Genomic DNA, 56191 nt, shown 5'->3' with positions numbered 1-56191 from the left:
TACCTGCTCGACCGGTTCTCCAGCCAGCCTGCATACGCATCGCTGGCCGAGTTGATGTACGCGCTGCCGACGCTCTTCGTTTTCTTTATCGTCGGCGTGCTTGCCGACCGGTTCGACCGCCAGCGGATCGCCGAGTATTCGGGCTGGATCCGCGTCCTGCTGACGGCGGTGCTGCTTGGCACAATCGCCGCGGGCTGGATACCCCTCGTGTTTGCGGTCTTGTTTCTGCGCTCGGCGGTGTCGAAATTTTACGGGCCGGCCGAATCGGCGATGCTGCAGGGCATTATGCCGGAGGAGCAGTACGCACAAGCATCCGGGCTCAATCAGATGGTAATGGGCGTGTTCATGCTGTTCGGCGTCGGGCTTGGCGCGGCGGCTTACCAAACGGTGGGCGTATACGGCGCCGTCGCGGCCGACGGCTGCGGGCTGATCCTCTCGGCGCTGCTCGTGCGGGCATGCCGCATCGACCGGTCCGTCCGCCTTCCCGCCGGCGAGTCCTCCTGGCGTGAGCTGGGGCTGAAGGCGGTATGGAGCGATTTTCGCGACGGGCTCAAGTATGTCTTGGGCAACCGGCTGCTGCTTGCGCTGGTGTCCGGCTTCCTGCTGTTCGGGCTGCTGAACGGAGCGTTTGCTGTGCTGCCGGTTTTCACGATGAAATATAAGCTGGAGCCGGACGCTTATGAGCGCTTCGCTTCGCTGTTTGCGGTTTTTCTCGGCGTCGGCTTCCTGATCGGCAGCGCGGCCGGGGCGCTCCTCGCCAAAAAGCTGAAGCCCCATATTGTTATGATCGCGGGGCTGCTCGTGACGGCGGGCCTCGTCGGCGCGATGGCGGGAACGCCGAATGTGTGGGTTTACCTGACGCTGGTGCTCGTTACGGGCGCCGTCCTTGCGCCGCTCAATATCGCCATCGGCGGCTGGCTGCCGCAAATCGCGGAGCCGGCCATGATGGGGCGCGTTACCGCCTGGATCGACCCCGTGCTGATGCTCGGGCAATCGGTCGCGCTCGGTGTGATTTCGGCGTTATACCCGCGGTCGCTCTCGCTTGAATGGATCTATATCGCGGTTGCGGCCGTCGTGCTGATTTCGTTCGTCTATTATGCGGCGACGCTGCCCCGTCTGGCGCGGTCGGCAAGCGGCGCGCAGCGGCACGGCGCTCCTGCCGAAGGCGCGGAAATGCCCGCCGGCGGCGGCAGCTGAGCTGCATCATTCACCCCGGTACCGGTCATACGTTTGTTTGGGCTGCAGCAACAATAAACGGAGCCGCGCGGTTTTGGCGGGCTCCGTTTTCGCATAGGTGACATTTCAAACGTTGATATTCATCATCTGCAGCCTCAACGTCAACTTTCCGGATGTGAGTCAAACGTTCAGTTCCACGCTTTTTGTTGCGATATGATGACAAAACTCACGGTCGTGCTCCACAAAAAGGATCGTCGGCGAATGCTCCAGCAGCAGCTCTTCGATTTGCATCCGGGACAGGACGTCGACAAAATTGAGCGGTTCGTCCCAAACATGCAAATGAGCTCGTTCGCAGAGGCTTTTTGCAATCAGAACCTTCTTCTTTTGACCGCCGCTAAAAGATGCGATGTCCTTTTCGAATTGCAGGCGCGAAAAATCGAGTTTTCTCAAAATCGCTTTGAATAAGCTTTCGTCAATCCCGCTGGTTCTGGCGAAATCCGACAAATCACCCCGCAGCTGCGAGGTATCTTGTGAAACGTAGGAAATTTGCATCTGACTCCCTTTTCGAAACACGCCGGAATAAGGGATCTCTTCGCCGCAAATCAGCTTGAGCAAACTGGATTTGCCCGAGCCGTTCGGACCGGAGATCGCGATGCGGTCCCCTTGCTCGACCGTAAAGCTGACGTCGCGGCAAACGTTTTTTTCGCCGTAACGTATCGAAACGCGGTCAAGCTCGACCAATTGGTGCTTATGATAAGCCAGCTGCGATATTTTCAGGCTTTCCGAGCTATCGACGTTTTTCAGAAGCTGGGATCGTTCCTCGATTGCGGAATGCTGTCTCTGCTCGATCGATTTGGACCGTTTCATCATTTTGGCGGCCTTGTGCCCGATGTATCCTTTGTCGACCTTGGAGCCGGAGTTACGGGTGCCGTTTTTCGTTTTTTCTACTTCGTTCGACCAGCTGCTCGTTCGCTTAGCCGCTTCGGACAGCCTCTTGATGTCCTTCTTCAGCTTCTCGTTCTCGGCCAGTTCGAAAAGGTCCTGCCGCTGTTTATTGTCCCACCAGTCTGAGAAATTTCCTTTCTGAATGTCGATATCGGTCTTATTGATCGAAATGATGTGGTCGACGCAGTTGTCGAGAAACGCCCGATCGTGCGACACCAGGATAAACCCGCTTTTGCCGTTCAAATAATCGCTTACCAGCTTCCGGGCATGCAGATCCAGATGATTGGTCGGCTCGTCGATCAGCAAAAAGCGGTTTTCCTTCAAAAACAGGACCGCCAGCAGCACCTTCGTTTGCTCTCCGTTGGACAGCGAGCCGAACGGCCGGTACAGCACATCCTCGGACAGCTTGAGCAGCGAAAACTCGCGCATGAGCCGCCAGTGCTCATAGTCCGGATCGATGCTCTCGACCACATCGTACGTCAGGTTCTCCTTATGTTCGACATGGAACGGGAAATACTCGAAGCTGACGTTGGAGGAAATCGTTCCGCTGTATTCGTACTTGCCGAGCAGCAGATGGAGAAACGTCGTTTTGCCCCGGCCGTTCCTCCCCGTAAAGCCCAATTTCCAGTCCGTATCGATTTGTAAGCTGACATGCTCAAAAATATTGTCGTAACTGCCGTCATAGGCAAATGTTAAATCGGTTACCTTGATCAAGGACATGGCGTTAAACCTCCTTGGCACAAATAAAAAAGAGCCGCAAGAAAGTTGACCTTTCTTACAGCTCAAAAAAAGCAAACCTAACCCTTCGCCGAGTCGGATCGAATATTTTTTGAGTGAAAAGAATAAGGTAACTTTCTTGCCGGTAAAGAACAAAACAGAGGCTGCGAAAACTTGTTTTATTCTTTAAACCTAAGCAAGAAATATTACATTATCCTCTTCAACTCCTGTCGTCAAATATTAGCGTCATTTTAACATACCCGTTATTTCATTACAACAACTTAAGAGTGGTAAGCATTCATCGGCTTCAAAAGAAGGCACAGCTAAACTGTCCGTTCGTAGGAACAATCATGGCAAAATGATCCGGATCGTGCAGACGGCGACCGTACTGCCCGGGTTACGTGCCGAATAAGGCTGCGTGAGCCGTCGACGGCGCTTCGAACCAATGGACGATCTTGTCGGCCGCGCTTTGATCCGCTGCCGCCTGCATCAGCATGTTCACCACGTGCCCCGGCAGCGGGCCGGTCATCGCGTTGGTCCACTCCGTTACCTCTTTCACGTAAGTGCGGACGCGGTTCCAATAATCGGCGCCGACGGTTTCGTCCCACGGGGAGTCCCTGCGCTCCAGGAGCGTTTCGTACAGCCGGTCCGCGCAATAGGATGCGGTATTGCAGCCCTGGCCCGTGATCGGATCGGCCAGGATGGCGCTGTCCCCGCAGCCGAGCACCAAGGTTCCGTTCCGCATCGCGTAAGGCCGGCGCACGACCGGGGTGATGGCGGTCAGCAGGTAAGCCTGCTCGTCCGCAAGCGAGAATTGCCCGGGATCGAGGCGGCCGAATATATCGGGAAACGATTCCTTCAGGATGCTCTCCATCCGGTTTTGGAAATCCTGAGGCGTCTTCACTCCTTTAAAAGCATCCAGCGCCCCTTCGGGAACCGCCTCGACGAATAAAACGGTTACCGGTCCGGATTCCGACAAGGCGGGAATTTCAAACATTTCGCCGACGCCTGGAACGACCGTAATCGAAACGCCCTCGGGCCGGACCGGGGCGACGCCTTTAAAATAGCCGACGGCGCATTTTCGCTGCGGGGTTTGAAACGGCGTCAATTCGGGCTCGACCGGGAAAGGGGCAAGCGGCCCGGATTTGCCGGAAGCATCGATCAAGAGCTCGTACGAACCGGCCAGCTCGTTCAAATCGTCCGGTGTTACGCGGGTTTTTCGAAAGGTTACCCCCTGCCGCTCCAAGTCTTCCATGACCCGGGCAAAAGCGAGCCGCTGATCCACGGAAGCCGCTGCATGCGTCAGCCGGCCGATAAACAGCTTCTGCGGCCCCAGGCTGAAATGGATCGTCTTGATGGGAGGCGCGTCGTCCTGGTCCGGCATCCGGAAGCGCCGCTCCCGGTCGAGCGCCGGATGGAAGTGGACCTGCGTCGACCGGATTCTTCCGCTCCGAATCTCGGACGGGTCCTCGTAATGCAAAATCGTCACGTCAAAATCGTTTTTCAATGCATAACCAAGCTGCAGACCCGCGGTGCCGCTGCCGATAATGGCAATCCGTTTTTTGCTGATGGTTGTCTCCTCCTTTGGCGTACGATCGCTTCTAGAATATCGAACATTCGGCAGGAACAGAAGGGAAATTTTTCTTCAAATTGGAGGCTGGAGGTATATGAAAAAGCCGCGGAATCTTGTTACATGAAGAGGCGGCGGCTTTCATGAAAATCGCTGCATTACGGCAGGGGAGCGGAGCCGTCGCCGTCAGCCGTTCCCGTGACGGTTGCTTGTGTGCTGGCGTTCTTGCTCTCGCCGCTCATCTGCCGCTTATCGCCGTACTGCCCGTCGCCTTTTGCCCGCTCGCCGCCGCCGAAATCATCGTCCCGGTTGCGGGCGGCATGCTTTTTCCACGGCGGATCGCCGTCCTCGTGCAGCTTCCGGTTCACCCTGTACACACAGAACGGGACGGCAAACGACAGGATCGTGCAGAACAGGATCGTTCCCGACGGCAGAACGCCTATTATCGCGCTCCACACCAGCCGTCACCTCCTTTCGGATTCGTTGATGTCCCCGATGCGACGGAGGCTAACCTTCGCCTTGACTTCGATTTTCGCATCCGCAAACAGGTTCTCGCCCCGGTCCCAGTCGGAGGCGATCGGCTTCCATTCGCGGTACTTGTTTTGCCGCAAATATTCGCCGAGCCCGAGCGCATCCAGTTTATATTCCTTTTGCAGCGTCCTGATCGTCAGCTTCGCAACCTTTTCGATTTGCTCCTCGAATTTCGTTTGGAGCTTTTCAAAATTTTCGGGGTTATTCAGATCGTTGTCCCGTACCGACTTGGTCAATGTCCCTTCCGTCCGGATCCGGATGTCGAAGGTGTACCGGCCGAGCTTGTCCCGTTTTGCCCGGATCGAACGGCTCGCCCGCTCAAGATCGAAGGCGATCGATTTGCCGTTGTACTCCGTCTGCACGATCCCGCCCTTGACCTGATTTCTTAAAAAATTAAGCCCCTGCGTTTCAGCCCCGTTCAGCATGCCGACGAGCCGGTGGCGTTCTCCCTCGAACAGGGCGGCGCCGATCAGGGAGATGCGGCCGTCCTTCACGCGGACCCGCTGGATCGTGAAGCTGCTGCTGCCGAGCATCAGCCCGTGAATATCGCCGATGCGCGACACCGGCACCATGTAATTGCTTTTCCTCGTATTGCCGATGGCGGATTCGACGAACGCGACCGGATACGTCTCGATCGGCGGTTTCTCTTTCATGATTTCGCCAGCGCCGCGGTCGGCGATCAGCACATGCATATCCCTGCGCATCTCGTTATCGCGCAGGAAGAAGTCGAGAATATCGGCGAAGTCGGCGTCCTCGCGCGCGACCTCCGCGGAAATGACGATCAGCTTCAAATGCTCGTAATACGGGGCGCGGCTCGTTGCCGTCGCCAAACGCGCGGACAGTGCGTTGATGGAGCTCTCTTTTACGGCCAAATTGAAATAACTTCGCGTCGCCGACGTGCCCTCTTCACCGGATCCGGAGCCCTTCAGCCCGGCCGGCACGATAAACTGAAACGTCCCGAGCATGCGTTCGCCGACCGAATAATGCTTCTCCGGATCCGCATTTTGCGGCGACCGGTCGATGGCGACGCCGACGACGAACCCCCGCTGGTCGATCTCGACCCGGTCCCAGCATCCGGCGAGCAGCGCGAAAATGACCGCAATGGCGGCAGCTTGGAGCAATTTCACGGCTTCACCCCCCGGAGCTTCGCGAGCGCATAAAGCAGGCACGGCACCAGCACGGCCGCGACCGCTCCGAAATACGTCATATACATGCCGAAGGCTTCGAATTCGTTCAGGTTGCGCGGCAGCATACACGCCAAATAAATCGTCGGGCAGAGAATCAGGATCCATGTCATTTTGCCGACGCGCTTCAAGATCGAGCCGAGCGCATATACCGTGACGTCGAACGCCATGCAGGCGGTGTTGAAGATCGTCATGATCCAGATCGTAAAAAACAGCGATTCGAACCGCTCGAAAAATTCGCCGGGGATTTGCGCTTCCTTTGCCAGCTCGATGACCGGATACGTAATCTCCATCAGCGCTTGATGGGTAAAGACACCGACGCAAATCATATAAATGACCAGATAGAACAGCACCGGGATAAGCAGGCCGACAACGACCGCCTGCGGTGCTTTTTTCGGCTTCTCCATCATCGTGCTGTAAAACAGGATCGCTTCGAAGCCGAGCATGGAGCTCATCGTCTGCAGCGCCCCTTTCGTAATACCGTGCCAGTCCGTGATGAAGAACGGCTTCAAGTCGTTGTAATCGAAAATGCCGATGCTGAAAATGAGCACCGCCAGGGCAATCACGATGACCAGCGGCAGGAACAGCATATTGAGCCGGATAATGCCTTCGCGGGACCCCGAGACGGCATAGGCGACCACGAGCAGAAACGCCAGCGCGATATATTCGACCGGCGTCCGGTCGAAAATGTACTGCTTCGATATGTTGGCGATCGCCCTGACTTCATACGCGCAGTAGAGCATGAAATAAAGCGAAATGCAGACGGTGATGGCCGCGGCGGCGGGCGCCGAAACCAGCTCGGCCGCAACGGCGTAGAAGCCCCGGTCCTGCAGCAGGACGCAAAATTTGGCCAGAATCCAGCCGAACAGGACGGCCGCGGCGCCGGCAATGGCAATCGAGATCCAGCCATCGGACGATTCGGTCGATTCCGCGATAAGCCGGGGCATCGTCAGGATGCCGACGCCGACGATAATCGACGATACGCTGAAGGAAACCTCGCGCGGGCCGATCAGGTTGTTCCCGTATTCAAACCATTTCATCGCGCTCACCGCTTTGGTTCCCGCTTAGCCTCGTTGGATCGACCGGATCGATGATTTCCGGCCGTTTTTTCAGCATCGTTGCCGGAGCGCGCAGGATGAGGTCGTTCCAGTCCTTGAAGAAAAACGGAGCGAACGGCGAGGAATACGGAACGCCGAAGCTCTTTAAATTGACGAAGTGGATATTGATCATGATATAAGCGAGCACGATGCCGTAAAGGCCGAACACCGCGGCCGCCAGCATGATCACGAACCGGATGAGCCGCAGCGCGATCGCGAACGAATACGACGGGAACGAAAAGGACGAAATGGCCGTCACGGCGACGACGATGACCATAATCGGGCTGACGATGCCCGCCGCCACAGCCGCTTCCCCGATCACGAGACCGCCGACGATGCCGATCGTCTGCCCGATCGGCTTGGGCAGCCGGACTCCCGCTTCCCGCAGCAGCTCCAGCGTCGCCTCCATTGTGAACGCTTCGACGACGGCCGGGAAGGGAACCCCTTCGCGGGCGCCGGCGATTGAGAAGGCGAGCTTGGACGGAATGAGCCCGTGATGAAACTCGAGCAGTGCGATATACAGCGCGGGCAGAAAGGTTGCGATAAACGCGGCAATCATCCGCAGGGCGCGGGTGGCCGTCGAAATCAGCCAATGCTGATAGAAGTCTTCCGGCGATTGAATATTGGAAGAGAACGTAATCGGAAAAATGAGGGCGAAAGGGTCTCCGTCCACGAGAACGGCGAGACGCCCCTGAAACAGTCCGCCGGCGACCTTGTCCGGCCGCTCGGTATTGATCATGAGCGGGAAGGGGGTGAGAAAGCTGTCCGAGATAAATTGCTCGACGGTGCCGGAGCCGGTGATGTCGTCGACATCGATGCTTTGGAGCCGCCGCACCGCCTCTTCCTTCAGCTGCGGATTGGCGATGCCGTCGATGTACGCCAGCACCACGTCGCGTCTGGAGCGGCGTCCGATTTTATACGATTCGTACCGCAGCCGGCTGTCCCGCACGATTCGGCGCACGAGCGCGGTATTGGTGCGGATGTCCTCGGTGAACCCTTCCCGCGAGCCGCGAATGATCGATTCCGTCTGCGGCTCTTCGACGCTGCGGCTTTTCCAGCCCTTGCTGTCGAGAACGATCACCCTGCTGCAGCCGTCCACGAACAGGGCGGCGTTCCCCTCCAAAATGCCGTTGACCGCTTCATCCATCGACTCGGCGGTCTGAATTTCGATCACCGACAGCACTTCCTGCTCGATCAGCCGGGCCAGCTGATCGGGAGCGGGCGTTTCTTTTCCGGTAAAATACTTCATCAGCGGCTTCAGCACCTGTTCGTTGATCAGGCTTTTATCGACGAGCCCGTCGATGCAGATGAGCGCGCACGAATGGCTGGATTCCCCGATGGCGAACGATCTGACCGACAGATCCGCAGGCGAGCCGAGCAGCCGCTTGATCGTCTCGGCGTTCTCGGCCGACCCGGCCGTGAGCGGGGGCATCGGGGCGCTGTCGATAAAGGCGCGCCGTCCGGCCGAGCTTTGCTTGCTTGGCTGCTTCAGCACCGCTATCCCCTCCCTGGTTCGGTTTGCTCCCTTTAGCTTGACCGGAGGCTGGCAATTTTATCCCGCGGAGGAAGCCCGGCCCGGTCCCCAAGACGCCTCTAGCGCATAAATCGGCCGAACAAGGGCATTGATATGGAGAAACGAAAGCGGAAGAGGTAAAAGGCATGCATGTTGCGATCGCTGCGGGCGCTCTGCTGGCAAGCTTGATATGGGGAGACTGGAGACGCTGGCGGGATTACCGGCCGGCGATGATGTATTTTGCGATCGGCAATTTGCTGTACCTGTATTTGTGCTCGGGCCATATGCTGTGGACGCTGAAGCCCGATCTGTTTCCGAAATCCGTTCTGACCGAAGTCATCTATACATTTGTAACGTTTCCGCTGACGGCGCTGCTTTTTTTGTCGAATTACCCGAAAAGGACGGCGGCGGTCATTTTTCACTATGTGCAGTGGATCGCGCTGTATGCCGGCGTGGAATGGCTGCTCAGCCTGACGGGGCGTATTGTTTATTCGAACGGGTGGAGCTTTTGGTGGTCGCTTCTTTTTGACGTGACGTTATTTCCGATGCTGCGGCTGTTCTACAGGCGCGAGCTGCTGGCTTATGTCTTTTCCGTCGGCTTGACGATTTTGTGGCTCGTGCTGTTCCGGGTTCCCATGAACGGGGCGCCTGCCCAGTGACGGGACGGACAACGATGACTTGGCTGGATGTGGCCGAAAAAGGTGGATGCAGGGCGCAAAGTGCGGTACATTTAACGGTAAATGGCTGAAAAAGAGGAGGCCGTCATGATTCAGGTCGGACTGGCCGGCTGGGGCGATCACGAGGAGCTGTACGGGGCGGGCGTTCCGGCCCGGGACAAGCTTAAGGCGTACAGCCGTTATTTCCGCATCGTGGAGGTCGACAGCTCGTTTTATGCCGTACATAAGCCGGAGCTGATGGAGCGGTGGGCGGCCGAAACGCCGGAGGGCTTTTCGTTTATTGTCAAAGCTTATCAGGGGATGACGGGGCATTTGCGCGGCGGGCATGCCTTCGAGGACGATGTGGCGATGTACCGGGCGTTCATTCAGTCGATCGAGCCGCTGCGGCAGGCGGGAAAGCTGAAGGCGGTGCTCTTTCAATATCCGCCGTGGTTCCGGTGCGACAGGACGAACGTGGCGCTGCTGCGGGCGGCGAAGGAGCGGATGGACGGCATTCCGGCTGCGCTCGAGTTTCGCCATCAAAGCTGGTTCGAAGGCGGCATGCGGGAGAAAACGCTGGCCTTCATGAAGCGGGCCGGATGGGCGCACAGCATTTGCGACGAGCCTCAGGTGCTTCCCGGTTCGGTGCCGGTCGTGCCGGAGGTCACCGACGACGAGCTTACGGTCGTCCGTTTCCACGGGCGCAACGCCGCGGGCTGGAACGCCGCCAGCGCGCCGAACTGGCGCGAGGTGCGGTACCTGTACCGGTATTCGGCGGACGAGCTGGCGGAGTGGGCGGAGCGGCTGCGCCGGCTCGAGGACCAAACCAAGGAAATATACGTTATTTTCAATAATAATTCGGGCGGCGACGCCGCGGCGAATGCGCTGGAGCTGATGGCGCTGCTCGGTCAGGAAACGAAGCCGGCGGCGCCGATCCAGCTCGATCTGTTCGACCTGCCTTAAGCGTCGGCGACCTTCTTCAGCAGCTCGGCCAGCTGCTCGGCAGGATAGGCGCCCGACAGCGAGAAGCGGTTGTTGAACACGAAGAAAGGGACCCCGGTTACGCCGAGCCGCTCCGCCAGCTGCAGGTCGGCGTCGACCTGCGCCTCGCCGGCGGTTTCCTCCGTCCGCAGGAGGGAGGCGGCGTCCGCGGCTTCGGGACCGATGGCGGCCGCCAGCGCTTCGAGCGTCTCCAGGCGGGCGATATCCGCTCCGTCCTCGAAATAAGCGCGGAACAGCGCTTCCACCGTCTCGGCCTGCAGCCGCTCGGGCGTCAGCTTCACGAGGCGGTGCGCCAGCTTCGTGTTCGGCAGCCGGGTAATCCGGTCGTAACGAAACGTCACGCCGACGGCTGCGCCGGCCTCGGTTACGCGCTGCGCCGCGCGGAGCGCGCCCTCCTGGCCGCCCATTTTCGTCTCCATCGCTTCGGCGAAGGGAAGCCCTTCACGCGGCACGGTCGGATCGAGCTGGAAAGCCCGGTAAGTAACCGCCGCCGTTTCGCCTCCCTGCGCCGCCCACAGCTCGAGCGCTTTCGTTAAATTGCTTTTGCCGATTCTGCACCAGGGGCAGACGATATCGGAATAAACGTCGATTTGCATATGCGATCGATCCTCCTTGCTATTCAATGATCGGGAATTCATTCCGGATTCCCGCCGAAGGCGTACAGCTTCATGCTATAGCAGCCCCTGCGCAAAAGCAAGCAACGGCGCCTATTCCAGGCCGGACTTCACGAGGCTGCAGCAGGGCGGCAGACGTTATCTTCCATGTATAGCATCGATGCCTGGTGCCATAAAATAAATTCGGCCGCGCTGGTTGACAAACTTAACTGTAACTGATATTATTACAGTACAAAGCGGGGTGCCGTAAAGCAATGAACAGCGAATTCACGATTGCCGTCCACAGTTTGGTATTTCTGGCTTACAAGCCGGAGCATATGGCCTCCAGCGAGGAAATCGCGGGCAATGTATCCACCAATCCGGCTCGAATACGCAAAGTGATGAGCTGTTTGAGGCGAGGCGGTTACGTCGATACGCGGGAAGGCGCTGGCGGCGGCTACAAGCTGACGCTCAACCCGGCGGACGTCACCCTGGCTGACATTTACCGGCTCATGGCGCAGGGCTCCGTCATTCCGAGCTGGTGCTCCGGCGATCCCGACATGGACTGCGTCGTCGGCTCCAATATGCGGGAAGTGATGGACGGCATTTTCTGCAGGGCGGAGAAGCAGCTGGAGCGGTATTTCGACGGCATTACGATTTCCGACGTGCTCGGGCAAATCCGCGCATGCGAGGAAACGGTCAGCTCGCCGCCGGTGTGACGGGATACTCCCTTCTCATACATGAGAACCATACTTTTTGGAGAGGATGATTGGTTATGGCAACGGCATTGACGAAAGATACCTTTAATCAAACGATCGAGAACGGCGTAACGCTTGTCGATTTTTGGGCACCTTGGTGCGGACCTTGCAAAATGCAGCTCCCGATCGTGGAAGAGCTGTCGACGGAATTGAGCGGCAAGGCGAACATCGCGAAAATCAACGTAGATGAAGAGCCGGAGATCGCTTCCCAATTCGGCGTGATGAGCATCCCGACGCTTATTTTGTTCAAAGACGGACAACCGGTTGACAAAATGGTCGGCCTGCAGTCGAAGGACGCGCTGAAAAACAAAATCGAAGGCCAGCTGTAAGTTTCGTTGGCGGAGATCCGGAAAGAGCGGCAGCGGAGGGTTAAACCTTCGCCGGCCGCTTTTTTAATGTTGTTCGCCTTAAGTCCTGCCGCCGAAAAGACGCTCATGCCGTTTCTTCTTGGTCGTCTCCGCCCCGGATCGGAGCTGCAGCTGCAGGCAATGCCCTTGCCGGCCGCGAAATTTAAACGACATTTAAACTTTCCTTCCGGCGCCGGTTTGCTATCATGAGAGAAAACCTTCACGGGCGGGTGATGTGACGTGAAAAAGATTTTATACATCGAAGACGATCCGGAAATCGGCCGCTGGACGAAGGACGATCTGGAGAAGCGCGGCTTCGCCGTCGAGTGGCTGACCTCCGGGGACGGCGCGCCGGAACGGGCGGCGGATGCGGATATCGTCGTGCTCGACGTCATGCTGCCGGGGCTCGACGGCTTTACGGTCGGGCAGCGCTTGAAGCGGGAAGCGCCGCAGACGCCGATTCTGATGCTGTCCGCGCGCGCGGCGGTCGACGATAAACTGCAGGGACTGCGGTTCGCCGACGATTATGTGACGAAGCCGTTTCATCCGGACGAGCTGGCGGCGCGAATCGAGGTGCTGCTGCGCCGTTTCGGCCCGAATGCCGGGCAGGAAATCCGGCTGAAGCATCTTGCGGTCGTACCGGAACTGCAGACCGTCGTCGACAGCCGGACGGGGAAGGAAATTCCGCTGACGGCCAAGCAGCTGCAAATCCTGCTCTATTTTCTGAAGCACCCGAACCAGATATTGACGAAAGAGCAAATTTACGAGGCCGTCTGGGGCGAGCCGTACATGGAGGGCGACAAGACGGTGATGGTGCATATTCGCTACCTTCGGGAGAAAATCGAGCTCGACCCCGGCGAGCCGGCGGTTATTGAGACCATCCGCGGCCTCGGCTACCGGGTGAAGCAATGAATTTCAAGCTGAAAAACTCGCTGCTGGCGCAATATTTGCTGATCATCCTGTGCGCGCTCGTCGTGATTCCGTTCTCGATTCTCGTCGTTACGCTTTCCGCTTCCCTGCCGGGCTGGCTCGGCGGCATCCATACAGGCGCCGGTGAGAACCGGTATCAAAACGGACTGCAGCTCGAGGAGATGTGGCATCAGGAAGCCGCCAAGCTCGGCGGCGCTTCTTCCGCCGCGATCGAGAGCCGGCTGCGCGAGCTGAAAAACGACTATCCCGAGGCGCGAATGTTCTGGGTGGACGGGACCGGCTCGCTCAAGCTGCAGCTGCCGGACGGAGGCTCGCTGCCGTCGGTCTGGACGCCGGCCTTTACCGCCCGGTTCATGCAGGAGCGCAGCGGCGGCGATCCGTTCACGGTGGTCGCCCTGATCGGGAAGGAGGAGCGGCAAGGCTTCATCGTGTTCGAGGTGCCGCGGAGGCTGCTGAAGACGCCGGGCGCGCGGCTTTGGGAGCACTATGGCGTTCTATTCGTGACCGGTACGCTCCTGATCCTCGGCCTGTTCCTGCTCGGCTCGCTGCTGTTCTTTAACCGCATCCGCAGGAGGCTCGTTCGGCTGCAGTCCGCTATGAACGCCCCGTCCGAAAGCGGAATTCCGGCGAAGGTGGAGGCGCTGAACGCTGATGAAATCGGCCGGCTGGAAGGCTCGTTTAACGACATGATCGGCAAGCTGGAGGCAAGCCGCCGGCGCGAGACCGAAGAAGAGGTTCTGCGCCGCGACCTGATCGCCAAGCTGTCGCATGATCTGCGCACGCCGCTGACGACGATTCGCAGCCATGCGTACGGGCTTCGAATCGAGCCGCTGACCGCGAGAGGGATGGAATCCGTCGAGCTGATCGAGCGGAGAATCGGGTATTTGAGCCAGCTGATCGAGAATCTGTTTTCCTATTCGCTGCTGGCTGCCCGCAAATATCCGTATCGGCCGCGGCAGGTGGATATCGTGCGGATGGCGCGGACGCTGTTTGCCGGCTGGTATCCGGTGTTCGAGCAGGAGGGCTTCGCGATCGACATCGACCTGCCGGAGGAGCCGCTTGTCTGGACGATTGACCCGGAGTGGCTCGAACGCGTGCTCGACAATTACTGCCAAAATGTGCGGCGCCACGCTAAATCCGGCCGGTATATCCGTCTCGGCGTCCTGCCGGAGCACGGCGGGTGCATCGTCATCGCCGACCGCGGGCCGGGCATGAGCGGGGAATCGGCCGAGAAGGGAGCGGGTCTCGGCCTGTCCATCGCAGCGCTCATGCTGAAGGAGATGGGATTGCGCGCCGATATCCGCAGCGGCAGGGAAGGGACGGAGATCGTCATCGGGCATGAGCAGGCGCAATTCGGTATATCGAAACTTTTCTCTTGATGAACCGGTGGCCATGCGTTACATTTTTCCATACAGGGAAATCGATTCGAATCTTACGGCTGCGGGAGGGAGAAGGATATAATGGATTACCGATTTTTCATGCCGACCCGGGTGGAATGCGGAGCGGGCATGTCCGAACGAACCGGGGAGTTTCTGGCTTCCGCCGGCGTCCGCAAGGCGCTTGTCGTCACCGACGCGGGCATCGTCCAAGCGAATATGCTTGGCCCCATTACGGAATCGTTGAGCCGGCACGGGCTCGAATTTGCCGTTTTCGACCGGGTGGAGCCCAATCCGAGCGCGGAAAGCATCATGGAGGGGCTGGCTTATCTGAAGGAAACGGGCTGCGACGGCATTCTCGCCTTCGGGGGCGGCAGCAGCATCGATACGGCCAAAGGCATTGCGGTGATGTCCGCGAATCCGGGACATATTCTCGATTATGAAGGAGTCGGCAAGCTGACGAGGCCCGGTCTGCCGCTGACCGCGGTTCCGACGACGGCGGGAACGGGCAGCGAGGTAACGGCCTCGACGATTGTCACCAATCTCGCGACCAAGTTCAAAGCGGCGGTCATCAGCCCGTACCTGTTTCCGCAGCTGGCGATTCTCGATCCGCTGCTGACCGTGAAGCTCCCGCAGCCGATTACCGCGGCAACCGGCATGGACGCGCTGACTCACGCCATCGAATCGTATACGTCGAAGGCGGCCAGCCCGGTCAGCCAGTCGTTCGCGATTTCCGCCGTCCGGATGATCGCGGGTCATATCGAAAAAGCGTATTTCGCCGGCTCTGACGTCCACAGCCGCGAGCAGATGCTGGTCGCGTCCATGATGGCCGGCGCCTCTTTCGCCCAATCGAGGCTGGGCAACGTGCATGCGATTTCCCATACGCTGGGCGGCATCTTCAATATTGCCCACGGCATCGCCAACGCCACGCTGCTCCCCTATGTCATGAAATTTAATTTGCCCGCCTGCCCGGAACATATGGCCGATATCGCCCGGGCGCTCGGCTGCGATACGACCGGAGCCGATACCCGCCGCGCCGGCGAAATGGCGGTCGAGGCTGTAACGCAGCTCAACAGAAGCTTGAATATTCCGGCCAGCATCCGGGAGCTCGGGGTCGACCTGAAGCTGCTCGACAAAATGGTCGAGGATTCGATGCGCAGCGGCAATGTCCTGATCAATCCCCGGCTGACGACAGCCGCCGATATCCGCCGGATTATCGAGCATGCTTACAGCGGAGATTTGGAGTTATAATCGGGCGACCCGGCATACGATCGGAGAATGCGGCAGAATCGTCATATACCGTAATTCATAGCCGATTTATCTGAACGAACAATGGAACAGTTTTATATAAACGAGGGGAGTGCGGGCGATGACGGCATACGAAAAACCAAGCTTGGCCATCAGCGAGGTTGAGAGCGTATTGAAGACTCATTTCCGTTCGAAAACGGAAGCGATAACCCCGCTCGCGGGAGGGAACCTGAGCCTGGTGTTCTCCTTCAGCCATGAGGGGAAAGGATACGTCATTAAATTCAGCGACCTGGAGGGGGCGTACCAGACCGAACGTTACATTTCGGATCTGCTGTCAGGCCAGGCGGGTATACCGTACCCCCGGTGTGTCGGGCAGGGGAAAACCGGCCCCCTCGCCTATTCCATCATGGAACGGATGGATGGCCGCAATCTGGCGGATTTTCCGGCGGAGCAGCAGATTCGCCGGCTTCCGGAGCTGATCCGGATTTTGACGCATTTAAACCAAGTGGATGTCGGAACGACAAGCGGCTACGGGTGGATCCGGCCCGACGGCAGCGGAGCCTATCGGACCTGGAAGGAATATGCGGCGGCCTCATTTGCGGAGGACCAAACCGGGACCTTTTGGGAAAACTGGTACGACTTATTTCAAAGCACGTGTCTGGAAAAAGACGTGTTCGACGAATGCTACAGCCGTTTAATGGCTTACATACCTTACAATGAGCCTCATCGCGGCTTTATCCACGGCGATTTTCACCAATGGAATATTTTATCTGACGGCACGCGCATAACCGGGATCATAGACGGCAACTGTGCATACGGCGATTTTCTCGTCGATCTGGCCATTTTCGACCGTCACATGGCGGGACGGGGGGTCGTTCAAGCCTATCTAGAGTACCAGGAGCAGATGGGAATCGCGATCCCGAATTTCAACGAGCGGTTAACGGGAGCCTATTATTTCAAAGGCATGGACGGGCTTCGTTTTTATGCCAAAATGGGGTGGAAGGATGCCTATTTCGGTACGCGTAACTTTCTTCTCGGCTTGAACCGCTGAGATAGGCTTCTCTCCCTATTCGTTCGAAAAAAGGCGCAGCGCTTTTTTCCTGCCGTTCATTTCGGCCCATTTCTTAGGGGAAATGCCCTCTTTATTTGCTTTATTGAAGTCCGCTCCAAACCGCACAAATAATGAAGTGCATTTTTTCCGTCTTTCTCCGACCAGCCGATCCATTTGGCATCTTTTTGGAGCATTTCCTTGACGACGGCAAGCTCTGCATTTTTTACAGCCCGGATGAATCCGTTCATTGGCACCATTCCCTCCGCATTCATTTTCCAACCAGTCAAGCAAAGCCAGTATAATCATTCCGTATGAACGATGAAAACTCCTCTTTGGAATAGGTTGTCATTTAAAATGCTTTATTGTAAAATATTTACAATTATGATAAAAATCATTCAAGTGAACATCACAAGGAGGGGAAATGGTTGAACGCGATTCAACGCGAAATGAACGAGCTGAAAGAGGGAGAAGTTCGGGCGGTGCTTCAAGAGCTTCTGCAAGTGATCGGGCATGCGGCGCATCAGGGAGACGAAGAGCGGAAAACGCTTGCGCAGCAGGGGATGCACCTCGGTCGATTACCTCTACGATCAGGGACGGCTTGTACGGTCCGTGAAGTGACTCGGCTTAACCCCGAAAATGAACATGTGGAGCAGCGTGCCGCGGCAGCTGCTTCACTTTCTTTTGTGGAAGGAGTGCCAATTATTTGATCGGCCCGGTTGAAGAAACACGGAGCTCCGAAGTACTATGAGGGTACATACTAGTCATAGTAGTTGTAAACAAGCTTCAAATTTTTGAAAACGCTTACGAAAGAGACTGCCGGATCCTTTAGACGACTATTTTCGCGAAAAAGGGGGCCATGACGTGATCAGCATTATTATTGCCGACGACGAGCCGATCACCAGACAAGGTTTATCGATTCTTCCGTGGGAGGAGGAAGGGTTCGTTTTGGCGGGAGTGGCCGACAACGGGCTCGAGGCGCTTGAGCTCGTCCGCGTCAGCGGATCGGATATTTTATTGACCGATATCCGGATGCCCTTCATGGACGGCCTTGAATTAATCGAAAACGCCAGGCATGAATTTCCGCAGCTGAAGGTTATTTTTATTACCGCTTACCATGAGCTGGATTATGCCTTGAAGGCGATTCAGCTTGGCGCTTCCGGCTTCGTGCTGAAGCCGACCGACCCGGATGAAATCATGCACGAGTGCCGGAAAGCGAAGCAGTCCATCGAGAGCGAACGGGAACGGAAGAAGGATCACGAGCATATGCGCCACCGGCTGGAGGAATATCAGTTCATGCTGGAGGGCAAGGTGATGAAGGACAGCGTTTCCGGCTGCGGCAACAGCGTGATCGGGAGCATCCTGCAGGAGATGGAAACCGGCTATATGGAGGAGCTTACGCTCCAGCAATTTTCGCAGCGGTATCATTTTCACCCCGATTATTTGACTCGTTTGTTTAAGAAGGAAACCGGCGACAATTTCGTGAATGTGCTGGCTCGCATCCGGATGCAGAAGGCAGCCGCCCTGCTGGCCGATCCGTCCATCAAGGTCTATGAAATTGCGGAACGTGTCGGCTTCCGCGATGCCCGGTATTTCGGCCAAATGTTCAAAAAACGTTACGGCGTCACGCCGCACGGATTCCGCCAGCGGTTGTCGACGGGACAGGCGGAAACGGAGGAATTCTGATGCGCGAGACGATCCTCGCGGCGAAGCTGAAGAAGCTCAGCGCCGATCTCAGCATTCGCCATAAGCTCTTTATCGCCTTTCTGCTGCTCAATTTCATTCCGCTTGCCCTGATCGGCACGCTGACCTACCAGAAATCGAACGCGCTCATCCAGGAGAAAACGAACGATTATACGTCGGATCTGCTGAGCGAGGTCAGCAAAAATATCGAGCTGAATCTGCGCGAGATCAACCGGCTGTATTACGCGATTTTTACGAATCCGGAGGTGCGGCGGGCGCTGGTGCAGGCTAATACGGGGCAGCTGTCCATGGTCGATTATTTGACGCTTGCCAATCAGGTGAGCCAAATTTTGTACGCTGCGGTCATCGACCGCGAAGATATCGAAGCCGTGCATCTCGTTTCCTTGCATGGGGACGTGTTTCAAACGGGAGACAAGCCGTTTTCGCCCCCGCTGAATATGGCGGATTGGGACCGGATTATGAACAATAAGGGCAATCTGATCTGGGTGAACCCGGTGCATGACCCGCTTCTCCTCGTGGGCGGAAGCTCGATTTACGATGTCGATAACCTGAAGAAGATCGGTTATTTTATTCTGGATTACAAGCGAAACGCCCTGTACGACGATTACAAGCATATTCCGGGACAGCTGTTCATCATCGATCAGAACGGGCAAACGATTTCGGGCGGCCATGAGGAGAAAGGCGAGATTCGGCCGGGCTTACCTTCCCGGAATCGGATCATAAAGGGAGGCGGGCAGGGGAGCTTCGCCGAAACGGTCGACGGCCGCAGGCTAATCATCGTCTACCGTCAAATCAAAGATACGGGCTGGAAGCTTGTCAGCGTCATTCCCGCCGAGAACTACTCGCTTCAGTCGACGATCCTGAAAAAATGGATGCTCGTTATTTTTCTGTCGGTGTTCGTGCTTGCGATTATGCTGGCCTATTACACGTCGAACAGCATTTCAAGACCGATCCGGCAGCTGTCGGCCATGATGAAGAACGTCGAACGGGGCCGTCTCGACGTCAGCTTCCACTACAATTCCCGCAACGAAATCGGCATTTTAAGCCGCAACTTCAACCGCATGATCATGCGGATCAGCTACCTCATCAATCAGGTTTACCAGGAAGAGCTGCTGAAGCAGCGCTCCCAATTAAAAACCCTCATGCTGCAAATCAACCCTCATTTTCTGTTCAACACGCTCGAAACGATGAATTGGCTGGCGCGCATCCAGGGAGCTCCCGACGTCGGCAAGCTGTCCAAAATGCTGGGCGATCTGATGCGTGAAGCGATCAAGGGGAAAGAAATGGTGACCCTCGACCGGGAAATCACGAATGTAGGGAAGTATGTCTATATCCAGAAATACCGGTATGCCGACCGATTCGACATCGATATCGACATGCATCCGGATACGCTCAAAACCATTGTCCCCCCTTTCATTTTGCAGCCCTTGATCGAAAATGCGATCGTTCACGGCTTGAACATGAAGCCGGGCAAAGGCAGGGTGGAAATCCGCGGCCGTTTCCAGGGTGACGATCTGGTGCTCACCGTCTCCGACGACGGCCCGGGAATCGAACCGTCCCGGCTGTCCGAGATTCAGTCGGCGCTGTCCAGGCTGCCGGACAATTTCGAGACGGGCATCGGGCTGATGAACGTTCATCAGCGCATTCAGCTTCATTACGGGAAATCCTACGGTCTCTCCGTCCGGAGCGCCCCCGGCAGCGGGACCATCGTTCAAATCACGCTGCCGAGGGATAAGTAGTCGGAATCTTCAACCTAAAAGTCAGAAGTACCGCATCGTGCAGAGCGCATTTTACGATTATCATCATTCATAGGAGGGCCACGATGAAACTGAAAACGGTTCAATCGTTAGCGCCGGTCTTGCTGCTTGTTTTGTTTACCACCGTTACCGCCTGCGGGATAATGCGTTCTCCGGCTGGCAGCCGGCCGGACGAAGCCCAGGTGGCGCCGGAAAAGATCAAGATGGTCATGTATGACTGGCTCAGGGAAGGTCAGCCGACGACCGGCATTTACAGCGAAGGGGTAGAGGAGTTCAACAAGAGACCCGATCTAGGGGCAACCGTAACGGTTCACCACATTCCGGGCACGCCGTATTATACGAAGCTGAAGGCGAGACTTGCCGCGAATGACGGGCCCGATCTGTTCATGAGCCACGCGGCCGGCGTTCTGCAAACGTATGCGGCCGCCGATCGGCTCCTTCCGCTGGACGATGCGTTTGCGCAGGACCCGGCATGGAAGGCGAGCTTTGCGCCCGGCGTGTTCGACCTGTTATCGTACCGGGATCACATTTATGCGGTTCCAACCTCCTTTGCCGCCGTCGCCCTGTTTTACAACAAGCATATTTTCGGGCAATACGGCCTGACCCCGCCGCGAACCTACGAGGAATTGCTGCATGTGATCCGGGTATTGAAGGCCAATCGCGTGACGCCGTTTGCGTTTGGCGCGAAGATGCCGTGGACGGCCGCACAATTCAGCGAGATGGTCGCAGACCGGATCGGCGGCAGCGAACCGTACGATGCCATTATGCACGGCGAAGGAAACTGGCTGCATCCGGCTTTTATCGAAACGGGGCGCGTGATGGAGCGGCTGCGCGATATGGGGGCTTTTCCGGATGCGTTTCTGGAACTGGATAACGATGCGGTGAACCTCATGTTCAAGCAGGGCAAGGCGGCGATGCTGGTGACGGGCAGCTGGGTGATTAACCAGATGATTGCAGAGGACTCGGAGGTGAAAGATGCGGTCGGCGTCGTCAAATTTCCTGTCTTCCCGAATGGCAAAGGAGATGCCGATACGTGGCTCGGGCAAACGTCGGTTAATTTTGCCGTCAATGCCGAAGCCAAGGACAAACAGGCGGCTGTCCAGCTGCTCAAGCTGTTCACGAGCGAGAAATTTCAGCGGAAGATCGCGGAAGAGGGCGATATTCCGGTCATCAAGCTGGAGCTTGATCCGAACCGGACGCCGCAGCTGACGAAACAGCTGCAGAAGGAGATGTCGACGATGAATCGGATGTTCATTTTTTACGATGTCGGGCTGGGACAGGTAATCGGCGACGAGTACAACAATACGATTCAAGCGATTCTGGCCGGAAAAAAACCGGAGGATGCGTTCGCGAGTCTGGAGACGTTCACGCGTCTGCACCGGGGCAGCTGATTCGAAGCCTCGCCACAGCCAAATTTGAAAGTGCTTTCGTTGTAAAAGGAGGGTAAATATGCCGGCTAATTCAGTTTCCGCGGAGGCGGCTTATTCCGAGCGTCCGGCCGCCATCCGCCGCAGGCGGCTCTGGAAACAAATCAAGCTCGACTATCAGCTCTACTTGATTCTCTCGCTTCCTTTCGCATGGCTGATCATTTTTCAATACGGACCCATGTACGGCCTGCAGCTGGGGTTCAAGGATTTTCATATTATGCAGGGCATTTGGGGCAGCCCGTGGGCGGGCCTGAAGCATTTTATCCGGTTTTTCGAGTCGTACCAGTTCGTCCGCACCGTCGGAAATACGCTGCTCCTCAGCGTTTACGAGCTGGTTGCGGGTTTTCCGATTCCGATCATTCTGGCGCTTGCCCTGAACGCCACCATGCGGACGAGGTTCAAGCAGGCGGTTCAGTTCATTACGTATATGCCCTATTTTATCTCAACGGTTGTCATGGTCGGGATTATCCTGCAGTTTCTCAATCCGCGAATCGGCATCGTCAATATTGCGCTGGGTCACCTCGGCATCGAGCCGATCAATTTTATGGGCGAGCCTTCCTTGTTCAAGTCGATCTATGTGTGGTCCGGCATCTGGCAAAACGCAGGCTGGGGTACGATTATCTACTTGGCGGCGCTCTCCGGCATCAGCCCGGAAATTCACGAGGCGGCGACCATCGACGGGGCGAGCCGGCTGCAGCGGATCTGGCACGTGGACCTGCCCGGCATCGCACCGACGATCGTTACGCTGCTGATCCTGCATATGGGGCAAATGATGGGCATCGGCTTCGAGAAAATTTATTTGATGCAGAACCCGTTAAACCTGGCCTCGTCCGAAGTCATTTCGACCTATGTGTACTCCGTCAGTCTTGCATCGTCGGCGCCGAACTACTCTTACGCAACGGCGATCGGCTTTTTTAACTCGTTCGTGAACTTGGTCCTGATCATGACGGTCAACCAGATTGCCAAAAAAGTCGGCGAAACCAGCCTGTGGTAGGAGGACGAGCGATGAAGGAATCGAAATTGGCGCTGTCCCGATCGGACAAAACCTTTTACCTGATCAATGATTTGCTGCTGCTGTTCGCGCTGCTGGTCGTCTTATACCCGTTGATTTACGTGTTTAGCGCTTCATTCAGCGGCAGGGAAGCCGTCGTCACGGGTAAAGTGGTTCTGTGGCCGGTCGATTTCTCGCTGGAGGGCTATGCGGCCGTCTTCCGCGATCCGAGAATCGTGCTCGGCTATACGAATACGGTCATCTACACGGTCGCAGGGACGCTCATCAACATCACGCTGACCATTATGGCCGCTTACCCCCTTTCGCGAAAAAGCATGGCCGGGCGGAATCTCATCATGTATATTTTCGCGTTCACCATGCTGTTTAACGGCGGGCTGATTCCCACCTATCTGCTGATCAAGAACCTGCATATGATCGACACGAGGTGGGCCATGCTGCTTCCGGCCGGGCTCAGCGTCTTCAACGTCATTATCGCCCGGACGTTCTACCAGACGAGCATCAGCCCGGAGCTGTACGAGGCGGCGGCAATCGACGGATGCTCGCACGTGAAGTTCATCTGGCATATCGTGCTGCCGCTCTCCAAAGCGATTACGGCGGTGCTCGTGCTGTTTTACGGCGTCTATCATTGGAATTCGTATTTTAATGCGTTCATTTTTCTGAAGAGCGACCATCTCTTTCCACTGCAAATCGTGCTGCGGGACATTCTGGTGCAGAACGATATCGACCCGACGACGATAACGGACCCGGAATCGATGATGCGCAAGCAGGGGCTGGCCGACCTGGTGAAATTCTCCATCATTATCGTCGCCAGCCTGCCGGTATGGCTTGTCTACCCGTTCGTTCAGAAGCATTTCGTCAAAGGCGTAATGATCGGGTCGATCAAGGGCTGATCGGCTGCGCCAACGATATAACCAGCCGATCCGTCCGCCTCAGGCGGGCAATCGGGATGATTATATAAACCAGATTGAAGGGAGAAATTGCATGTGAGAAAAAGGGTCTGCGGTTTATGGATTGTACTGCTTGCGGTCATGATGGCTGTAAGCGCCTGCTCGGGCTCGAAATCCGGCTCGTCTACGCAAAACGGCGGCGAAGGCGGCACCGCTGCGGAAGGGTCCAAGGACGGCGGCTCGGATCAGCTGGCCACGCTGACGGTGACGACGCCGCGCTGGCCGAACACGTTATCGTACGAGTACGGCCAGAACGACCTGACGACATGGGAGCAGGATCAAACGCATGTCAAAATCAAGTGGAACCTGTATCCGGACGCCGACAAGATCCAGAAGCTCAATCTCGAGCTCTCGTCCGGGGGCGATCTGGGCGACGTGATCATGGGGGATTTTGGCGCCGACAATTCCTTCCTGGCGACTTACGGCTCACAAGACGCGCTTATTCCGCTCGAGGACCTGATCGACAAATACGCGCCCAACATCAAGGAGCAGTTCGAGCAGTACCCGGATTTGAAAAAGTCGGTCACCGCGCCGGACGGGCATATTTACGGACTGCGGGAGCTCGGGGTCTGCTACAACTGCGACCGGGCGATGCGTTTCTGGATCAACTCGGATTTCCTGAAGAAGCTGAACATGAAGATGCCCACGACGACGGACGAATTGGAGCAATATTTGAAGGCGGTGAAGGAAAAGGATCCGAACGGCAACGGGAAAGCGGACGAAATCGGCATCACCGGGTCGCCTAAGAGCTGGTACGCCAATATCCATCAGTTTATCCTGCATGCGTTTACCTATTTTGACGGCGACGGCTTGTATGTCAAAAACGACAAAATCGTCGCCGCTTATGCAACGCCGGAGTGGAGGGACGGCCTGCGTTATTTGAACAAGCTTTACAAAGAAGGGCTGATCGATCCCGCGGCATTTACCAACGACGAAAATCAAATGAAGCAGACGGTCGAGCTGAATAACGGAGAGACGGTCGGCGCGGTGGCCGGCGGCGGGCAGCACGTGTTTGCGGCAAACGACGCCACGAGGCTGCGCTATCAGATCGTAATGCCGCTTAAAGGACCGAGCGGCTTCCAGAATGCATACCGCAACGATTACGGCGAGATTGGCTCGTACAAGTTTATGATTCCCGCATCGGTCAAAGACAAGGAAGCGGCGATCAAATGGATCGATTTTCAATACACCGCGGATGCGAACGCCAGAGGCCGTTATGGCACGCCGGGAGTCAATTGGGATAAGCCGAAGTCGGGCACGGTGGCGGCAAACGGCGGCGAAGCGCAATTCGAGATTATCGGCAGCGACATTTGGCAGGACCCGCAGAAAGCGCATTGGCACGGCGCCAACAGCATATGGCAGCGCTGGGGCTCCGACGCGCGCTCGAAGCTGCCCGCCGGTCAATTCGACCTCGAAACCTCGCTGTACGACGCAGCGAAAGGCTATGACCAATACGCGGAAAAGGTTTCCGTACCGAAGTTCTTCTTCGATCCCGATACCGCCCAGCAGTACAATCAGCTCCATCAGGATCTGAAGAAATATTATGAAGCGGCTACCGCCGACTTCATCGTCGGCAACCGGGATATCGAGAAGGATTGGGATACGTATCTGTCCGAACTGAAAAATATCGGGCTCGACCAATTCCTCAAGATTCAACAAACCGAATACGACAAGAACTGGAAAGGGAAATCGTAAGCGGCAATGTTATCGAAGCGGGGGGAACGATGAGTTCTCCCCGCTGCGGTGACGGTATGCCGATTCCTCATTTACAAATTCGGAAAGGACGGGGAACGAATGGCTGATCTGCTGCAAACGGACCGGAATGCGGGCACGAGGCTCCGTTCCATGAAAATCGGCGTGCAGGGCGGTTTCTATCCGGCGCCTGAAGGCATGCCGAAGGACGGCATTACGGAATGGCAAATCCGCCGGCTGGCCGCTTTGGGCTGCACGGTACACCAGATCGGATTCGGGCATCTGCCGGATGATAGGGGCAGGCTGCTCGAAATCAAGGCGCTGGCCGATTCGCTCGGCATGGAGCTGGAGCTTACCGCGCCCGGCGCCTTTGGCGTAAGCGGCCCCCATGCGGATGCCGAGGCCAGGTCGCGGTTCGTGAACGCGATCGGGGCGGCGAGTCTTCTCGGCATGCCGGTCGTGCGGACCGGCTACGGCCGGCTGAACGTCAAGACGAGCCGCTTCAACCGGAGCCTCGGCGTGCGCGAGCATCTGGACTCTCTGGTCCCGGCTTTGCGCGAGGCGGGGAAAATCGCGGCGGACGCAGGACTGGACCTCGCGGTCGAAAATCATTGCGATTTTACCGGGCGCGAGATGGCGTATCTGTTCGATCGGATGGACCTTCCGAACGTGGGAGCGGCGCTTGATACGGCCAACGGGTTTACGGTATTTTGCGATCCGCGGGACGATATGGAAGCGATGGCACCCTATACGTTTACGACCCATATGAAAGATATGGTCATTGTCGATATGCCGGTGCGCGGATATATTCCGATGACCGCGCAGGGGTGCGCCCTCGGAGAAGGACATGTCGATTTGTCGCTCGCCGTCGATCTTCTCGAGAAGCATAGTCCCCGCGCCGAAGGCCTGCACCTTTTGATCGAGCCGGGCTGGATGGCGTGGGACCCGGACCGGGACCGGTTGGAGCAGGAATACGACTATTTTGAGCGGGGAATCCGGTATATGAAGAATTTGCTTGAAGAGAAAATCAGGAACGCGGAGGAGAACCATGACGAAGCCTAACATCCGGATCGGGCACACGGCCATTACTTGGGATAACGACCAGGTGCAGCAGGCGATCGAAGCCATCGGCTCGTGCGGCTACTGGGGAACGGAAACGTTCGGCTGGGTGCTGGACGAATGGGAGCGCAGCGGACGCGATCTGCCGGAGGCCGTGCAGCGCAGCGGGCTGCAATTGACGTCCCTGTACTGCCATTTGGATCTCGTCGATCCGGGCAAGCGCGAGGACGGCATTCGGCAGGTGATGGAATGGGTCGAATTGTACAACAAATTTAACGGTCCCGTCGTCGTCATCGGCGGCATGATGCTGCAGCGCAGCGGCTTTGCCATCGCAGAGCATATGGACGCCATCGCAGCGACCTTAAACGAATTGGGCAGGCGGATAACCGATCAGGGACTGCTGTGCTGCTTTCATCCGCATACCGGAACACCCGTCGAGACGGAGGATGAAATTCACCGCGTCATGAACGCGGTCGATTCGAGTGTCGTCGCTTTCGCGCCGGACCTCGGTCAGATCGCCAAGGGAGGCTCCGACCCGTTCCGATTGATCAAGGAGTATTACGAGCTGATTCGCATGGTGCATGTCAAGGATTATATCGGCGGACCGGTACAGCGGGATGCGGAAGGAAAGGAAATCGATCCCACCGGATTTCTCGGATACACGCCGCTCGGCATGGGAGCTGTCGATATCCCAGGCATCCTCGGCTATTTGGAAGAGCGCGGGTACGGCCATTATGCCTCGGTCGAGCTGGACGGCAATCAGTGGAGCGCAACCCGCAAGGGTCATCCGATGATGACGCCGCTTGAGGCGATCGAGACGAGCAAACGTTACCTGCAGCGGCTCGGATACGACAACTTTCGGACCGTGTAACGGTTTGACCCGACTTAAAATAAGGAGTGAAAAAAACGATGACGGCAGCCCGAAACGTGCTGGTAACCGGAGGGGCCGGGCGTCTGGCCCGCTTTACCATCGATTATTTGCTGGAGCGCAATTATCAGGTGTCGGCGTTTGATGTCGTATCGCCCGATCCGGAGCATTTTCCGAAGGGAGTCCGGTTTATTAAAGGAAACTTGACGTCGCTCGAGGACAATATGCGCGCGATCCACATATCCGGTGCGGACGCGATTGTCCATCTCGGAGCCATTACGCACGATACGACGCTGCAGCCCGGACGCGTCCGCATTCAGCGCATGCCGGAAGACGAGACGATGCGGGTGAACGCGATGGGAACTTATTACCTGATGGATGCGGCCCGCCGATTCCATGTGAAGACCATCGTTGCGGCTTCGACGTACTATGTGCTCGGACTCGGTTTTCGAATCAGCGGGAGGCCGTTCCAGGTCGATTATTTGCCCATTGACGAAGAGCATCCGCTGCGGCCGGAGGATTCCTACAGCCTGTCCAAGCTCATCAACGAGGAAACGTTGAAGGCGTTCGGACTGGCCTACGGCATTCGGACCGTCGCCTTCCGCCTTAACGGCGTGGATTACCCGTTCCAGCGCGAGATGTACAAATATAATATTACGCCGGAAGCGCGTCCGGATCATGTCGGCGGGCCGATCGGCACAACGCATCAATATATCGATCCGCGCGATGCGGCGCAGGCATTCACGCTGGCGCTTGAGGCGACCAATCTCGATTTGTTCGAAGCGTTCTACCTGCATACGGACAGCAGGCACTGGGAGGATACGCGGACGGTCGTCGAACGCCACTGGCCTGATCTGAAAGAGATGGCCGCCCGCTTGGAAGGAACGGAGGGCCTTATTACGTGCCGCAAGCTGCGCGAGAAGCTGGGGTACGAGCCGCAGTATTCCTGGCGGAACCCACGGGACGATTTCTAAACCGATCGACAGGAATTATTTGCAAAATCGGAATGCTTTGTCGAACATGGTGCGAGGGGTGGGGGAAAACCTCTTTCAGGTGGTGCCCGATCGTAACAAAACGCAACATCGTATATGGACCACGACAGATATCGACGGAATACAACAATTTATGACATAATGCAACGGATCGCGACAGATTGCATAGACCACACTGATCGCGCAGCCGCGCATCGACTGGCTGCTTCCCGGATGGGAAGCAGCCTTTTTGAATTAAAGGTTCATAGGTTGAAGAAAACGGTCTGAGAGCCATGACGGCCGCGAAAAATCAGCCTTTTGGAGGGGCTGGTTTTTGTTAAAATAAAACCAATTTCTTCCGTTTTTTGTGATACTTTCATGGTAATATAGATGCATCACATCAGCGAAAGAGGGGATGAGCCGATGGATGAACTTCGTTATCCGATCGGGAAATTTGCGCCCGTTCAAGATCCGACTCCAGAACAGCGGAACAGATGGATCGAGGAGCTTGTGAGAACGGGAGAGATCCTTCGGTTGACGGTGGCAAACCTGACCGAGGAACAGCTGCGTTCTCCCTACCGTCCAGGAGGCTGGACGATCCGTCAGGTCGTTCACCATATGGCTGATAACGGTATGAACGCCTTTATTCGGTTCAAAAGAGCGCTGACGGAGGATCATCCGGCAGCAAGTTCATACCGGGAGGATGTGTGGGCGGAGCTGAGCGATTATCAACTGCCGCTTGAACCTTCCCTGAGACTCTTGGAAGCCGTGCACATTCGTTTCGCCGCTTGGCGCAAATCGCTTCGCTGAAGCAACGTATGGGATGGTAAATAAAGGAGCAATATTTTTCAGCAATCGATAAGAAATGGAAACCGAACAATAGTGGTACACTAAATAAAAAATGAATCGGAAGATTAGGGGGAATACGATGACAAAAACAATCCAAACCATCGTTCCGCATTTATGGTATGACAAGGAGGCGAATGAAGCGGCGGAGTTTTATACTTCCCTATTCCCGGACTCCGCAATTACGAATCGAACAACTCTCCGCGACACTCCTTCCGGCGACTCCGATCTCGTCTCTTTTGAGCTGTGGGGCCAGAAGTTTATGGCAATCAGCGCAGGTCCATTTTTCAAGTTCAATCCGTCGGTGTCTTTCATCGTTCATTTCGACCCATCTCGAGACAAGGACGCGAGCGAACACATCAATCAGGTTTGGAACAAATTGTCCGAAGGCGGCACGGCGTTAATGCCGCTCGATAAATATCCGTTCAGTGAGCGGTATGGCTGGATTCAAGATAAGTATGGTTTGTCCTGGCAGTTAATCGTTACCGATCCGGAGGGTGAAGAACGGCCTGCGATCATGCCGTCGCTCATGTTTACCGGCGATAAATGCGGCCAGGCGGAAGAAGCGATTCATTTTTATTCATCCGTATTTCAGAACTCAAAGCAGGGCCTGATGGCCCGTTACCCTCAAGGCATGGAACCGGACAGAGAAGGAACCGTCATGTTCTCTGATTTCATGCTTGAGAATCAATGGTTTGCCGCAATGGACAGTGCGAGAGAGCATTCCTTCAGCTTTAACGAAGCCGTCTCTTTCATGGTTTATTGCGACAATCAAAAAGAGATGGATTACTATTGGGACAAGCTCTCGGCGGTTCCCGAGGCCGAGCAATGCGGCTGGCTGAAGGATCGGTTTGGACTGTCCTGGCAAATTGCGCCGAGCGAGATGGACGAGATGATGGGCAAGGGGACGCCGGAGCAAATCGCGCGAGTAACGAAGGCTTTTCTTAAAATGAAAAAATTGGATCTTGCGGAGCTGCAAAGAGCATTCAAGGGATAATGTAGGTCACTTGGCTGCTCGGTGCATGGCAGGTCCCTGGCGACATAGAAAATGCCCTTGCCGTTTTTCGGCGGTCAAAGGGCATTTTTTTCTTCATGATGGAAGCTTTACGTCTGCGGGTTCGGCGTGCGGCGGTCGGCGGTTCAATCCGAAAAACTTGGGTTCGAGCCGCGAACTGCGCTCGCGCGTCCTTGCGGTTCTTCCCAATTTTCTTGCCGGCCGAGCGCAGTCTCATCCAGGAAATAATAAGCCCCGCCAGCCTGTTCGAGACCGCGGGCGTAAACGGAGTAGGTGTGAAAAACATCGTCTCCGAACCGGAGAAAACAGCTTCGTCCCGGTAACTCGATGGACTTCCCCGTACCGACTTGTAATGGCTTGCCCAACTGCTCGTACTCCGCCTTGGTCCGGTAATTGTACTCGACCGGAGCGACACGCTCGTCCAGCGTAACGTGGAAATCATAATTAAAGTCGTTTCCGTGTGAGGAGTACCAAGGGAATCGCCAGCCCTTCCGAGTCTTGTAGGCTTCTATTTTTTCCAGTGGAGCGCGTGAAATGTAAACGAAAGCGGTGTCGCGGGCATGTAAATGTTTAAAGAGGCCGTCGGACATTTCGTCAGCGCCGGCCGAGCAGCCCGGGCAGCCCCTCTCCCAGCTCGGATCGAACATAAAATGGCCGACGATGAGCTGAGAACGGCCGTCGAACAAGTCCGGCAGGCTGACTCTGCCGTCCGGCCCATCGAAGACGTACGTTTTTTCAATTTTAACCATGGGGAGCCGGCGCCGCGCAGAATTCAATGCATCTCTTGCCCGGGTGGCCTCCTTCTCTTTGATTAGAAGATCCTTGCGGGCAATAAGCCATTCTTCTCGGGATACAATTTGGGGAAATTGAATATTGTGTGCGTCTTCCGCCATTTCGATCTGCTCCTTTCCTATTTTTCTTAAATGGTATCACTTAAAGCGGCACAGCGTTTCTTCTGGATTGCTCAAATAATTCGGACTTCCCAGTATGCGGATAAGGAAAAATTTAAAAATTCGGGATTCATCCTGCCAAGCGTTTTATGAGAACGCTCGTTCCATCGATTAAATCCGGCGGATTGCTGTTCAGAAAAACTTCGCAATGAAGAACAATACTCAGGGCAGAATATAGGGAGAAAGAACCAACGATAAAATGGAGGTTGCACGATTGAAAAATCGCTGTATTTTGCCGGCTGCTGCTTTCATTATTTTTGTTATGACTTCTTGTACGACCAATAACATTGTGTTTGAACCCATAAACCGAATACTACAGATCGAAGATATTGCTTCCATCCAAGTTGTCGGGGGACCCCCTAGAACTAAACCCTCGCCTTTATATAAATTCTCGGATGGGACTGGAAAAGCTCTAATCACAAAAATTGGAGGCTGGATTAATTCTTCGGTTCCTCTCGGGACTCAACCCGATTATGGCAGGCACGGATACCCTAGGATTTTAAAAATTCAATTCAATGCAGGGAAACCCATTTTCGTTGAGCCCGGCTACAAGTGTATTAAGCTCAAGAAATCTCCGGCTGATATATACATTCCCGAAACACAAACTGTTACAATTAAAAGTTGTGGCGCAATAAAAGACGAGATTGTTCTAAGCAGCGTCTCAATAAACTTGCGAGCAAAATCCCCCGAACTATATGAATGGCTGATTGAGGGATGGAAAACAGAACATAATAAACCATCAATTCCAGTTGAAGTGATGGATTACAAGAACAGATGATTTCAAGGCGAGCGTACTTTTTAAATTAGGAAAAGAACCCGAATTAATTATGGAGGGATTATTCTGTTTAAATGGATATTTTCACTCGTCTCTATTACATACTGTCGATGGAATCAAATGAACTCGTTATTGCATCGGGCGAGCCGATGGCTGGTTAAAATCAAAAGAGAAGAAACCATTATCGATGTTCGTAATAAAACGAGTAAAACCAGAACTGTGGTTGAGAATTTTAAATTTGATTTAAGTGGGGAGAAAGCTAACATAAGCGGAGTTGAAGCGAGATTTGTCCCTTGGGTTCATAACAAACCCGGGGGATATTTACGATGGGTACAAGATGGGACTTATTTACAAATGGACAGTGGAAATTTAAAGAAGGAAAAAATGAGTGAGATTGCAAATTCGATCAATTGATAAATAGATCAAGATAGTACCGTGAACTACCTATAAAGTCCCTTACCATGCCAAAATAAACTGGCCTTGCTGCGGCAAGGCCAGTTGGCTTGGTGCGGGAAGGCCGGTGTTTACGGCTCGCAGCGCACCAGGAAGTAATTCTTTTTGCCGCGGCGCAGGACGATGAACTTGCCGTGCAGCCGCTCGCCGGCGGTGATCACGGCGTCCGCAGCGGTCGTTTTGACGCCGTTAACGTGCACAGCGCCGCTCTCGATGTCCTGCTTCGCCTGGCGGCGGGAAGGCGCCGCCTTCGTCTCGACCAGCAGGTCGATCAGGCCGATTTCGGTCCGCCCGGACAGCACGGTGGTCGGCATATCCTGCAGCGCCTCGACCAGCTCTTCCTCTTTCAGCTGGGTAACGTCTCCGGAGAACAGCGCCTGCGTAATGTTCTCGGCGCTGACGAGCGCGTCTTCGCCATGCACCAAACGCGTAACCTCGCGGGCAAGCTCCCGCTGGGCGATTCGCTTTTCGGGCGCCTGCTTCAGCTCCTCTTCAAGCGCCTCGATCTGATCGCGAGTCAGGAAAGTGAAGTATTTCAGAAACTTGATGACGTCGTTGTCGTCGGTGTTGATCCAGAACTGGTAGAACTGGTAGACCGACGTTTTGCTGCGGTCCAGCCACACGGCGCCCGATTCGGACTTGCCGAATTTCTTGCCGTCGCTCTTCGTTACGAGCGGGAGCGTCAGGCCGAAGGCGCCGCCCCCGCCCATTTTGCCGATCAGGTCGAGGCCCGCCGTAATGTTGCCCCATTGGTCGCTGCCGCCAACCTGCAGGGTGACGCCATGATCGACATGCAGCTTGTAGAAATCGTACGACTGCAGAATCATGTAGCTGAATTCCGTAAAAGAGATCCCGTTCGCAAGGCGCGAATCGACGGAATCCTTCGCCAGCATATAGTTGACCGTGAAGTTTTTGCCGATATCCCGCAGGAACGTGATCATATCCAGCGGCGCAAGCCAATCGTAGTTGCTCACGAGCTTGGCCGGATTATCCTTGCGTTCAAAATCCAGAAAGCGCGTCAGCTGCCGCTTCAGACTTTCCGTCCACATCGCCACGGTATCCGCCGTATTCAGCGTACGCTCCGACGAACGGCCGCTCGGATCGCCGATAAGGCCCGTGCCGCCGCCGACCAGCGCGATCGCGTTATGTCCCGCCTCCTGAAAGCGGCGCAGGATCAAGATCGGCAGCAGGTGCCCGATATGCAGGCTGTCTGCCGTCGGGTCGTAGCCGCTGTACAGCGTGACCCGCCCTTCCTTCAGCTTTTTGTCCAGCCCTTCGCGGTCCGTCACCTGGTAAATCAGGCCGCGGTACTCCAAATCCTCCAATAGATCGACGCCTGCTGCTGTCATATTCGCCATACCCCTCTTACCTCCGATAGGATAAAAAATAAAAAACGCCCCTGTCTCAAAGACAGGGACGAGTTCTCGCGGTACCACCCTCATTGAGCATGCCTCGGCACGCTCCGCTCAATCGGATAACGGCCGACCGCCGTCTCGTCCTTCTGCGCGCGGCAGTTTCGGACCGGGATGCTCCAGGACGTAATTCACCTTCGCACTTGCACCGGCTCGCACCAGCCGCCGGCTCTCTGGGACAACGTGTCGAAAGCTACTGATTCCCTTCCAAGCATGTATAACCATTCGTTTGCAATACTGTACACAATTTTACCCGGATTTGTCAACCGCCATACCTTCAGCATTTGAGTGAAGTGAAACGATCAGGCCAAGAGCGCGGGAACAAATTACTGCTAGGTGCGATGCAGCAAACACCGCCGGTCACGGGGGCGGTCTCTTTTTTGGCCGAAAACCGGCATTGGGCGGACGAATTTTAAACGGATTTTAAACGCCGCCACCGCTTTGCTTTAAACTTGACCGATTACGATTGTTACCGAGGTGATCAGCAATGAACGAATGGATTTTGCAGACGGAGCGGCTCACGAAGAAGCTGGGCGGAAGAGCCGTCGTCAGCGATGTGAACATTCAAATGGCAAAAGGGGATATTTACGGCTTTCTCGGGCCGAACGGCGCGGGCAAAACGACGACGATCCGCATGCTGCTCGGTCTGGCGAAGCCGACGCACGGGGGTATCCGCATCTTCGGCCGGGATATGCGCAAGCACCGGATGGCCGTCCTTCGCAAGGTCGGCTCACTGGTCGAATATCCTTCGTATTACGGCCATTTGAGCGCGGTCGAAAATTTGGAGGCGGTGCGCCGGCTGCTGGACGTCCCCAAATCGCGCATCGACGAGGCGCTCGCCACGGTCCGCCTGACCAAGGAGGCGAAGCGGGCCGTCAAGGGCTATTCGCTCGGCATGAAGCAAAGGCTCGGCATCGCGACCGCGCTGCTCGGCAAGCCGGAGCTGCTCATCCTGGACGAGCCGACGAACGGGCTCGATCCGGCGGGCATCCTCGAGATCCGCGAGCTGATCAAGAGCCTGCCCCGCGAGCAGGGCGTTACGGTGCTCGTCTCGAGTCACCTGCTGTCGGAGATCGAGCAGATGGCGACACGGGTCGGCATTATCGCCAAAGGGCAGATCATTTTCCAGGATAAAATCGATACGCTGCGGCAGCGGGCGCAGAGCAAAATCCGGCTTGGCGTCAGCGATCCGGAGGAGGCCTGGCGGCTGCTGCTCGCCGGCGGGTACAAAGCCGATTGGGACCGGAGCCGGCTGACCGTCGACATGGCGCCCGACGAGACCGTCGCCGCGATGGTCGCCGCCCTCGTGCGAAACGATTTCGCCGTCTACCGGGTGGAGGAGGAGGGCGCTTCGCTTGAGAGCATCTTCCTCGGCATGACCGGCGGGGAGGGGAGCTTATGACGCTGCGGGTGCTTTCCGCCGAGCTGCTTAAGATTCGCAGGAAGATGATCTGGTTTCTGATCTTTCTCGGGCCGCTTGGGGTAGTCGGGCTGCAGGCGGTCAATTTCGGCCTTCGCTACGACTATTTGATGAAGATTTATAAGGCTGATCCGTGGGGCGGCGTCTTCTCCAACGTCTTCTCGCTCATGGTGCCGACGCTGTTCATGGGACTTGCGATCATCACCTCCATGACGGCGGGGATCGAGCACCAGACGAACGCCTGGAAAATGACGCTGGCGCTGCCGGTCACCCGGACTCAGGTATTCACGGGCAAATTTTTGCTGAATGCGCTGCTGCTCTTGTGCTCCAGCACGCTCCTTGCGGCCGGTACGGCGGCGTTCGGCGCCGCGCTGGGCCTCAACATGTCGAGTCTTCCGTATGTACAGCTGCTCGAAAAGGCCTTTTACCCTTTTTTGGCGATCGTACCCTTCATCGCGCTGCAGGTATGGTTGTCCGTCACGATCCAGAACCAGGCCGTGCCGCTGACCTTCGGCATCGCGGGCACCGTCTTTTCCCTGTTCGCCAGCCGCTTCGGCGACGCGATGCCGTATTATTGGCCGTACCTGGTCGGCACGGCGGACCATCCGCTTTATCCGGTCGCCGCCGGCATTGCGCTCGGCGCTGTTCTGCTGCTGGCCGGCGCGGTCCATTTCGCCCGGAAGGATGTGAAGTAGATGATTCGCATGATTCGTTCCGAGTGGCTCAAGGTGCGCGGCACCGTCGTATGGCTGCTTGCGGTCGTCAGCCCGATTGCCGCGGGGCTCGTCGTCCTGCTGAACGCGCAGAGCACCGTTCAGACGGGCGCCCCTTGGCTGACGGCGCTCCAGCTGATGGCGGCGCTGCATGCGCTCTTGTTTCTGCCGATGCTTACCGGTATTTTCGCCGGACTCGTTTGCCGGTATGAGCATGCCGGCGGCGGATGGAAGCAGCTGCTGGCGCTGCCGGTTTCCCGAAGTCAGGTGTATCTCGTGAAATTTCTGTTCGTCATGCTGCTGATCGCCGTAACGCAGCTGCTGTTTCTGGCGGCGCTGCTGCTGATCGGCACGTCGCTCGGGTTCGCCGGAGAGGTGCCCTGGGCGGAGCTGCTGCGTTCGGCCGCCGGCGGCTGGGCCGCCTGCCTGCCGCTTGCGGCGCTGCAGCTTGCCGTATCGACGGCATGGCCGAATTTCGCGGCCCCGATGGCCGTGAATGTGATATTCACGATTCCGAACCTGCTGATCGTCAATTCAGCGCATTACGGCCCGTATTATCCATGGGCGCAGCCGCTGCTCGCCATGATGCCGCATGCCGGCAATTACAATTACGGCGCGTTTGCCGTACCTGCGGCGACGCTGCTGCTCGTCATCGGCGGAAGCTTCGTACTGTTTCTGGCCTCCGGCTGGATCTATTTCGTTAAGAAAGCGGTATAAGCCGGCGGTTGACAGGATGACCGACAAGTGTCGTACCAAGCCGCGCGCCGTCTATCTGCGGATAGACCCGGCCGGGATGAAAATCCAGCCGGCGGTAGACGCGGCGAGCTCGGCCTCCGCAGTATGATGAAAACAGCTGAAACACAAGCGAAATTATCCGAGCGGAGGCTGTTAAAATGATCGTAAAAAACCGAATGATGCGGATCGCGCTGGTATCTCTAATCGTTGGCATTGTATTTTCGTACCGGGTTCAGGGAATGGGACCGGCCGATTGGTCCATCCTGGCCCTTTTTGTCCTGTTTGGATTTGTGGCGGGCGCGGTGCAAGCCTTCGCCATCGTCAAAGCGAGACAGGGCCGAATGAGCAAGATGCGCAGAAACGTCATCGTCATCCTGTCCTTCGTCGTATTGGTGGCGTTGAAAGGAATCCTCGCGGCGAGCGTTGCCTCCCATTTGGCAAACAGCGGCGATTCGTCGTATGTCCAAATTTTCTTCTCGATTTTCGGCATTTTCTTCGCGCGCGGTGCGGTAACGGCCGCCATAGACAAAGCGCCGGCTCACCGATTAGACTAAAATCATCAGTCTTGGAGAATCGTCGAGGAGTTGAGGCCTGCCATGGGGCAATTGCCCGTCCGTTTGGTTGTAACGATCGCCACGGTGTTTCTGTTCGTCCAATACGGCAAGCATACCGCCTTGGCGTGGGCTGACGGGATCGTGATCGCGGTCGTGCTGGCGGCCTATATGGTTTTTATTTGGCTTCACCATGAGAAATGGAGCTTTCGGCAGTATGCCGCCCTGACCGTACTGATTCTGCTCGGCGCGCTTGTTCTCGATTACCGCCATCCCGACCCGGGGACCGGCTTTGCGAACGGCAATTACGTATCGAGCATGCTGTGGCCGCTGATTTGGCTTCTCGGCATCACGCCGCAGCGGCTGATAAGGAGTTCCGTTGCGGGACTGGCGGCGACCTTGGCCGCAATCTGTTTCATGAATCGCTATGCGCCGGACCCCGTCAATTATTTGTTCGGCCCGATCGGGCTGTATTTGGGCACCAGGGGCATTTCGTTTTTCAAGGAGGGCGCACGCATCAGCAAACGGCATCTGCATGAGCTTCACGAAGCCCATTGGCATCTGCAGCAGGCCCATCTCGAGCTGCAGGAGGTAGCGGTGCATTCGATGAGGTATGCGGCGCTGTCCGAACGGACCCGCCTGGCCCGGGACATCCACGACGGCATCGGCCATCAGCTGACCTCGCTCATCATTCAGCTGCAGGCAGTGGAAATGATGCTTCCCGGCAGGGCCGAAGAAGCGGCGGAGCAGGTTCCGGTCATGCTTGGCGTTGCGCGGCAGGCGATGGGCGAAATTCGCTCGGCCGTCCGCGACTGGAGCGCCGACGAATCCGGGCTCAGCCTGAGCGCGCTGCGGGGATTGGTCAGCCAATGCGCCGCGCATTCGGGAATCCATGTTCAGTTCGAATGCGACGAGGACGTTTTCCCCGAGCTGCCGATGGCTGCCGGCACGGCGCTTTATCGCATCCTGCAGGAAGCGCTCACGAACGCGATGAAGCATTCGCATGCCGGGACCGTCCGCATCGGCCTGCAGAAGGAGAACGGAGCCATTGTCATGCACGTAACCGACGACGGGATCGTTTCGGGCGATACGGACCTGCAGCCGGATTTCGGAATCAAGGGCATGATTCAGCGCTGCGAAGCGGCGGGCGGCCGCCTGACCTGGGCGTTCAATCCTCCGCACGGGCTTGCCGTGCGGGCGGAAATTCCGATCGAAGGGGAGGGGTAGTCGGTGCCGGAGAAGGAGGAAACGCTGCAGGGCGTGATCCGCATCATGCTGGCGGACGACCAGCCGATCGTCCGGCAAGGGCTCCGGTTTATTATCGGGGCGCAGCCGGATATGGAAGTGACCGGTGAAGCGGGCGACGGCGTGGAAGCGGTCTCCCTCGCCTTGAAGCTGAAGCCGGATCTCGTGCTGATGGACATCGAAATGCCGGGGCAAAGCGGGATTGAGGCAACGCGCGAAATCCAGTCCGCCGGCGCCGGCATCAAAGTGATGCTGCTTACTACTTTCGATGTCCAAACCTATGTGGCTGAAGGCATCCGGGCAGGTGCGACCGGTTATCTGCTGAAGGATTCCGATACGAAAACGCTGCTGGAGGGCATCCGCATGGCGCACCGCGGTTCGGCCATTTACCACAGCACGACGGCTTCCAAAGCGCTGGCCCAGGCGATGAAGACGGAGCGGACGGAACGGGATCGTGCAGCCGTATCCACTGCCTCGGGTGAACCGCTCACGGAGAAGGAGCTGGAGGTGCTGCAAATGATGGCTTACGGCAAACGGAACTTCGAAATTGCCGAAACGCTGCACATCTCGGAGGGTACGGTAAAAACGCACGTACATCGCATTCTGGGCAAGCTTCAGGCCGCAGACCGCACGCAGGCGGTTGTGATCGCCATTCGCGGCGGTTTGGTCGATTGAAGGTTCGACATCGACATCGATACGGGAGGTTCACCCGGTAATTAGGCGCCGGTGGTGAACCTCCCGTTCTTCGTTCGCCGTTTGACTAACCAATGGTTATCAGTTAATACTTTCGTAATCTTTTCGTTCGATTTCATTAAGACATCCGTTCGCGAACCGTTACACGCCTTCGGTAAACTAAAGAGGAATCCAGCGGGATGTTCGCCCTTCTCGCGCCCATGTATAATAAATGTAAACACATTGCCGAAACGGAGGTACAGCCATGGCCGGCACAATCTTAATTGCGGATGACGAAACGAATATTACCGATGTATGCCGCAGATATTTGGAGCGGGAAGGCTACGCCGTCCAAACCGCGCACAACGGAGCCGAGGCGCTGCGGCTGTGGGAGGATCACAAGCCGGACCTGCTCGTGCTCGACCTCATGATGCCGCGCGTCGACGGCTGGCAGGTGTGCGAGACGGTGCGGCAGACGAGCGACGTGCCGGTCATCATGCTGACGGCGCGCGGCGAGGAACCGGACCGGCTGCTCGGACTGACCATGGGCGCAGACGATTATATGACCAAACCCTTCAGTCCGCGCGAGCTGGTGCTGCGGGTCAAGAACATCCTGCGCCGAACCTCCGCCGCACAGGCGGGGATCGGCAGGACGGCGGATGGAGCCGGCGGTCAGGATGTTGGAACGGACGCAGCCGGGCGTGCGTCGTCCGCGGCGGCGCTTCGCTACGACGACTTGTCGATTTATCCCGACGAGCGACGTGTCGAGGCGGACGGGGCGGAGCCGGAGCTGACGGTGAAGGAGTTCGACCTGCTGCTGACGCTGGCGGAGCACCCCGGCCGCGTCTTCTCGCGCAGTCAGCTGCTGAGCCGGGTATGGGATATTGACTTCGAAGGCGATACGACTACGGTAACAGTGCATATCCGGCGGCTGCGCGAGAAGCTGGAGCGCACGCCCTCGGAGCCGCGCTGGATCAAAACCGTCTGGGGCATCGGCTACAAGTTCGATGCCAAGGGACAGCCATGAAGCTCCGTGTCTATTTGCTGTCGGCCAATATCGCGAGTACGGCTGTGATTGTCGTCCTGCTGCTTGTGTTCTACCGGTTCATGCTGCTGTCGGAGAAGCAGTTCCTGTGGCTGTCGGTCGTTTCGCTGTCGGCCGGGCTCCTTTCGGTGGCGCTGCATTTCATGCTCGTGCGGCCGGTCGAGGCTGCGGTGAAACGGATCGGCGAAGGCTCGGCGCGCGTCGCCGACGGCGATTTCGGCGCCCGGGTTCCGCTTGTCGGACCGGCGGAGCTGAAGGCGCTGGCGTCGCAGTTCAACGAAATGGGCTGGAAGCTGGAGGCAAGCTTTAAGCAGCTGCAGGCGGCCGAAGGCGCGCGGCGGGAGCTCGTCGCCAACATGGCGCACGACCTGCGGACGCCGCTCGCCTCCCTGCAGGCTTACGCCGAAGCGCTCGAGGACGGCGTTCTGCAGGACGAGGCGATCGTCCGCCGGTATATCGGCACGATCCGCTCCGAGTCGGTCCGCCTCGGCAACCTGATCCGCCAGCTCTTCGAGCTGTCGACGCTCGATGCGGCCGAAATGCCCGGCGCGCTCCGCCGCAGGGAGACCGAGCAGCCGGAGACGAGCCTGCTCGAAGACGTGCTGATCGAGCTGCTGCCGCGGTTCGCGCCGCTCGCGGAAGCGGGTTCGGTCGCGCTTGACGTGCGGATGCCCGAACGGACGCTGCGCTGCGCGATGCCGTCGCAGCCGCTGCAGCGCGTCATCCAGAATCTGCTCGAGAACGCGCTGCGCCATTCGCCTGCCGGCGGCGTCGTCCGCATCGAAGGCGAGCAGCTGACCGGCGCGATGGTCCGGATCACCGTGTCGGACCAGGGACAGGGCGTGCCGGAGGCGGAACGGACGCGGATCTTCGAGCGGTTTTACCGGGTGGACCGCTCCCGGACGAGAAACAGCGGCGGAGCGGGGCTCGGGCTGTCGATCGCCAAATCGCTGGTCGAGCAGGCCGGCGGCCGAATCGGCGTCGACTGCGGGAAAGCAGGGGGCAGCACGTTCTGGTTCACGGTGCCCGCCGCCTGAGGAACCGAAGCCCGGGATGAATATACCCGGGTTTTCGGTCCGTTTGGGCCGATGCAGCCCAGGGATAACCCGGAACGAACAAAGAAGGATGAGCGCTTCCGCATCGGGAGGACGCATTCGGGAGGAGATGCCGGATGATAAGCTGGCTGGATAAGCTTCGAAAAGGATACGGCAGAAAGCTTGCCGCCCTGCATAAATGGAACGGATGGATCGTCGTCATTCTCTCTTTAACCGGACTGATTCTGTTCGGCGGCTTCTGGCGCGGCTTTCTCGGCGAAGGCCGGGTATGGATCCGCTGGATTCATATCGTCGTCGGCATCGCGTCGCTCGTTCCCGTCCTCTATTATCTGATATTGGCGGGCAGGCACTGGAAGCAGCTGAAGGGCAAGCCGAAGCAGCGGGGCAACGTGTTCGTCGTGCTCGGCCTGCTGCTCGGCTGGCTCGTCTCCGGCGTGCTGCTCTGGCAGTTCCAGGCGGTCGGGCCGCGCATCTCCGGAAATGCGCTGCTCGTGCACGATTTGCTGACCTGGCTCGGGCTGCCCTATATTATCTACCATTCGATTACCCGCACGAAATGGCTGAAAGAGCCGCACCGGCTTACGGTCAAGACCGGCCGCGTAGGCGAAGGCGTCAACCCGGCGCCGGCCGGACCTCAAGCGGTTTATACGCGCCGGGCGTTTATCAAGACGGCCGTCGGGGCGGGCCTTGCCATCACGCTCGGCCCGTCGTTCCTGCGCTGGCTCGGCAATTCGCTCGGAGCCACCAGTCCGACCGTCGATAAGCTGGTCGAGACGGACGGCAACAGCATGACGCCGCTGCCGCAGCCGCTGCCCGCTTCGGCGCCGCCGATCGGCGGCGGCAGCACCGGCACGTTCCGCATTTACACGGTAACCCCGATTCCGAAATACAACGACACGAACTGGTCGTTCGCCATCGACGGCCTCGTCGACAACAAGATGAGCTGGAACTGGGAGCAGTTCGTCAAGCTGAAACGGACCGTACAGGTAAGCGATTTTCACTGTGTGACCGGCTGGTCGGTGTACAAAAACACCTGGGAAGGCATTCCGCTGAAGACGCTGCTGCAGCAGGCCGGCGTGCAGTCGGGGGCGACAACGGTCAAATTCTATTCCGGCGACGGCGTTTATACCGATGCGTTGACGCTGGATCAAGTCAACCAAATGGGAGACGTCATGGTCGCCATGCTTCACGACGGCAAGCTCATTCCGAGCGACCTTGGCGGACCGGTGCGGTTGATCGTGCCGAAAATGTACGGGTACAAGTCGGTCAAATGGCTGAACCGCATCGAGCTGATCAACGAAGACCATATCGGGTACTGGGAAGAACGCGGATATTCAGTCGATGCTTGGGTTTAACCCGCGATTGCGTGAGAAACAGCAAAATCCCGCCTGCGGCCAGAACGGCTGCGGGCGGGATTTTTTTTGCCCGGCATAGACTCACTAATCGGTCTTCTTCTGCTTCGGCGAGAAATTCGTCACGGACTTGGCGTCTTCGACGGTATCGTTGACGAAGGCCATGTCCTGATTTTCCGCCTTCATATTCGTCGTGCCTTTGTAGTTGCCCCGATGCGTTTTGTTTTCCATGTCCTGCGGATCACCTCCCGGTTCCTTAGTATGCGGCACAGGCAATCCGGCCATGCGCAGGGAAGAATGGATAACGCGCCCATTCGTTGACGCATACTACATGCATACCGAGAGCGAGGTTGGTACGGATGAAAGAAAACATGGATAACACCCCCGTCTCGCAGCATGTTCCGCGGCAAGGCGATCAGGAATCCATCCCGCTGGAGGCTGGTCTTGAAGACAATCTGCGCCGGATCCGCAAGGAGCTGGGGGGCAGCTCAGACCTGGCATTCCGGGAATTCCGGATCGGGGCGGACCGGATTCCGGCCGCCGTCCTGTGGATCAACGGAATGTCGGACATCAGCGCCCTGGAGCAAAATATGATGTCGCCGCTGCTTTACGGAGCCGGTCAAACGCAGTCCGGCGCATCCGGAGGAGGAGACGTCTACGAGTGGCTGCGAAACTCCGTCCTGACCGCGGTCGATATCCGGCACGCCGATTCGGTCGATGCGGCGCTGAACCATCTGCTCTCCGGCAACGCCGTCATTCTGGTCGACGGTTACGAGGGCGCGGTCGCGGCGGGTACGAAAGGCTACGAGACGCGCAGCATTACGGAGCCGTCCTCCACGGGGGTCGTGCGCGGACCGCGCGACGGCTTCGTCGAATCGCTAGGCGTCAATATTTCCCTGATCCGCAGACGGATCAAGAATAAAAGGCTGACCGCCGAAACGATCGCCGTCGGCACCGTGACCCGGACGCAGGTCGCCATGCTTTATTTGCGGGACAAGGCCGACGAGGAGGTCGTCGACAACGTGCGCGGCAAGCTCGAGCGGATTCGCCTTGAAGGCGTGCTCGAGTCGCATTACATTCAGGAGCTGATCGCCGATGCCGCGCCCTCGGTCTTTCCGACCGTGTACAGCACGGAACGGCCCGACGATATCGCCGCCGGCATTTTGGAAGGAAGGGTCGCCTTGCTTGTCGACGGCTCGCCGTTCGCGCTGATGGTGCCGTGCACGTTTTTTCATCTGATGCGAACGCCCGAAGATTATTATTTATCGTACGAGGTGGCGACGTTCATCCGCTGGATCCGTTATATCGGCTTTATGCTGACGCTGCTGTTCCCGGCCATGTACGTCGGCATCTTTACCTTCCATCCCGAAATGGTTCCGCCGGAGCTGCTCAGCAGCATTCTTGCCGCGCGGGAGGGCGTCCCGTTCCCGCTCCTATTGGAGGCGCTCGTCATGGAGCTGACCTTCGAAGGACTGCGCGAAGCGAGCGTTCGCATGCCGCGGGCGATCGGCTCGGCGATCAGCATCGTCGGCGCGCTCGTGATCGGGGAATCGGCCGTCAACGCCGGCATCATCTCCCCGCCGACGGTTATCGTTGTGGCAGGCACCGCGATCGCATCGTTCACGATCCCTTCGATCGACCTTTCGGGGGCGGTCCGCATACTCCGGTTTTTCATGCTGCTGCTCGCCTCGCTGCTTGGATTATACGGCATCGTACTCGGTCTCGTGCTGCTCGGCATCCATATGGCTTCGATCAAATCGGCGGGGAAGCCTTATTTGTCCCCGCTTGCGCCGTATAAGCCCGATCAGGCGATGAAAACGCTGATCCGGATCCCGTGGTGGGGGAAACGGTCCGCAAAAAACATGGCTTCGGCAAGAGAGGGACGGCGATGACCGCGATGCGCATCCTGGCCGTTGTCTGCTCCTGCGCGATGACGGCTGTGCTGCTCGGCGGCTGCTGGAGCCAGAAAAACCTGGAGCAAATTACCGTCGTATCGGGGATCGGGATCGATGCGGCGCCGAATGACCGGGTCGCGGTGACGGTCCAGCTGCAAAATCCTTCCCCGCCTGCCAGCGCGGGGGGCGGAGGTACGGCTGGAAGACGGCCGTTCGCCGTCTTCTCGACCGAAGGCGTGACGGTGAACGACGCGCTCAATATGCTTCAGCAGCAGACGAAGAAAACGCTGTTCATGTCGCAGACCCGGGCGATCGTCATCGGCGAGCCGCTGGCGAAACGGGGTCTTCACGATCCGATGGACTATTTCTGGCGGTCGAGCAACAAAAACCTGACCAGCTGGATGCTGATTTCCAAAGTACCGGCAAAGGAAGTCCTTAGCAAGGCCAGAGAGCTGGAAACCGTGCCGTCCGATGCCTGGAAGCTGTATTTCATGAACAAGAACAGCCGCCCGTCGTCCGGGCAGATGAAGCTGTTCCAGTTTCTGCCCCGGCTCGATCAGGATGGGCTGGAAGCGACGGCCGCGGGCATTGCGCCGGTTGGACAGGGAACGATGCGAATCAGCGAAACCGCCGTTTTCCGCCACGATAAGATGGCCGGGTGGCTGTCGGACGACGAAACGGAAATGCTGCGGTGGATCAAGAAGGAAATCGGGTCGCATGTCATCGTCCTGAATACGAAATTTCCCGGACAGCCGGCCATGTCGTTCAACCTGACCCATTTTCGCTCCAGCGTAACTCCGCAGGTAAAAGGGGACCGGATATCGTTCGCGATCCGGCTGAAAGCGGAAGCCGAGGGGACGTCGACCCCGATCCGTTTGGATTATACCGACCGGGCGGCAGTCGACCGGCTGGAAACGCGGATCAGCGGGCTCGTTCGGGAACAGGCGCTGGCCATGCTGAACAAGCTGTGCAAAACGTATAAAGCCGACGCTGTCGGCTTTGGCCGGAAGCTTCACCGCAAGTATCCGCAGCGCTGGAAAACGCTGAAGAACGGCTGGAACGACCGGCTGCCGCAGCTGGAGGTCAATGTGGACGCGCGCGTTCAGATCGTCCATTCCGGCATGGAACGCATCTCGAAATCCGAGCAGAAGGACTGAAAGGGAGCGATATCGATGAAAAAGGAAATGATCTCCGACAGACAGTTTTTTGTGATCATTTTCGTGGCGATCCTGTCGCTCACCTTTTTTTCCGTTCCGGCTATGCTCATCCCTGCCGTCAAACAGGACCTGTGGCTGTCGATGCTGCTCGGCACGGTGGTCGATATTTACGTGGCGTATCTGCTGTTCTGGATGGGCAGGGCGTACCCCGGGCAGTCGCTCATTCAATATTCGGTCAGCATTTTGGGGAAAATCGGCAACGTGGCGGCAGCCGTTTTTCTCGTCTTTTTCCTGATTGTCATCTGGTTTTCGCTGTACATCTTCGTGAATTTCCTTTCCTCGACGCTGATGATGGGAACGCCGGTCCTCGTGCTCAATCTGACGATGGTCGTCGCCGCCGGCTGGGCGGCTTACCACGGCATCGAGACGATCGCGAGGCTTGCGGAAATGATCGCCGTGCTGATTTTCATCGTCTCGATCCTCGGGCTGCTGCTGTCGGTGACGGAAATGGATCTCGGCGAGCTGCTGCCGCAGTTCGAGAACGGAATATGGCCTGCCGTCCGGGCCTCCGTCTACCCGAGCAGCTGGTTTGGAGTCTGCATTCTGATGGGCATGGTGATGCCGCACCATCAAAGCCCGCACCGGACGTTCAAGGTGAAAGTGTCCGCCGTCGTGCTTGGTTCCGCGATTATAACCGCCTGGCTGCTGAACAGCGTCGTTACGCTCGGCCAGGAGGCGGTAGGGCGGCTGTATTATCCGATTTACGGCTTCTCCCGGACGATCCGGCCGGTCTTTTTCGAACGGATGGATATTTTGACCATGCTGGTCTATATCCTCGGGACGTTCATCACAATCGCGATCCTGTACTTTAATTTGACCGAGGGCGCCTCGCAGCTGTTCCGTACTCGCCCGCAAAAGCGCGTGCGATGGATTTGGGCGTTCGGCGTGCTGTTCGTCATTCTGCCGATCCTGCCGCCGCTGGGCCGGAATACGATCGATTCGTTCGACATTTTAGAGTACGGGTTTCCGCTCTACGCCCTCGCCGTCGAAGGCGGCCTGACCACGCTGCTGTTCGCCGCGGCCCTGATCCGGAAACGCCGGCGGCCGGCCCGGCGCCGGGGCTCCTGAGGGCTTTCATTGTTTTTGGCCTTCATGTATAATGACTGGAGACAATTGTAGATGAGGAGCTGTTACCCCTTATGCCGCTCTCTTGTGGTATCGTCGGGCTGCCGAACGTCGGCAAGTCGACGCTGTTTAACGCGATTACGCAGGCGGGCGCGGAATCGGCGAACTACCCGTTCTGTACGATCGACCCGAACGTCGGCATCGTCGAAGTGCCGGACCCGCGCCTGGATAAGCTGACCGAGCTGGTAACGCCGAACCGCACGGTGCCAACGGCGTTTGAATTTATCGATATTGCCGGGATCGTCAAAGGCGCAAGCCAAGGCGAAGGCCTCGGCAACAAATTTTTGGCCAATATCCGCGAGGTGGACGCGATCGTGCACGTCGTGCGCTGCTTCCAGGACGAGAACATTACGCACGTATCGGGCAAGGTCGATCCGCTGGGCGACATTCAGACAATCAACCTGGAGCTTATTTTGGCCGATCTGGATACCGTCGAGCGCCGAATCGACCGCAGCCGCAAAAATATGAAGGGCGGCGACAAGAAATACGCTCTCGAGGTTGAGACGCTGGAACGCATCAAGGAGGCGCTCTATGCCGACCTTCCGGCGCGCAGCGTCGAGCTGAACGAAGAGGAGCGGGCGGTCGTCCGCGAGCTGCACCTGCTGACGATGAAGCCGGTTCTTTATGCGGCCAACGTCAGTGAAGCCGAAGCGGGCGGTGCAGATGGCAATCCGTTCGTGCAGCAGGTCCGCGAATTCGCCGCGGCCGAAGGCGCGGAGGTCGTGCCGATCAGCGCCAAGGTGGAAGCCGAGATTGCCGAGCTCGAAGGCGAGGACAAGGCGATATTTCTGGAGGAGCTGGGCCTTGAAGAGTCCGGCCTGAACCGGCTCATCCGCGCGGCCTACAAGCTGCTCGGCCTTTATACGTATTTCACGGCGGGTGTGCAGGAGGTTCGCGCCTGGACGATCCGCAAGGGGACGAAGGCGCCGCAGGCGGCCGGCGTCATCCATACGGATTTCGAGCGCGGCTTTATTCGTGCGGAGGTCGTGTCCTACGACGATCTTGTCGCAGCCGGCTCGATGAATGCCGCGAGGGAGAAGGGCCAGCTTCGCCTCGAGGGCAAGGATTATGTCGTCCGGGACGGCGACGTCATGCATTTTCGCTTCAACGTATAGTGCGGCGCGCGGCGGCGGGAGCGGGAACGGCCGGTCGCCCGCAGCGCATAATTTTGCAGGTAATGTGGACCCGGGACGGCCGGGTCCTTTTCGTGCGGCTGGGGAACCTTGCGGCAGACATGGGAGCGAAGCCTGAACTGACGTTATTTCGGCAGGGGGAGCCGTCTATTTTCCCTGGGCGTTTGCGGCGCTTTCCCCAGAAATCGCACGTATATGAATGCTTGCGCAATATGTTATACTTATAGGACGGATAGGTTTATTATGAAGAACCGAAAATTAGAGGTGAGAACCGATGTTGGACCGATTACAGGCACTCGCCGACCGGTACGAGAAATTAAGCGAACTGCTTTGCGATCCGGATGTGGCGGCCGATCCGAAGCGCCTGCGCGACTACTCCAAGGAGCAGTCCGATTTGCAGGACGCTTATGCAGCCTTTACGGAATATAAACAGGTTTCGGCTCAGCTGGACGACGCCAAAGCGATGCAGGGCGAGAAGCTCGACGACGAGCTGCGCGAAATGGTGAAGCTGGAGATCGAAGAGCTGACGGAGCGCAAGGAAGCTCTGGAAGAGCGGATCCGCCTGCTGCTGCTGCCGAAGGACCCGAACGACGACAAGAATGTGATCGTCGAAATCCGCGGCGCGGCCGGGGGCGACGAGGCGGCGCTGTTCGCTTCCGACCTGTACCGCATGTATACGAAATATGCGGATGCTCAGGGCTGGCGCGTCGAGCTGATGGATGCCAACGAAAGCGACCTTGGCGGCTTCAAAGAGGTAACGTTCATGGTATCCGGCAAAGGCGCCTACAGCAAGCTGAAATTCGAAAGCGGCGCGCACCGCGTGCAGCGTGTCCCGGTAACGGAGTCGGGCGGACGGATTCATACGTCGACGTCGACGGTGGCCGTCATGCCGGAGGTCGAGGAGCTCGAGGTGGAAATTCTCGACAAGGATATCCGTGTCGATACGTTCTGCTCGAGCGGCGCGGGAGGACAGTCCGTCAACACGACGAAGTCGGCCGTGCGCGTCACGCACATTCCGACGGGCATTATGGCGACGTGTCAGGACGGCAAGTCGCAGAACGACAATAAGGCGAAGGCGCTGCAGGTGCTGCGCGCCCGCATTTACGACATCAAGCGGCAGGAAGAGGAAGCCAAATACGCCGGCGAGCGCAAAAGCAAGGTCGGCACCGGCGATCGCAGCGAGCGGATCCGCACGTACAATTTTCCGCAGAGCCGCGTGACCGATCACCGGGTCGGTCTGACGCTGCATAAGCTGGATTCCGTCCTGAACGGCGATATGGAAGAGATCATTAACACGCTTACGCTGACGGCCCAGGCCGAGCTGCTCGAGCGGGAAAATCAGCTTCAGGTCTGATCCGGACGAACGAGTGGCTGCCGGCGGGGCCGCGGAATCCCGGGGCTGCGGTGGTTGCCGGTGAAGGCAGACCGCCTGATGAGGATACAAGCCTGACGGATGTTATTCAAGAGAGAGGGGCGCTTGCAGCATGAAGCGCGTAACAAGTGAAGGCGACCGCGGCGGGGCTATATTCAGCCAGCGCCTGCCGGCGGCGATTGGGGAAGCCTGTCAGCAGGCTTCTTTGTTTTTGGAGGCGCACGGGATCGGCGAGCCGCGAAATCACGCGGAGCTGCTGCTCATGCATACGCTCGGGCTCGGCCGGGCGGAGCTGCTGCGCGATTCGCGCGACCCGTTTCCCGCCGCGGCTCAGGCGGATTGGGAGCGGGCGGTCGCCCGCAAAGCGGCGGGCGAGCCGTCGCAGTACATTATCGGCGAGCAGTGGTTTTACGGCCGGCCGTTCACGGTTACGCCGGCCGTGCTGATCCCGCGCCCGGAGACGGAGCTGCTCGTAGAAGCCGTCCTGGAGGAGGCCGACCGGCTTTGGCCGGAGGCCGCGAGCGCCGCGGACGGCGAACGGGCGCATCGCGGCCGCGCCGCGGGCTTGCCGGCCGGCCGCGATGCAAGTGCAGCGCCCGCGGCCCGGGCGGAGCCCGGCCCGGGTTTCCCGGGTACGGTGCCGACCGTGGTCGACGTCGGCACCGGGAGCGGCGCCATCGGCGTGACGCTTGCCGTGCAGCGTCCGCGATGGCGCGTTTGCGCGTCCGATCTGTCGCCGGACGCGCTGGCGGTCGCCCGCACGAACGCGGCGCGCCATGGCGCGGAGGCGCGCATGGCGTTCGTGCAGGGCGACCTGCTCGCGCCGTTCGAGCGGCGGCGCGAGGCAGAGCCGGACGCTCCCGGCCCGGGCGGCGGCCCGGCCGGGATGCGGATCGACGTGCTCGTATCGAACCCGCCGTATATACCGGCGGAGGAGATCGAGGGCCTGCAGCCCGAGGTGCGCGACTACGAGCCGCGCCTCGCGCTTGACGGCGGCGCGGACGGGCTCGCGCCTTACCGGCGCATACTCGCGCAGCTGCCGCAGCTGGCGGCGATGCCGCGCATCGTCGCCTTTGAGGTCGGCCTCGGCCAAGCGGAGGCGGTTGCCGCCATGCTTCGCGGCCTCGGTGCATGGCGCGGGGTTCGCATCATCCCCGACTATGCGGGCATTGACCGCCACGTCATCGCGGTCCAATAACGGCAGCCAGCCGCACCCATACGCCGCATCGCGCGCCGGCCGCCGCGTCATCGCGGTTCAATGACGTCGGTCAGCCACATCCATAACGCCGCATTGCGCGCCGGCGGCGCATTCCCGTCTAACCCTTTTCCTGCTGCCCCTGAGCCAATAGCAATGCCTGCACGTTACCCGCGATAATGCCCGGCACCCGGTCCCGGTTCTCCTCCGTGAGCGTAAACAGGGTGACGCCCGGAGCGCTTCTCACCCACGCGAAGTCGGCCTGCTCATCGGCATAAACGGTTCCGACGACAATGCCCGGCTCCAGCAGCATCCGGCGGAGTGTATCGCGAAAACGCTCCGATCCTGCTGGATGAAGCCGATCTCGTCAACCACGACGACGGGAGCGGCCGCGATCGCGCGTTCGAGCGCATCAAGACCGACCGCCTCGATCCGTACGGACCCCGTACCGTCCGATCCGCAGCGGACTTTTTTCTTCGATGTGTGCGATAACGGCCTCCCGGCCGTCCAAGGCGACGCATTTGAACCCGGTCCTTTCCCCGTCCGCGCGCATTTCCTCCGTATAAAATCCGCCGCACAAGCCAGCTCCGACGAGATCCGCGATCCGTTTTACCGCGGTCGATTTTCCCATTCGAGGCTTACTCGTAAGCAGAAAAACATTCGCCATTCGCGTTTCCCTCCGTCATTCCAAATGCCAGTCCTTCTCCGCCCCGTCCCGGCACAGCGGCAGCGCCGCCGGCTCTCTTAAATCTTTCTACCTTCCCTCTCAACTTTCATCGATCCGCTAGGTTTAAGGGCGGCGGGATGCGGTCATACTTGAAGTATGATCGTTCCGGAACGCAAGCCGAGCGCACCGACGGGTGCCGAAAAGGAGCTTGTCGTGATGATCCGCACTTATTCCCGTTTTCCGTACCGCCGCTATTACGGTTATCTGCTTTTTGCTCTCGTCCTCCTTATTATGAGCTGGGAAAATCAGCATGTCGACGCCGCCGTCGCAAACGGCGACATTCCGAAGGATTCGATCCGGCTTCGCATTCTCGCCAATTCCGACAGCGCGGCGGACCAAGCGGTCAAGCGCCACGTCAGGGACGCCGTCGTCGCCGAAATCGACCGCTGGGTCGAGGGGCCGCAAACGATCGATCAGGCGCGCGCAACGATCCGCTCGCATATGAAGGATATCGACCGCGTCGTCGCGGACGAGCTGCAGCGGCGCGGCTTCCATTACGGATTCGACGCCGAGCTCGCCGTCGTCCCGTTCCCGACGAAGCTGTACGGCAGCAAGGTGTATCCGGCCGGCAACTATGAAGCGCTTCGCATCTCGCTCGGCAGCGGAAAGGGCCAAAACTGGTGGTGCGTGCTGTTCCCGCCGCTCTGCTTCGTGGACGCGGTCAGCGGAGAAGCGACGGCTCCCGCAGCGGCAGCGGCGAACGTCGCCAAGACGAACGCTCCGGTCAAGGCCGGCGGGGATCAAGCCGGGACGTCGAAGGTCTCGCAGCATAACGGTCACAACGATTCGAACAAAGACGATGCGGCAAATCCGCACCTTCAGCAGGCGGACGGCCAGAAGGCGCCGCAGGTGAAATTTTTTCTGTGGGAGCTCATCCTCTCGGTCATCGACTTCATTAAAAGCTTGTTCAAATAAAGGGCGCACTGCCCTTATCCATAGATCCGGGCATCCTCTGACCCCAGAGGGTGCCCGAATTGCTTTTTGACGCTGCAAAATGAACGGCCGCTGCCGTACCGCTTTTTGAAAATGGGCCTGCTTCGGCGTTTCGTTAGAAGCGCCGCCGATTTCGGGTATGGTATAATGAAAGGCAATATCGCTTACTACTAGAGGTTAGGGACTGAATCAGACGATGAATTCGACCACGAAACGATGGCGGTTGACCGGTGCACCGCAGGACGAGGCGGTTTTCGCGGAAACGGGGAGGCTGCTTCGCGAAGGCGGGCTTGTTGCGTTTCCGACGGAGACGGTTTACGGACTCGGGGCGAACGCCCGCGACAGCAGGGCGGTGGAGCGCATTTTCGCGGCCAAGGGACGGCCATCGGACAACCCGCTGATCGTGCACATTGCAGACCGTTCGCAGCTTGAGACGCTGGTCGCGCCGTATGGCGAGACGGCTGCACGCCTGATGGACCGGTTTTGGCCGGGGCCGCTGACGCTCGTCCTGCCCGCGCTTCCGGGGGCGGTCTCGCCGCGGGTGACGGCGGGGCTCGATACGGTCGCGGTGCGTATGCCCGCTCACCCGGCGGCGCTGGCGCTGATCGCCGCCGCCGGCTGTCCGGTGGCGGCGCCGAGCGCGAACCGGTCGGGCCGGCCGAGCCCGACCGAGGCGGCGCACGTGCTCGCCGACCTGGACGGCTGCATCGACGCCGTCCTGGACGGCGGCACGCCCGGCGTCGGGCTGGAATCAACCGTCGTCGAAATCGACGGTGATGCGGTGCGCATTTTACGGCCGGGCGGCGTCACGGCGGAGGCGCTGCGTGAGGTTGCCGCGCGCGTCGAGTATGACGCGGCCGCGGCGCCGGGCGCTGCGCCCGCACCGGGCGGTCCGGCCGTGCCGGCTGCGGAACCCGCCGGCACGCCGCAAGGCGCCGCCGCGCTCGCGGCGCAGCCGGCTCCAGCGCCCGGTCCCGGGCTCGCCGCAGCCGCCGGAGCTGCATCCCCGGCGCCGCGCTCGCCGGGGATGAAATACGCCCATTACGCCCCGAGAGGCGTCATGGTGCTCGTCCAGGGGCCCGCCGCCGACGTTGCGGCTTACGTCCGCTCGCAGGCCGACGCCGCCCGGGCTCGCGGCGAGCGGACGGGCGTGCTCGCGTTCGCCGAGCATGCCGCCTTGTTCGACGCCGATCACGTCGTCGTCGCCGGTGCGCTCGCACAGCTTGAAACGGCGGCGCATGGGCTGTACGCCGCCCTGCGGTCGTTCGACGAGCTGGGGGTCGAACGCATTTGGGCGGAGACGTGCCCGCAGGAAGGAATCGGGCACGCGCTGATGAACCGGCTGGCCAAGGCGGCTGCGGGCCGGATGGTCATCGTTTAGATGCGCGCCGATGCATGGCCGCAGGCTCGGAAGGCGCCTCCATACAGCGGATCCGCGTAACCGCGGCGGCCGGCGGCGGCCCGCTCTCCGCGATCGGCATCGGTAAGCTTCCGCCGGCCAAAACGTCCCGTCTGCCAGACGCCAAACCGGCCGGGCCGGCACCGCCCGTCCGGCATCCTCGTCATGTTTGTCCTCCCGTCCGCATATGCTTGGATGAGAAAGCGGACAGGGGGTATGGCAATGGCCTGGACGGGAGTGCTGACCGGACAGCTTCTGACGCTGCTGATCATGGCGCTGGCGCTTGGCATGGATGCCTTTTCGCTCGGCATCGGCATCGGGATGAGAGGCATCCGCCTCCGCGACGTTTTAAAGCTGAGCACGATGATCGGGCTGTTTCATATCATCATGCCGCTCGCCGGAATCGTTGCGGGTCAATATGTCAGCACCCTGCTCGGCGGCGTAGCGACGACCGTCGCCGGCGGTCTGCTGCTGCTGCTCGGCGGACATATGGTCTACAGCTCCCTGCGCGGAGACGCGGTCCTGTCGATTAACCACCGGACGGCATGGGGCATGCTGCTGTTCGCGCTGAGCGTCAGCATCGATTCGTTCTCCGTCGGCATTTCACTCGGCGTATTCGCAGCTAACGTGCTGCTTACGGTACTGCTTTTCGGCTTGTTTGGCGGCGCCATGTCGATTCTCGGCCTGCTGCTCGGCCGGCGCGTCAGCTCCTCCCTCGGCGAATACGGGGAAGCGTGCGGCGGCGTCATTTTGCTCACCTTCGGCCTTTTATTTTTGTTTTAACCCGCAGCACGATGACGATCAAAGAAGGAGTTGCAATCGGCTTGAAACGGATATTGTTCGTCTGCACCGGCAATACGTGCCGCTCGCCGATGGCGGAAACGATTCTTCGCGAGCTGGCGCGCAGACGGAACCGGGAGCTCGAGGTCCGTTCCGCCGGCGTATCGACGGTAGACGGGCTGCCGGTTTCGGTCAATGCCCAAAAGGTGCTGAGACGGCGCATCGGCGTCATGGCTGCGGGCACCTCAACGGCGCTCGACGGCGGTTCGGTCGGCTGGGCCGATCTCATTTTAACGATGACGACAGACCATAAACGGCATTTGCTTCAGCGTTTTCCGCAGGCGGTGGACAAGACGTATACGCTCAAGGAATTCGTCGACCGCGACGAAGCGGTGCTGGAGGATATCGCCGAGCTGGAGACGCTGTACACCGAATACCAGATGAAGCAGGCGCTCGGCCAGCAGCTGACTCCGGAGGAAAGAAGCCGTCTGCTGGAGCTGGAGAGGCGCATTCCCGGCTTCGATATCGCCGATCCGTTCGGCGGGCCGATCTCTTCTTATGAGCAAAGCGCCGCGGAAATCGAAGCCGCTCTGCAGAAGCTGCTCGACCGGCTGGACAACTTGTAAGGCGGGCGAAGACAATCGGCGAAAACGGATTGATTTTGCACGTTCGATCCGGTATGATAAAAACAAATCCAAACGGTTTCCGATGTGACTGGCGACGAAAGTGGGATCAACCACGGTGGAGCATCGGAGCATACGGCCGGTCGCCTGGGCAAAGAGCTGTTGCGCTATATGCGCGGCATGCTCTTTTTTCGTCTTTCCCGCGGAATCAGGTATACTAAAGGTATTGCATTTCGACAAATTCCGCCTCGGAGCGGTCAATCGGAGGTTGTACGTATGAAAATCGCCATCGGTGCCGACCATGCCGGTTACCGGCTCAAAGACGAAATCGTCCCGTTCATCCAATCGCTCGGGCATGAAGTGACCGACGTCGGCTGCCATTGCGACCAATCGGTCGATTACCCGGACTACGCGCTCCCGGCTTGCGAGCTGGTCGTCTCCGGGAAGGCGGACCGCGGCATTCTCATTTGCGGCACCGGCATCGGCATGTCGATCGCCGCGAACAAAGTGGCGGGCATCCGCTGCGCCCTGGTGCACGACCTGTTCTCGGCCAAAGCGACGCGGGAGCATAACGACACGAACGTGCTGGCGATGGGCGAGCGAGTGATCGGCCCCGGCGTGGCGCAGGAAATCGTCCGGCTGTGGCTGGAAACGCCGTTCTCGAACGGCGAACGCCACCGCGGCCGGATCGACAAGGTGGCGCGCATCGAAGCGGGCAGCGCCATTCATCCTTAAGGCGGAGGCGCAGCGAATGAGCCCGGAATGGACAAAGGTTGCGGCGGAAGTGGAGACGATCGTTCGCGAGCTTGCGGCGGCGGGCGGTTTGCGCAAAGGCCAGCTGCTCGTCGTCGGCGCGAGCACGAGCGAGGTGCTCGGCAAGCGAATCGGCACCTCGGGCACGCTGGAGGCGGCGCAGGCGATTTATGCCGGCGTCGATACGGCGCGGCGGGCGATCGGGTTTTGGCCCGCGTTTCAATGCTGCGAGCATTTGAACCGGGCGCTCGTGGTCGAGCGCGAGGCGGCCGAGCGGTACGGGCTCGAGGAAGTGGCGGCCGTCCCGGTTCCGAAAGCCGGCGGCTCGATGGCCGCTTACGCGTACCGGCAATTGGCGAATGCCTGCCTGGTCGAAACGGTGCAGGCGCATGCCGGCATCGATATCGGCGACACGCTGATCGGCATGCACCTTCGGCGCGTGGCGGTGCCGGTCCGGCCGTCGATCCGCGAAATCGGCGCGGCGCACGTCACGATGGCGTATACGCGGCCGAAGCTGATCGGCGGAGCGAGGGCGGTCTATACGCCGGAGCAAGCCGAAGCGGCTGACGGAACGTGCGAGTAGTATTTCAGAGAAGCAATCGCAAAAACAGCATATGCTTCCGAAGTGAGTTTTTGCTCGCACGGATGCAGTTCAAAGAAGCTATCACAAAA

At 58.4% G+C, this 56191-nt stretch carries 58 protein-coding genes, 1 riboswitch and 1 other annotated feature (1 of these 60 running past the window's edge); of the genes, 44 read left to right on the top strand and 14 right to left on the bottom strand.

Annotated elements, in window-relative coordinates; genetic code table 11:
- A protein-coding gene (locus PD282_RS25515) for an MFS transporter (RefSeq protein ID WP_274654418.1) crosses the window boundary here: on the top strand, window positions 1-1197 show its 3' portion. The gene continues 99 nt to the left of window position 1, outside the view; only the last 1197 of its 1296 coding nucleotides appear in the window; the start codon falls outside the window, past its left edge; the stop codon is at window positions 1195-1197.
- Window positions 1198-1356: 159 nt separating this feature from the next.
- Here the strand turns inward: PD282_RS25515 and PD282_RS25510 are convergent, their stop codons facing one another.
- The 6 genes from PD282_RS25510 to PD282_RS25485 all read right to left on the bottom strand — a co-directional run bounded on the left by PD282_RS25510 (window position 1357) and on the right by PD282_RS25485 (window position 8715).
- Window positions 1357-2841: an Lsa family ABC-F type ribosomal protection protein gene (locus PD282_RS25510; RefSeq protein WP_274654416.1), complete on the bottom strand. Its 1485-nt coding sequence runs from the start codon at window positions 2839-2841 to the stop codon at window positions 1357-1359.
- Between the two features lie 394 nt (window positions 2842-3235).
- Window positions 3236-4345: a styrene monooxygenase/indole monooxygenase family protein gene (locus PD282_RS25505; RefSeq protein ID WP_274654414.1), complete on the bottom strand. Its 1110-nt coding sequence runs from the start codon at window positions 4343-4345 to the stop codon at window positions 3236-3238.
- A gap of 221 nt (window positions 4346-4566) precedes the next feature.
- Window positions 4567-4866: a hypothetical protein gene (locus tag PD282_RS25500; protein ID WP_274654412.1), complete on the bottom strand. Its 300-nt coding sequence runs from the start codon at window positions 4864-4866 to the stop codon at window positions 4567-4569.
- Window positions 4867-4872: 6 nt separating this feature from the next.
- A complete protein-coding gene (locus PD282_RS25495; RefSeq protein WP_274654410.1) occupies window positions 4873-6066 on the bottom strand; it encodes a Ger(x)C family spore germination protein in 1194 nt (397 codons plus the stop codon).
- Window positions 6063-7163 (bottom strand): GerAB/ArcD/ProY family transporter, encoded by a 1101-nt coding sequence (locus tag PD282_RS25490; protein ID WP_274654408.1) that lies wholly within the window; start codon window positions 7161-7163, stop codon window positions 6063-6065. Before PD282_RS25490 ends, PD282_RS25495 begins: the two co-directional genes overlap by 4 nt.
- On the bottom strand, window positions 7150-8715 hold the full coding sequence (locus PD282_RS25485; RefSeq protein ID WP_338045230.1) for a spore germination protein: 1566 nt from the start codon (window positions 8713-8715) through the stop codon (window positions 7150-7152). The genes PD282_RS25490 and PD282_RS25485 overlap by 14 nt, the downstream gene beginning before the upstream one ends.
- 164 nt (window positions 8716-8879) lie before the next feature.
- On the opposite strand from PD282_RS25485, the gene PD282_RS25480 reads away from it, so the two are divergent.
- Together PD282_RS25480 and PD282_RS25475 are read left to right on the top strand one after the other, a co-directional pair.
- Entirely contained in the window at window positions 8880-9392 is a 513-nt protein-coding gene (locus PD282_RS25480) for a CBO0543 family protein (protein ID WP_274654406.1), read from the top strand.
- 105 nt (window positions 9393-9497) lie between these two features.
- On the top strand, window positions 9498-10352 hold the full coding sequence (locus PD282_RS25475; RefSeq protein ID WP_274654404.1) for a DUF72 domain-containing protein: 855 nt from the start codon (window positions 9498-9500) through the stop codon (window positions 10350-10352).
- Here the strand turns inward: PD282_RS25475 and PD282_RS25470 are convergent.
- Window positions 10349-10987, bottom strand: coding sequence for a DsbA family oxidoreductase (locus PD282_RS25470; RefSeq protein WP_274654403.1), 639 nt, complete (start codon window positions 10985-10987; stop codon window positions 10349-10351). The two genes, PD282_RS25475 and PD282_RS25470, sit on opposite strands and share 4 nt — an antisense overlap.
- A gap of 272 nt (window positions 10988-11259) precedes the next feature.
- Between PD282_RS25470 and PD282_RS25465 the strand changes: the two genes are divergently transcribed.
- From PD282_RS25465 to PD282_RS25440, 6 genes are all read left to right on the top strand, one after another.
- The gene (locus PD282_RS25465; protein ID WP_274654402.1) at window positions 11260-11703 is read left to right on the top strand and encodes an RrF2 family transcriptional regulator; all 444 of its coding nucleotides are present in this window, start codon (window positions 11260-11262) and stop codon (window positions 11701-11703) included.
- Window positions 11704-11759: 56 nt separating this feature from the next.
- Entirely contained in the window at window positions 11760-12071 is a 312-nt protein-coding gene (gene trxA / locus PD282_RS25460) for a thioredoxin (protein WP_274654401.1), read from the top strand.
- A gap of 258 nt (window positions 12072-12329) precedes the next feature.
- Complete coding sequence (locus tag PD282_RS25455; protein WP_274654399.1) at window positions 12330-13001, top strand: response regulator transcription factor; 672 nt, start codon at window positions 12330-12332, stop codon at window positions 12999-13001.
- Complete coding sequence (locus PD282_RS25450; RefSeq protein WP_274654397.1) at window positions 12998-14398, top strand: HAMP domain-containing sensor histidine kinase; 1401 nt, start codon at window positions 12998-13000, stop codon at window positions 14396-14398. The genes PD282_RS25455 and PD282_RS25450 overlap by 4 nt, the downstream gene beginning before the upstream one ends.
- Before the next feature lie 81 nt (window positions 14399-14479).
- The gene (locus PD282_RS25445; RefSeq protein WP_274654395.1) at window positions 14480-15646 is read left to right on the top strand and encodes an iron-containing alcohol dehydrogenase; all 1167 of its coding nucleotides are present in this window, start codon (window positions 14480-14482) and stop codon (window positions 15644-15646) included.
- A 118-nt stretch (window positions 15647-15764) separates the two neighbouring features.
- Window positions 15765-16694 (top strand): phosphotransferase family protein, encoded by a 930-nt coding sequence (locus tag PD282_RS25440; RefSeq protein WP_274654393.1) that lies wholly within the window; start codon window positions 15765-15767, stop codon window positions 16692-16694.
- Between the two features lie 56 nt (window positions 16695-16750).
- On the opposite strand, the gene PD282_RS25435 is transcribed toward PD282_RS25440, so the two are convergent.
- Window positions 16751-16942 (bottom strand): hypothetical protein, encoded by a 192-nt coding sequence (locus PD282_RS25435; RefSeq protein WP_274654391.1) that lies wholly within the window; start codon window positions 16940-16942, stop codon window positions 16751-16753.
- A gap of 177 nt (window positions 16943-17119) precedes the next feature.
- Here PD282_RS25435 and PD282_RS25430 point away from each other — a divergent pair, with 177 nt between their 5' ends.
- From PD282_RS25430 to PD282_RS25375, 12 genes are all read left to right on the top strand, one after another.
- Complete coding sequence (locus PD282_RS25430; protein WP_274654389.1) at window positions 17120-17401, top strand: hypothetical protein; 282 nt, start codon at window positions 17120-17122, stop codon at window positions 17399-17401.
- A gap of 154 nt (window positions 17402-17555) precedes the next feature.
- Complete coding sequence (locus tag PD282_RS25425; protein ID WP_274654387.1) at window positions 17556-18377, top strand: response regulator transcription factor; 822 nt, start codon at window positions 17556-17558, stop codon at window positions 18375-18377.
- Window positions 18377-20134: a sensor histidine kinase gene (locus PD282_RS25420; protein WP_274654386.1), complete on the top strand. Its 1758-nt coding sequence runs from the start codon at window positions 18377-18379 to the stop codon at window positions 20132-20134. The genes PD282_RS25425 and PD282_RS25420 overlap by 1 nt, the downstream gene beginning before the upstream one ends.
- 83 nt (window positions 20135-20217) lie before the next feature.
- Window positions 20218-21543, top strand: a complete 1326-nt coding sequence (locus PD282_RS25415) for an ABC transporter substrate-binding protein (RefSeq protein ID WP_274654384.1) — start codon at window positions 20218-20220, stop codon at window positions 21541-21543.
- 58 nt (window positions 21544-21601) lie between these two features.
- Window positions 21602-22573, top strand: a complete 972-nt coding sequence (locus PD282_RS25410; RefSeq protein WP_274654382.1) for an ABC transporter permease — start codon at window positions 21602-21604, stop codon at window positions 22571-22573.
- Window positions 22574-22584: 11 nt separating this feature from the next.
- Window positions 22585-23481, top strand: coding sequence for a carbohydrate ABC transporter permease (locus tag PD282_RS25405; protein ID WP_274654380.1), 897 nt, complete (start codon window positions 22585-22587; stop codon window positions 23479-23481).
- Between the two features lie 93 nt (window positions 23482-23574).
- Window positions 23575-25233 carry an extracellular solute-binding protein gene (locus PD282_RS25400; protein ID WP_274654378.1) on the top strand — a complete coding sequence of 553 codons (1659 nt, stop codon included), beginning with the start codon at window positions 23575-23577 and terminating at the stop codon, window positions 25231-25233.
- 99 nt (window positions 25234-25332) lie between these two features.
- Complete coding sequence (locus tag PD282_RS25395) at window positions 25333-26292, top strand: sugar phosphate isomerase/epimerase family protein (RefSeq protein WP_274654376.1); 960 nt, start codon at window positions 25333-25335, stop codon at window positions 26290-26292.
- Window positions 26279-27160, top strand: a complete 882-nt coding sequence (locus PD282_RS25390; protein WP_274654375.1) for a sugar phosphate isomerase/epimerase family protein — start codon at window positions 26279-26281, stop codon at window positions 27158-27160. The genes PD282_RS25395 and PD282_RS25390 overlap by 14 nt, the downstream gene beginning before the upstream one ends.
- 38 nt (window positions 27161-27198) lie before the next feature.
- Window positions 27199-28131 (top strand): NAD-dependent epimerase/dehydratase family protein, encoded by a 933-nt coding sequence (locus tag PD282_RS25385; protein ID WP_274654373.1) that lies wholly within the window; start codon window positions 27199-27201, stop codon window positions 28129-28131.
- Window positions 28132-28551: 420 nt separating this feature from the next.
- Window positions 28552-28938: a DinB family protein gene (locus PD282_RS25380; protein WP_274654371.1), complete on the top strand. Its 387-nt coding sequence runs from the start codon at window positions 28552-28554 to the stop codon at window positions 28936-28938.
- A 118-nt stretch (window positions 28939-29056) separates the two neighbouring features.
- Window positions 29057-29971, top strand: coding sequence for a VOC family protein (locus tag PD282_RS25375; protein ID WP_274654369.1), 915 nt, complete (start codon window positions 29057-29059; stop codon window positions 29969-29971).
- Window positions 29972-30114: 143 nt separating this feature from the next.
- On the opposite strand, the gene PD282_RS25370 is transcribed toward PD282_RS25375, so the two are convergent.
- Entirely contained in the window at window positions 30115-30882 is a 768-nt protein-coding gene (locus PD282_RS25370; protein ID WP_274654367.1) for a DUF899 domain-containing protein, read from the bottom strand.
- A 271-nt stretch (window positions 30883-31153) separates the two neighbouring features.
- Between PD282_RS25370 and PD282_RS25365 the strand changes: the two genes are divergently transcribed.
- Complete coding sequence (locus PD282_RS25365) at window positions 31154-31717, top strand: hypothetical protein (RefSeq protein ID WP_274654365.1); 564 nt, start codon at window positions 31154-31156, stop codon at window positions 31715-31717.
- 117 nt (window positions 31718-31834) lie between these two features.
- Window positions 31835-32128, top strand: coding sequence for a DUF4367 domain-containing protein (locus tag PD282_RS25360; RefSeq protein ID WP_274654363.1), 294 nt, complete (start codon window positions 31835-31837; stop codon window positions 32126-32128).
- 110 nt (window positions 32129-32238) lie between these two features.
- Here PD282_RS25360 and tyrS read toward each other — a convergent pair whose 3' ends face one another.
- On the bottom strand, window positions 32239-33516 hold the full coding sequence (tyrS, locus tag PD282_RS25355; protein WP_274655463.1) for a tyrosine--tRNA ligase: 1278 nt from the start codon (window positions 33514-33516) through the stop codon (window positions 32239-32241).
- A gap of 60 nt (window positions 33517-33576) precedes the next feature.
- Window positions 33577-33798, bottom strand: a binding site (T-box leader).
- Window positions 33799-34066: 268 nt separating this feature from the next.
- Here tyrS and PD282_RS25350 point away from each other — a divergent pair.
- The 9 genes from PD282_RS25350 to PD282_RS25310 all read left to right on the top strand — a co-directional run bounded on the left by PD282_RS25350 (window position 34067) and on the right by PD282_RS25310 (window position 42370).
- A complete protein-coding gene (locus PD282_RS25350) occupies window positions 34067-34981 on the top strand; it encodes an ABC transporter ATP-binding protein (protein WP_274654362.1) in 915 nt (304 codons plus the stop codon).
- Window positions 34978-35694: an ABC transporter permease gene (locus tag PD282_RS25345; protein ID WP_274654360.1), complete on the top strand. Its 717-nt coding sequence runs from the start codon at window positions 34978-34980 to the stop codon at window positions 35692-35694. The genes PD282_RS25350 and PD282_RS25345 overlap by 4 nt, the downstream gene beginning before the upstream one ends.
- On the top strand, window positions 35695-36429 hold the full coding sequence (locus PD282_RS25340) for an ABC transporter permease (protein ID WP_274654359.1): 735 nt from the start codon (window positions 35695-35697) through the stop codon (window positions 36427-36429).
- 176 nt (window positions 36430-36605) lie between these two features.
- On the top strand, window positions 36606-37001 hold the full coding sequence (locus tag PD282_RS25335) for a hypothetical protein (RefSeq protein WP_274654357.1): 396 nt from the start codon (window positions 36606-36608) through the stop codon (window positions 36999-37001).
- Between the two features lie 42 nt (window positions 37002-37043).
- Complete coding sequence (locus tag PD282_RS25330) at window positions 37044-38225, top strand: sensor histidine kinase (RefSeq protein WP_274654356.1); 1182 nt, start codon at window positions 37044-37046, stop codon at window positions 38223-38225.
- A 45-nt stretch (window positions 38226-38270) separates the two neighbouring features.
- Window positions 38271-38918, top strand: coding sequence for a response regulator (locus tag PD282_RS25325; protein ID WP_274655461.1), 648 nt, complete (start codon window positions 38271-38273; stop codon window positions 38916-38918).
- Window positions 38919-39180: 262 nt separating this feature from the next.
- Entirely contained in the window at window positions 39181-39942 is a 762-nt protein-coding gene (locus PD282_RS25320; protein WP_274654354.1) for a response regulator transcription factor, read from the top strand.
- Window positions 39939-40997: a sensor histidine kinase gene (locus PD282_RS25315; protein ID WP_274654352.1), complete on the top strand. Its 1059-nt coding sequence runs from the start codon at window positions 39939-39941 to the stop codon at window positions 40995-40997. The genes PD282_RS25320 and PD282_RS25315 overlap by 4 nt, the downstream gene beginning before the upstream one ends.
- A 134-nt stretch (window positions 40998-41131) precedes the next feature.
- Entirely contained in the window at window positions 41132-42370 is a 1239-nt protein-coding gene (locus tag PD282_RS25310; protein WP_274654350.1) for a molybdopterin-dependent oxidoreductase, read from the top strand.
- 84 nt (window positions 42371-42454) lie between these two features.
- Here the strand turns inward: PD282_RS25310 and PD282_RS25305 are convergent, their stop codons facing one another.
- Window positions 42455-42598, bottom strand: coding sequence for a hypothetical protein (locus PD282_RS25305; protein WP_274654348.1), 144 nt, complete (start codon window positions 42596-42598; stop codon window positions 42455-42457).
- Window positions 42599-42726: 128 nt separating this feature from the next.
- Between PD282_RS25305 and PD282_RS25300 the strand changes: the two genes are divergently transcribed.
- From PD282_RS25300 to PD282_RS25275, 6 genes are all read left to right on the top strand, one after another.
- Complete coding sequence (locus tag PD282_RS25300) at window positions 42727-44259, top strand: spore germination protein (protein ID WP_274654347.1); 1533 nt, start codon at window positions 42727-42729, stop codon at window positions 44257-44259.
- On the top strand, window positions 44256-45419 hold the full coding sequence (locus PD282_RS25295) for a Ger(x)C family spore germination protein (protein ID WP_274654345.1): 1164 nt from the start codon (window positions 44256-44258) through the stop codon (window positions 45417-45419). Before PD282_RS25300 ends, PD282_RS25295 begins: the two co-directional genes overlap by 4 nt.
- Before the next feature lie 15 nt (window positions 45420-45434).
- Window positions 45435-46547, top strand: a complete 1113-nt coding sequence (locus PD282_RS25290; RefSeq protein ID WP_274654343.1) for a GerAB/ArcD/ProY family transporter — start codon at window positions 45435-45437, stop codon at window positions 46545-46547.
- 71 nt (window positions 46548-46618) lie between these two features.
- Complete coding sequence (ychF, locus tag PD282_RS25285) at window positions 46619-47719, top strand: redox-regulated ATPase YchF (RefSeq protein WP_274654341.1); 1101 nt, start codon at window positions 46619-46621, stop codon at window positions 47717-47719.
- Between the two features lie 292 nt (window positions 47720-48011).
- On the top strand, window positions 48012-49091 hold the full coding sequence (gene prfA, locus PD282_RS25280; RefSeq protein ID WP_274654340.1) for a peptide chain release factor 1: 1080 nt from the start codon (window positions 48012-48014) through the stop codon (window positions 49089-49091).
- Between the two features lie 130 nt (window positions 49092-49221).
- Window positions 49222-50307 (top strand): N5-glutamine methyltransferase family protein, encoded by a 1086-nt coding sequence (locus PD282_RS25275; protein WP_274654338.1) that lies wholly within the window; start codon window positions 49222-49224, stop codon window positions 50305-50307.
- 118 nt (window positions 50308-50425) lie between these two features.
- Here the strand turns inward: PD282_RS25275 and PD282_RS25270 are convergent, their stop codons facing one another.
- Window positions 50426-50617, bottom strand: coding sequence for a P-loop NTPase family protein (locus PD282_RS25270; RefSeq protein ID WP_274654336.1), 192 nt, complete (start codon window positions 50615-50617; stop codon window positions 50426-50428).
- Window positions 50618-50716: 99 nt separating this feature from the next.
- A complete protein-coding gene (locus PD282_RS27500; protein WP_420832327.1) occupies window positions 50717-50971 on the bottom strand; it encodes a nucleoside-triphosphatase in 255 nt (84 codons plus the stop codon).
- A gap of 216 nt (window positions 50972-51187) precedes the next feature.
- Between PD282_RS27500 and spoIIR the strand changes: the two genes are divergently transcribed.
- Together spoIIR and PD282_RS25260 are read left to right on the top strand one after the other, a co-directional pair.
- Window positions 51188-51946 (top strand): stage II sporulation protein R, encoded by a 759-nt coding sequence (spoIIR, locus tag PD282_RS25265; RefSeq protein WP_274654334.1) that lies wholly within the window; start codon window positions 51188-51190, stop codon window positions 51944-51946.
- Between the two features lie 214 nt (window positions 51947-52160).
- On the top strand, window positions 52161-53345 hold the full coding sequence (locus PD282_RS25260) for an L-threonylcarbamoyladenylate synthase (protein ID WP_274654332.1): 1185 nt from the start codon (window positions 52161-52163) through the stop codon (window positions 53343-53345).
- Here the strand turns inward: PD282_RS25260 and PD282_RS25255 are convergent.
- Window positions 53342-53530, bottom strand: a complete 189-nt coding sequence (locus PD282_RS25255) for a hypothetical protein (RefSeq protein ID WP_274654330.1) — start codon at window positions 53528-53530, stop codon at window positions 53342-53344. The genes PD282_RS25260 and PD282_RS25255 overlap by 4 nt on opposite strands.
- Window positions 53531-53585: 55 nt before the next feature.
- Here PD282_RS25255 and PD282_RS25250 point away from each other — a divergent pair, with 55 nt between their 5' ends.
- The 4 genes from PD282_RS25250 (at window position 53586) to PD282_RS25235 (ending at window position 56102) form a co-directional block, all read left to right on the top strand.
- A complete protein-coding gene (locus PD282_RS25250; RefSeq protein WP_274654328.1) occupies window positions 53586-54146 on the top strand; it encodes a manganese efflux pump MntP in 561 nt (186 codons plus the stop codon).
- Window positions 54147-54187: 41 nt separating this feature from the next.
- Window positions 54188-54769 (top strand): arsenate reductase/protein-tyrosine-phosphatase family protein, encoded by a 582-nt coding sequence (locus PD282_RS25245; RefSeq protein ID WP_274654327.1) that lies wholly within the window; start codon window positions 54188-54190, stop codon window positions 54767-54769.
- Between the two features lie 74 nt (window positions 54770-54843).
- Window positions 54844-54926, top strand: a riboswitch (ZMP/ZTP riboswitch).
- A 116-nt stretch (window positions 54927-55042) separates the two neighbouring features.
- Complete coding sequence (gene rpiB / locus PD282_RS25240) at window positions 55043-55501, top strand: ribose 5-phosphate isomerase B (RefSeq protein WP_274654325.1); 459 nt, start codon at window positions 55043-55045, stop codon at window positions 55499-55501.
- A gap of 16 nt (window positions 55502-55517) precedes the next feature.
- Window positions 55518-56102 carry a TIGR01440 family protein gene (locus PD282_RS25235; protein WP_274654323.1) on the top strand — a complete coding sequence of 195 codons (585 nt, stop codon included), beginning with the start codon at window positions 55518-55520 and terminating at the stop codon, window positions 56100-56102.
- Window positions 56103-56191 lie beyond the last annotated feature (89 nt).

This window comes from Paenibacillus humicola (assembly GCF_028826105.1).
GTDB classification, from domain to species: Bacteria; Bacillota; Bacilli; order Paenibacillales; family Paenibacillaceae; genus Paenibacillus_Z; species Paenibacillus_Z humicola.
This window is presented reverse-complemented; position numbering and strand designations above follow the sequence as displayed.

What these genes read in the sequence shown, in the direction of transcription:
- PD282_RS25450 (WP_274654397.1), top strand. Translation starts at nt 12,998, where the DNA reads ATGAATTTCAAGCTGAAAAACTCGCTGCTGGCGCAATATTTGCTGATC.
- PD282_RS25335 (WP_274654357.1), top strand. Translation starts at nt 36,606, where the DNA reads ATGATCGTAAAAAACCGAATGATGCGGATCGCGCTGGTATCTCTAATC.
- PD282_RS25270 (WP_274654336.1), bottom strand. Translation starts at nt 50,617, where the DNA reads ATGCTGCTGGAGCCGGGCATTGTCGTCGGAACCGTTTATGCCGATGAG.
- PD282_RS25490 (WP_274654408.1), bottom strand. Translation starts at nt 7,163, where the DNA reads ATGAAATGGTTTGAATACGGGAACAACCTGATCGGCCCGCGCGAGGTT.
- PD282_RS25465 (WP_274654402.1), top strand. Translation starts at nt 11,260, where the DNA reads ATGAACAGCGAATTCACGATTGCCGTCCACAGTTTGGTATTTCTGGCT.
- PD282_RS25420 (WP_274654386.1), top strand. Translation starts at nt 18,377, where the DNA reads ATGCGCGAGACGATCCTCGCGGCGAAGCTGAAGAAGCTCAGCGCCGAT.
- PD282_RS25410 (WP_274654382.1), top strand. Translation starts at nt 21,602, where the DNA reads ATGCCGGCTAATTCAGTTTCCGCGGAGGCGGCTTATTCCGAGCGTCCG.
- PD282_RS25375 (WP_274654369.1), top strand. Translation starts at nt 29,057, where the DNA reads ATGACAAAAACAATCCAAACCATCGTTCCGCATTTATGGTATGACAAG.
- PD282_RS25470 (WP_274654403.1), bottom strand. Translation starts at nt 10,987, where the DNA reads ATGCAAATCGACGTTTATTCCGATATCGTCTGCCCCTGGTGCAGAATC.
- PD282_RS25395 (WP_274654376.1), top strand. Translation starts at nt 25,333, where the DNA reads ATGGCTGATCTGCTGCAAACGGACCGGAATGCGGGCACGAGGCTCCGT.
- PD282_RS25385 (WP_274654373.1), top strand. Translation starts at nt 27,199, where the DNA reads ATGACGGCAGCCCGAAACGTGCTGGTAACCGGAGGGGCCGGGCGTCTG.
- PD282_RS25405 (WP_274654380.1), top strand. Translation starts at nt 22,585, where the DNA reads ATGAAGGAATCGAAATTGGCGCTGTCCCGATCGGACAAAACCTTTTAC.
- PD282_RS27500 (WP_420832327.1), bottom strand. Translation starts at nt 50,971, where the DNA reads ATGGCGAATGTTTTTCTGCTTACGAGTAAGCCTCGAATGGGAAAATCG.
- PD282_RS25325 (WP_274655461.1), top strand. Translation starts at nt 38,271, where the DNA reads ATGCTGGCGGACGACCAGCCGATCGTCCGGCAAGGGCTCCGGTTTATT.
- PD282_RS25360 (WP_274654363.1), top strand. Translation starts at nt 31,835, where the DNA reads ATGAACTCGTTATTGCATCGGGCGAGCCGATGGCTGGTTAAAATCAAA.
- PD282_RS25350 (WP_274654362.1), top strand. Translation starts at nt 34,067, where the DNA reads ATGAACGAATGGATTTTGCAGACGGAGCGGCTCACGAAGAAGCTGGGC.
- PD282_RS25435 (WP_274654391.1), bottom strand. Translation starts at nt 16,942, where the DNA reads ATGAACGGATTCATCCGGGCTGTAAAAAATGCAGAGCTTGCCGTCGTC.
- PD282_RS25345 (WP_274654360.1), top strand. Translation starts at nt 34,978, where the DNA reads ATGACGCTGCGGGTGCTTTCCGCCGAGCTGCTTAAGATTCGCAGGAAG.
- PD282_RS25305 (WP_274654348.1), bottom strand. Translation starts at nt 42,598, where the DNA reads ATGGAAAACAAAACGCATCGGGGCAACTACAAAGGCACGACGAATATG.
- PD282_RS25290 (WP_274654343.1), top strand. Translation starts at nt 45,435, where the DNA reads ATGAAAAAGGAAATGATCTCCGACAGACAGTTTTTTGTGATCATTTTC.
- PD282_RS25255 (WP_274654330.1), bottom strand. Translation starts at nt 53,530, where the DNA reads ATGACGAGGATGCCGGACGGGCGGTGCCGGCCCGGCCGGTTTGGCGTC.
- PD282_RS25310 (WP_274654350.1), top strand. Translation starts at nt 41,132, where the DNA reads ATGATAAGCTGGCTGGATAAGCTTCGAAAAGGATACGGCAGAAAGCTT.
- PD282_RS25480 (WP_274654406.1), top strand. Translation starts at nt 8,880, where the DNA reads ATGCATGTTGCGATCGCTGCGGGCGCTCTGCTGGCAAGCTTGATATGG.
- PD282_RS25340 (WP_274654359.1), top strand. Translation starts at nt 35,695, where the DNA reads ATGATTCGCATGATTCGTTCCGAGTGGCTCAAGGTGCGCGGCACCGTC.
- PD282_RS25510 (WP_274654416.1), bottom strand. Translation starts at nt 2,841, where the DNA reads ATGTCCTTGATCAAGGTAACCGATTTAACATTTGCCTATGACGGCAGT.
- PD282_RS25445 (WP_274654395.1), top strand. Translation starts at nt 14,480, where the DNA reads ATGGATTACCGATTTTTCATGCCGACCCGGGTGGAATGCGGAGCGGGC.
- PD282_RS25275 (WP_274654338.1), top strand. Translation starts at nt 49,222, where the DNA reads ATGAAGCGCGTAACAAGTGAAGGCGACCGCGGCGGGGCTATATTCAGC.
- PD282_RS25250 (WP_274654328.1), top strand. Translation starts at nt 53,586, where the DNA reads ATGGCCTGGACGGGAGTGCTGACCGGACAGCTTCTGACGCTGCTGATC.
- PD282_RS25475 (WP_274654404.1), top strand. Translation starts at nt 9,498, where the DNA reads ATGATTCAGGTCGGACTGGCCGGCTGGGGCGATCACGAGGAGCTGTAC.
- PD282_RS25380 (WP_274654371.1), top strand. Translation starts at nt 28,552, where the DNA reads ATGGATGAACTTCGTTATCCGATCGGGAAATTTGCGCCCGTTCAAGAT.
- PD282_RS25315 (WP_274654352.1), top strand. Translation starts at nt 39,939, where the DNA reads ATGAAGCTCCGTGTCTATTTGCTGTCGGCCAATATCGCGAGTACGGCT.
- tyrS (WP_274655463.1), bottom strand. Translation starts at nt 33,516, where the DNA reads ATGACAGCAGCAGGCGTCGATCTATTGGAGGATTTGGAGTACCGCGGC.
- PD282_RS25300 (WP_274654347.1), top strand. Translation starts at nt 42,727, where the DNA reads ATGAAAGAAAACATGGATAACACCCCCGTCTCGCAGCATGTTCCGCGG.
- PD282_RS25440 (WP_274654393.1), top strand. Translation starts at nt 15,765, where the DNA reads ATGACGGCATACGAAAAACCAAGCTTGGCCATCAGCGAGGTTGAGAGC.
- PD282_RS25320 (WP_274654354.1), top strand. Translation starts at nt 39,181, where the DNA reads ATGGCCGGCACAATCTTAATTGCGGATGACGAAACGAATATTACCGAT.
- PD282_RS25415 (WP_274654384.1), top strand. Translation starts at nt 20,218, where the DNA reads ATGAAACTGAAAACGGTTCAATCGTTAGCGCCGGTCTTGCTGCTTGTT.
- trxA (WP_274654401.1), top strand. Translation starts at nt 11,760, where the DNA reads ATGGCAACGGCATTGACGAAAGATACCTTTAATCAAACGATCGAGAAC.
- PD282_RS25295 (WP_274654345.1), top strand. Translation starts at nt 44,256, where the DNA reads ATGACCGCGATGCGCATCCTGGCCGTTGTCTGCTCCTGCGCGATGACG.
- PD282_RS25390 (WP_274654375.1), top strand. Translation starts at nt 26,279, where the DNA reads ATGACGAAGCCTAACATCCGGATCGGGCACACGGCCATTACTTGGGAT.
- rpiB (WP_274654325.1), top strand. Translation starts at nt 55,043, where the DNA reads ATGAAAATCGCCATCGGTGCCGACCATGCCGGTTACCGGCTCAAAGAC.
- spoIIR (WP_274654334.1), top strand. Translation starts at nt 51,188, where the DNA reads ATGATCCGCACTTATTCCCGTTTTCCGTACCGCCGCTATTACGGTTAT.
- PD282_RS25330 (WP_274654356.1), top strand. Translation starts at nt 37,044, where the DNA reads ATGGGGCAATTGCCCGTCCGTTTGGTTGTAACGATCGCCACGGTGTTT.
- PD282_RS25260 (WP_274654332.1), top strand. Translation starts at nt 52,161, where the DNA reads ATGAATTCGACCACGAAACGATGGCGGTTGACCGGTGCACCGCAGGAC.
- prfA (WP_274654340.1), top strand. Translation starts at nt 48,012, where the DNA reads ATGTTGGACCGATTACAGGCACTCGCCGACCGGTACGAGAAATTAAGC.
- PD282_RS25235 (WP_274654323.1), top strand. Translation starts at nt 55,518, where the DNA reads ATGAGCCCGGAATGGACAAAGGTTGCGGCGGAAGTGGAGACGATCGTT.
- PD282_RS25370 (WP_274654367.1), bottom strand. Translation starts at nt 30,882, where the DNA reads ATGGCGGAAGACGCACACAATATTCAATTTCCCCAAATTGTATCCCGA.
- ychF (WP_274654341.1), top strand. Translation starts at nt 46,619, where the DNA reads ATGCCGCTCTCTTGTGGTATCGTCGGGCTGCCGAACGTCGGCAAGTCG.